At 65.4% G+C, this 57,671-nt stretch carries 49 protein-coding genes (1 of these 49 running past the window's edge); 31 read left to right on the top strand and 18 right to left on the bottom strand.

Translation table 11 applies throughout. From position 1 onward, the window contains the following. Positions 1-331, top strand: the 3' portion of a protein-coding gene (locus G3N92_RS01470; protein ID WP_206125668.1) for a hypothetical protein. It extends 362 nt beyond the left edge of the window; only the last 331 of its 693 coding nucleotides appear in the window; its start codon lies beyond the left edge, outside the window; it ends in the stop codon at positions 329-331. Between the two features lie 44 nt (positions 332-375). Beyond that, positions 376-1,029, top strand: a complete 654-nt coding sequence (locus G3N92_RS01465; RefSeq protein ID WP_206125667.1) for an XRE family transcriptional regulator — start codon at positions 376-378, stop codon at positions 1,027-1,029. Positions 1,030-1,044: 15 nt separating this feature from the next. On the opposite strand, the gene G3N92_RS01460 is transcribed toward G3N92_RS01465, so the two are convergent. Continuing rightward, entirely contained in the window at positions 1,045-2,091 is a 1,047-nt protein-coding gene (locus tag G3N92_RS01460; protein ID WP_206125666.1) for a DUF1338 domain-containing protein, read from the bottom strand. A gap of 148 nt (positions 2,092-2,239) precedes the next feature. Between G3N92_RS01460 and G3N92_RS01455 the strand changes: the two genes are divergently transcribed. The 11 genes from G3N92_RS01455 (at position 2,240) to G3N92_RS01405 (ending at position 22,023) form a co-directional block, all read left to right on the top strand. After that, positions 2,240-3,145, top strand: a complete 906-nt coding sequence (locus tag G3N92_RS01455) for a LysR substrate-binding domain-containing protein (RefSeq protein ID WP_206125665.1) — start codon at positions 2,240-2,242, stop codon at positions 3,143-3,145. Between the two features lie 103 nt (positions 3,146-3,248). Next, on the top strand, positions 3,249-4,490 hold the full coding sequence (locus G3N92_RS01450) for an FAD-dependent oxidoreductase (RefSeq protein WP_206125664.1): 1,242 nt from the start codon (positions 3,249-3,251) through the stop codon (positions 4,488-4,490). A gap of 36 nt (positions 4,491-4,526) precedes the next feature. Then, a complete protein-coding gene (lhpI, locus tag G3N92_RS01445; RefSeq protein ID WP_206125663.1) occupies positions 4,527-5,441 on the top strand; it encodes a bifunctional Delta(1)-pyrroline-2-carboxylate/Delta(1)-piperideine-2-carboxylate reductase in 915 nt (304 codons plus the stop codon). Between the two features lie 439 nt (positions 5,442-5,880). Continuing rightward, positions 5,881-8,253, top strand: coding sequence for a type VI secretion system tip protein VgrG (locus G3N92_RS01440; protein WP_206125662.1), 2,373 nt, complete (start codon positions 5,881-5,883; stop codon positions 8,251-8,253). A gap of 4 nt (positions 8,254-8,257) precedes the next feature. Next, on the top strand, positions 8,258-10,723 hold the full coding sequence (locus G3N92_RS01435) for a M23 family metallopeptidase (RefSeq protein ID WP_206125661.1): 2,466 nt from the start codon (positions 8,258-8,260) through the stop codon (positions 10,721-10,723). Between the two features lie 185 nt (positions 10,724-10,908). Next, positions 10,909-11,364 (top strand): hypothetical protein, encoded by a 456-nt coding sequence (locus tag G3N92_RS01430; protein WP_206125660.1) that lies wholly within the window; start codon positions 10,909-10,911, stop codon positions 11,362-11,364. A gap of 274 nt (positions 11,365-11,638) precedes the next feature. Further along, a complete protein-coding gene (locus tag G3N92_RS01425) occupies positions 11,639-12,340 on the top strand; it encodes a hypothetical protein (RefSeq protein ID WP_206125659.1) in 702 nt (233 codons plus the stop codon). A gap of 435 nt (positions 12,341-12,775) precedes the next feature. Then, positions 12,776-13,036, top strand: a complete 261-nt coding sequence (locus G3N92_RS01420; RefSeq protein WP_206125658.1) for a PAAR domain-containing protein — start codon at positions 12,776-12,778, stop codon at positions 13,034-13,036. Between the two features lie 167 nt (positions 13,037-13,203). After that, a complete protein-coding gene (locus G3N92_RS01415) occupies positions 13,204-14,319 on the top strand; it encodes a hypothetical protein (protein ID WP_241014497.1) in 1,116 nt (371 codons plus the stop codon). After that, positions 14,300-17,944 carry an ImcF-related family protein gene (locus G3N92_RS01410; protein WP_206125657.1) on the top strand — a complete coding sequence of 1,215 codons (3,645 nt, stop codon included), beginning with the start codon at positions 14,300-14,302 and terminating at the stop codon, positions 17,942-17,944. The genes G3N92_RS01415 and G3N92_RS01410 overlap by 20 nt, the downstream gene beginning before the upstream one ends. 242 nt (positions 17,945-18,186) lie before the next feature. Continuing rightward, positions 18,187-22,023, top strand: a complete 3,837-nt coding sequence (locus tag G3N92_RS01405; RefSeq protein ID WP_206125656.1) for a DUF748 domain-containing protein — start codon at positions 18,187-18,189, stop codon at positions 22,021-22,023. 115 nt (positions 22,024-22,138) lie between these two features. On the opposite strand, the gene G3N92_RS01400 is transcribed toward G3N92_RS01405, so the two are convergent. The 3 genes from G3N92_RS01400 to G3N92_RS01390 all read right to left on the bottom strand — a co-directional run bounded on the left by G3N92_RS01400 (position 22,139) and on the right by G3N92_RS01390 (position 25,042). Then, positions 22,139-22,363, bottom strand: a complete 225-nt coding sequence (locus G3N92_RS01400; protein ID WP_206125655.1) for a hypothetical protein — start codon at positions 22,361-22,363, stop codon at positions 22,139-22,141. Between the two features lie 100 nt (positions 22,364-22,463). Beyond that, positions 22,464-23,777, bottom strand: coding sequence for an MFS transporter (locus G3N92_RS01395; protein WP_206125654.1), 1,314 nt, complete (start codon positions 23,775-23,777; stop codon positions 22,464-22,466). 53 nt (positions 23,778-23,830) lie between these two features. Next, complete coding sequence (locus G3N92_RS01390) at positions 23,831-25,042, bottom strand: YbfB/YjiJ family MFS transporter (RefSeq protein WP_206125653.1); 1,212 nt, start codon at positions 25,040-25,042, stop codon at positions 23,831-23,833. Between the two features lie 196 nt (positions 25,043-25,238). Between G3N92_RS01390 and G3N92_RS01385 the strand changes: the two genes are divergently transcribed. The 3 genes from G3N92_RS01385 (at position 25,239) to G3N92_RS01375 (ending at position 27,710) form a co-directional block, all read left to right on the top strand. Continuing rightward, on the top strand, positions 25,239-26,168 hold the full coding sequence (locus G3N92_RS01385; RefSeq protein ID WP_206125675.1) for a LysR family transcriptional regulator: 930 nt from the start codon (positions 25,239-25,241) through the stop codon (positions 26,166-26,168). Positions 26,169-26,281: 113 nt separating this feature from the next. After that, the gene (locus G3N92_RS01380; protein ID WP_206125652.1) at positions 26,282-26,836 is read left to right on the top strand and encodes a carboxymuconolactone decarboxylase family protein; all 555 of its coding nucleotides are present in this window, start codon (positions 26,282-26,284) and stop codon (positions 26,834-26,836) included. 40 nt (positions 26,837-26,876) lie between these two features. Continuing rightward, positions 26,877-27,710 carry a helix-turn-helix transcriptional regulator gene (locus G3N92_RS01375; protein ID WP_206125651.1) on the top strand — a complete coding sequence of 278 codons (834 nt, stop codon included), beginning with the start codon at positions 26,877-26,879 and terminating at the stop codon, positions 27,708-27,710. A 125-nt stretch (positions 27,711-27,835) separates the two neighbouring features. Here G3N92_RS01375 and G3N92_RS01370 read toward each other — a convergent pair whose 3' ends face one another. After that, entirely contained in the window at positions 27,836-30,004 is a 2,169-nt protein-coding gene (locus G3N92_RS01370; RefSeq protein ID WP_206125650.1) for a malate synthase G, read from the bottom strand. 89 nt (positions 30,005-30,093) lie between these two features. Continuing rightward, positions 30,094-30,495 (bottom strand): heme-binding protein, encoded by a 402-nt coding sequence (locus G3N92_RS01365; RefSeq protein ID WP_206125649.1) that lies wholly within the window; start codon positions 30,493-30,495, stop codon positions 30,094-30,096. Between the two features lie 485 nt (positions 30,496-30,980). Here G3N92_RS01365 and G3N92_RS01360 point away from each other — a divergent pair, with 485 nt between their 5' ends. After that, positions 30,981-31,319, top strand: coding sequence for a hypothetical protein (locus tag G3N92_RS01360; protein ID WP_206125648.1), 339 nt, complete (start codon positions 30,981-30,983; stop codon positions 31,317-31,319). 18 nt (positions 31,320-31,337) lie between these two features. Here the strand turns inward: G3N92_RS01360 and G3N92_RS35300 are convergent, their stop codons facing one another. Beyond that, the gene (locus tag G3N92_RS35300; protein WP_277396129.1) at positions 31,338-31,472 is read right to left on the bottom strand and encodes a hypothetical protein; all 135 of its coding nucleotides are present in this window, start codon (positions 31,470-31,472) and stop codon (positions 31,338-31,340) included. Positions 31,473-31,621: 149 nt separating this feature from the next. Between G3N92_RS35300 and G3N92_RS01355 the strand changes: the two genes are divergently transcribed. Beyond that, entirely contained in the window at positions 31,622-31,933 is a 312-nt protein-coding gene (locus tag G3N92_RS01355) for an H-NS histone family protein (protein WP_206125647.1), read from the top strand. Between the two features lie 658 nt (positions 31,934-32,591). Continuing rightward, positions 32,592-33,140, top strand: coding sequence for a carboxymuconolactone decarboxylase family protein (locus G3N92_RS01350; RefSeq protein ID WP_206125646.1), 549 nt, complete (start codon positions 32,592-32,594; stop codon positions 33,138-33,140). A 100-nt stretch (positions 33,141-33,240) separates the two neighbouring features. Here the strand turns inward: G3N92_RS01350 and G3N92_RS01345 are convergent, their stop codons facing one another. Next, positions 33,241-33,528: a hypothetical protein gene (locus G3N92_RS01345; protein WP_206125645.1), complete on the bottom strand. Its 288-nt coding sequence runs from the start codon at positions 33,526-33,528 to the stop codon at positions 33,241-33,243. Positions 33,529-33,739: 211 nt separating this feature from the next. Between G3N92_RS01345 and G3N92_RS01340 the strand changes: the two genes are divergently transcribed. From G3N92_RS01340 to G3N92_RS01320, 5 genes are all read left to right on the top strand, one after another. Further along, complete coding sequence (locus tag G3N92_RS01340; protein WP_206125644.1) at positions 33,740-34,804, top strand: phytoene/squalene synthase family protein; 1,065 nt, start codon at positions 33,740-33,742, stop codon at positions 34,802-34,804. 175 nt (positions 34,805-34,979) lie between these two features. Next, positions 34,980-35,426: a VOC family protein gene (locus G3N92_RS01335; protein ID WP_206125643.1), complete on the top strand. Its 447-nt coding sequence runs from the start codon at positions 34,980-34,982 to the stop codon at positions 35,424-35,426. Beyond that, on the top strand, positions 35,410-36,537 hold the full coding sequence (locus tag G3N92_RS01330) for an alkene reductase (protein WP_206125642.1): 1,128 nt from the start codon (positions 35,410-35,412) through the stop codon (positions 36,535-36,537). Before G3N92_RS01335 ends, G3N92_RS01330 begins: the two co-directional genes overlap by 17 nt. A 43-nt stretch (positions 36,538-36,580) precedes the next feature. After that, positions 36,581-37,291: an SDR family oxidoreductase gene (locus G3N92_RS01325; RefSeq protein WP_206125641.1), complete on the top strand. Its 711-nt coding sequence runs from the start codon at positions 36,581-36,583 to the stop codon at positions 37,289-37,291. Positions 37,292-37,541: 250 nt separating this feature from the next. After that, on the top strand, positions 37,542-38,465 hold the full coding sequence (locus G3N92_RS01320) for a LysR family transcriptional regulator (RefSeq protein WP_206125640.1): 924 nt from the start codon (positions 37,542-37,544) through the stop codon (positions 38,463-38,465). A 49-nt stretch (positions 38,466-38,514) separates the two neighbouring features. Here the strand turns inward: G3N92_RS01320 and G3N92_RS01315 are convergent, their stop codons facing one another. From G3N92_RS01315 to G3N92_RS01305, 3 genes are read right to left on the bottom strand one after another with little or no spacing between them, the layout of a single operon-like run. Beyond that, entirely contained in the window at positions 38,515-38,685 is a 171-nt protein-coding gene (locus G3N92_RS01315; protein ID WP_206125639.1) for a hypothetical protein, read from the bottom strand. Beyond that, on the bottom strand, positions 38,657-39,664 hold the full coding sequence (gene cydB / locus G3N92_RS01310) for a cytochrome d ubiquinol oxidase subunit II (protein WP_206125638.1): 1,008 nt from the start codon (positions 39,662-39,664) through the stop codon (positions 38,657-38,659). Before cydB ends, G3N92_RS01315 begins: the two co-directional genes overlap by 29 nt. A gap of 38 nt (positions 39,665-39,702) precedes the next feature. Beyond that, the gene (locus tag G3N92_RS01305; protein WP_206125637.1) at positions 39,703-41,112 is read right to left on the bottom strand and encodes a cytochrome ubiquinol oxidase subunit I; all 1,410 of its coding nucleotides are present in this window, start codon (positions 41,110-41,112) and stop codon (positions 39,703-39,705) included. Between the two features lie 627 nt (positions 41,113-41,739). Between G3N92_RS01305 and G3N92_RS01300 the strand changes: the two genes are divergently transcribed. From G3N92_RS01300 to ltaE, 4 genes are all read left to right on the top strand, one after another. Next, positions 41,740-42,105, top strand: coding sequence for a hypothetical protein (locus G3N92_RS01300; protein ID WP_206125636.1), 366 nt, complete (start codon positions 41,740-41,742; stop codon positions 42,103-42,105). Between the two features lie 10 nt (positions 42,106-42,115). Further along, on the top strand, positions 42,116-42,670 hold the full coding sequence (locus tag G3N92_RS01295; RefSeq protein ID WP_206125635.1) for a hypothetical protein: 555 nt from the start codon (positions 42,116-42,118) through the stop codon (positions 42,668-42,670). Between the two features lie 832 nt (positions 42,671-43,502). Continuing rightward, on the top strand, positions 43,503-43,967 hold the full coding sequence (locus tag G3N92_RS01290; RefSeq protein ID WP_241014496.1) for a MarR family transcriptional regulator: 465 nt from the start codon (positions 43,503-43,505) through the stop codon (positions 43,965-43,967). A gap of 163 nt (positions 43,968-44,130) precedes the next feature. After that, entirely contained in the window at positions 44,131-45,147 is a 1,017-nt protein-coding gene (gene ltaE / locus G3N92_RS01285) for a low-specificity L-threonine aldolase (RefSeq protein ID WP_206125633.1), read from the top strand. Positions 45,148-45,429: 282 nt separating this feature from the next. Here the strand turns inward: ltaE and G3N92_RS01280 are convergent, their stop codons facing one another. The 3 genes from G3N92_RS01280 to G3N92_RS01270 all read right to left on the bottom strand — a co-directional run bounded on the left by G3N92_RS01280 (position 45,430) and on the right by G3N92_RS01270 (position 47,578). Beyond that, entirely contained in the window at positions 45,430-45,837 is a 408-nt protein-coding gene (locus G3N92_RS01280) for a DUF6232 family protein (RefSeq protein WP_206125632.1), read from the bottom strand. 125 nt (positions 45,838-45,962) lie between these two features. Continuing rightward, positions 45,963-46,223 (bottom strand): DUF2866 domain-containing protein, encoded by a 261-nt coding sequence (locus G3N92_RS01275; protein WP_206125631.1) that lies wholly within the window; start codon positions 46,221-46,223, stop codon positions 45,963-45,965. 203 nt (positions 46,224-46,426) lie between these two features. After that, on the bottom strand, positions 46,427-47,578 hold the full coding sequence (locus tag G3N92_RS01270; RefSeq protein ID WP_206125630.1) for a porin: 1,152 nt from the start codon (positions 47,576-47,578) through the stop codon (positions 46,427-46,429). 364 nt (positions 47,579-47,942) lie between these two features. On the opposite strand from G3N92_RS01270, the gene G3N92_RS01265 reads away from it, so the two are divergent. Continuing rightward, positions 47,943-48,719: a MetQ/NlpA family lipoprotein gene (locus tag G3N92_RS01265; protein WP_241014500.1), complete on the top strand. Its 777-nt coding sequence runs from the start codon at positions 47,943-47,945 to the stop codon at positions 48,717-48,719. Positions 48,720-48,822: 103 nt separating this feature from the next. Here G3N92_RS01265 and G3N92_RS01260 read toward each other — a convergent pair whose 3' ends face one another. From G3N92_RS01260 to G3N92_RS01250, 3 genes are all read right to left on the bottom strand, one after another. Then, positions 48,823-49,938 (bottom strand): succinylglutamate desuccinylase/aspartoacylase family protein, encoded by a 1,116-nt coding sequence (locus tag G3N92_RS01260; RefSeq protein WP_206125628.1) that lies wholly within the window; start codon positions 49,936-49,938, stop codon positions 48,823-48,825. Positions 49,939-50,171: 233 nt separating this feature from the next. Beyond that, positions 50,172-50,954, bottom strand: a complete 783-nt coding sequence (locus G3N92_RS01255; protein ID WP_206125627.1) for an ABC transporter substrate-binding protein — start codon at positions 50,952-50,954, stop codon at positions 50,172-50,174. A gap of 311 nt (positions 50,955-51,265) precedes the next feature. Then, positions 51,266-52,165 (bottom strand): LysR substrate-binding domain-containing protein, encoded by a 900-nt coding sequence (locus G3N92_RS01250; protein WP_206125674.1) that lies wholly within the window; start codon positions 52,163-52,165, stop codon positions 51,266-51,268. Between the two features lie 470 nt (positions 52,166-52,635). Here G3N92_RS01250 and katG point away from each other — a divergent pair, with 470 nt between their 5' ends. Both katG and G3N92_RS01240 read left to right on the top strand, forming a co-directional pair. Further along, positions 52,636-54,819, top strand: coding sequence for a catalase/peroxidase HPI (gene katG, locus G3N92_RS01245; protein WP_206125626.1), 2,184 nt, complete (start codon positions 52,636-52,638; stop codon positions 54,817-54,819). Between the two features lie 125 nt (positions 54,820-54,944). Continuing rightward, positions 54,945-56,132, top strand: coding sequence for a GDSL-type esterase/lipase family protein (locus tag G3N92_RS01240; RefSeq protein WP_206125625.1), 1,188 nt, complete (start codon positions 54,945-54,947; stop codon positions 56,130-56,132). Positions 56,133-56,292: 160 nt separating this feature from the next. On the opposite strand, the gene G3N92_RS01235 is transcribed toward G3N92_RS01240, so the two are convergent. Further along, the coding region (locus tag G3N92_RS01235) for a carbohydrate porin (protein WP_206125624.1) at positions 56,293-57,671 on the bottom strand (1,379 nt) is incomplete at its 5' end.

The following is a 57,671-nucleotide window of genomic DNA, read 5'->3' as shown; positions in this document are numbered from 1 at the left end:
GTGGACGCTGAACGAGGTGTCGGACGCGCTCGGCGTGGACAGCCGCATCGTGCGCATGCGGCTGTTTCGCGAGGTCTACAGCTTCGCCTCCACGCTGCGGCGCTGCCGCATGCTGCGCCTGCTGCTGCAAACGCTCGCGCACGACATCTCGGTGGTGCTGGCGCCGGATGCGCGCATCGCGGCGAGCCGTCGCCAGCTCGACGCGATGTTCGATGCGAAGTACAAGGCCAGCCTGTCGGAGATCGCGACGAGCCGCGCGTTCACGGGCCGCTGTTTCGGATGGGAAACGGAGCCGGCCCGGCCAAGCAGGACGGCGCCGGCGCAATGGTAGTATTGGAAACACCTCCCGAATCCCACCTTTCTTCGTTTTCCCGCATGGACACCCCTGCCCTGAAGCCCGTAGAGAGCGCGTCGTCCGCACTGGGCAAGCGCGTCAAGGCCGCGCGCCAGCATCTCGACTACACGCTCGAAGCCGCCAGCCGCGTATGCGGCGTGTCGCGCTCCACGTTGTCGAAGATCGAGAACGGCGCGATGTCGCCCACCTTCGACGTGCTGCAGAAGATCGTCCACGGCCTGCAGATCGATCTCGGCGAACTGTTCGGCTCGACGCCGAAGCCGCGCGCGAGCGGCCGCCGCGCGGTCACGCGCAAGGGCGAGGGCCAGCCGCATTCGGCCGGGTGCTACGAGATGGAGTTGCTGGCCACCGAGCTGGCGCAGAAGGCGATGTACCCGTTCCGCATCCGCATCACGGCGCACTCGCTCGACGCGTTCGCCGAATGGGGCCGCCACGAAGGGGAGGAATTCCTGTTCGTGCTGAGCGGGCAGGTTTGTCTGTATTCCGAACTGTATTCGCCCACCGTGCTCGAAGCGGGCGACAGCATCTATTTCGACAGCCGCACCGGCCATGCTGCCGTGTCCACCAGCAAGCAGGATGCCGAAGTGCTCTGGCTGATCAACGAAGGCGGCGAGACGGCGCCGTACAGCGCCGAGGTCAAATCGCCGGCCTCGCGCGGCAAGCCGCGCGCCTGAGCGGCGCGCTTCCTATTACATCCCGCCAGCCGCTTCCTGCGCGGCGTTCGCCGTCATCTTGAAGATGCCGGTGGCGTTGCTCGCATCGAAGCGCAGATCCGTTTCCCAGCGGCGCGTATCGCGCTCGAAGCTGCGCTTGCGCGTGATGAACTCGTAGAACGAACCGGGCACCTTGCGCGTGACCAGCGTGCCGTCCGCCGCGCGGAACGGGCGCTCCACGATGTCAGCGCGATAGGCTGTCTGGAACACGCGGCCCGAGCGCGAGCGCTCGACATCGGGCTTCATCGGCCGGCCCTTGGCCTTTTCGTCGTCGGAGAGCCGGAACACGTCGGCCACGCGGTCCGTTGCGTGATTGAACGCGTTGCCTTCGGTCGAGATCCAGGCCATTTCGGCCGATTCGAGCAGGATCGTTTCGTAGTCCGATTCGGACGGCACGTCGTGCTGGCGCGCGAACGCGCCGACGATCACCGGCAGCAGCGCTTCGGCATCCTCGATCGGCAGCGCGCCATCGCGCTCCAGTTCCGACAGTTGCGAGATCGCGAGCGGCGTGAGCGGATCCTTCGACGTGCTCACGACGCGCGTGACCGCTTGCTGGAATTCGGCCGAGAAGCGCTCCGGGTGCAACTCGCTGACGAAGAACTGCGCGATCTCGTCGGGGGCATCCTCGTGCGCGTAGGCGCGGCCCGTCATCTTGAGCTTGTCGAGCGGATAGCGGCCGTTCAGCTTGAAGCCGAGCGGGCGCAGGATGCGCGTGAACGCGGCTTCGCCCGGCGGCAGCGCGCCGTTCTGCGCCCAGCGCACGGTGCGCAGCGCGCCGTGATCGAAGAACACCGAGCCGCCGTTGGCGATGGTTTCGCGCGTGTAGATGCGGCCGCTTTCCGAGCGTTGCAGCAGATCCTCGAACAGCGCCATGTTCATCGCCTGCGCGAGTTCCGCGCGCGTGACGGTGCCGTCTTCCCAATCGGCCAGCAGCGCCGGGGCGTTGAGGGTGGAGAACAGGGCGTCGGTCTTGTCCTGGCCGAGCAGCCGGGTCAGAAGCCGCTCTACATTCGCATTGCGCATCGCGTATCTCACAGTGCCGTTGTGGGGATCGAGGGGACGGGGCGGCGTGCGGAGGCAGGCCGAATCGTGCGTGATCAGCATTATTGAGGCGCTTGCATGCCCCGTAAAGCGAGATTAAATTGCCAGTTGATGACTTTTATGAACAACCATGCGCAAATTCAAGATCCCCAACCTGAGCGCGTTGATGGCCTTCGAAGCGGCCGCGCGGCACGAGAGCTTCACCTATGCGGCGAAGGAGCTGTTCCTGACGGAAAGCGCCGTGTCGCGCCAGGTGGCCACGCTCGAATCGCAGATCGGCGTGCGCCTGTTCGTGCGTTCGAAGCAGCGCGTGGTGCTGACGCGGGCCGGGCGGCTGTACGCCACGCAGGTGCGGCGTTCGCTGGAGACGCTCGACCGCGACACGCTGTCGATCATCGCGCACGGTAGCGGCGGCGGGTATCTCGAGCTGGCGGTGCTGCCGACCTTCGCGTCGCAGTGGCTGATTCCGCGCATGAAGGATTTCAACGATCGCGCGCCCGACGTGCGCGTCAACATGGGCGTGCGCACCGAGATGTTCCCGTTCGAGGAGACGCACTTCGAGGCGGCGATCCATTACGGCAAGCCGAGCTGGCCGGGCACCACGTCCGATTACCTGTTCGGCGAGGAGGTGGTGCCGGTGTGTTCGCCCGCGCTGCTGAGCAAGCCGATCAAGAAGCCGCACGAACTGCTCAACTACCCGCTGCTGCATTCCACCACGCGCCCCGATGCGTGGCCGCGCTGGTTCGACCATTTCGATATCAAGGATCCCTTGACGATGCAGGGCGTGCGCTACGAACTGCACACCATGCTGATCGCGGGCGCGGCGGCCGGGCTTGGCGTGGCGCTGGTGCCGAAGTTCTTCGTCGAGGGCAAGCTCGAGCAGCTCGGCGTGGTGATTCCGTTCGATGCGACGTTCCCCGTGCAGTTCTCCTACTACCTCGTCTACCCGACTGAACTGAGCCATGGCCGGCCGCTGGAGACGTTCCGCGCCTGGCTGCTGGAGCAGGCCGGCGCGTACAACGCCGTGAGCGGCTGAGCGGGACCGCCGCATTCGGGATGTCCCGATCGGAGATTTTGTTTCCTATCGGAAATTGTTCGGCTAGTATCGGGCGAATCGTCATGACTCGTCGCGGCAGGCCATGGAAGACATTTTGGTGGTGGGCGCAGGGATTATCGGCGCGAACGCCGCGCTGAACCTCACGGCAAAGGGATTTCGCGTGCACCTCGCGGACGCCGCCGAGCCGGGGCTCGGCTGTTCGTTCGGCAACGCCGGCATCGTCGCTGTCGATCACGTTGCGCCGCTGGCGAGCCCCGACACGCTGGCGGGCCTGCCGCGCATGGTGTTGCAAGCCGATAGCCCATTGAAGCTGCACAAGCGCGGCATGCTCAAGATGGCGCCGTGGATGGCCGCGTTCGCCCGGCAATCGCTGCCGTCGAATTTCCGGCGCAATACCGCATCGCTGGCCAGCGTCGTGACGATGGCCGCCGCGGCATGGCAGCGCCTGCTTGCGAAGCCGATCCTGAACGATCTGTATCGCGACACCGGCTCGCTCTACGTGTTCGAGAAGCCGGCCGATGCTGCGCGGGAGCGCCGGTATTTGAACCTGCTCGATCGCCACGGCGTGGCCTATCGCCACCTCGACGCCGCGCAGGTGCGCCGCGACTACCTGCCTACGCTGACCGAACGGATCAGCCACGCGCGGTATTTCCCCGGCATGGCGTCGATCGCGAACCCGCGGCTTGCGGTGCTGCGGATCGTCGATGCCGCCATCGCGGCCGGCGCGCGGTTCATGCAGGCACCCGTCGGCGAGATTCGCCCGCTGCCCGATGGGCGCGTGAGCGTGCGCCTTGGCGGCGACACGCGGCAGTTCGGCAAGGTGCTGATCGCCGCGGGGGCGCATAGCGCTGTGCTGACGCAGGCGCTCGGCTTGCGCATTCCGATCACGCGCGAGCGTGGCTATCACGTCCAGCTTGCGCGGCCTTCGGCGGCGGCGATCCCGGTGCCGGTCAGCTTCGTCGAGCGCGGGTTCACGTGCAATCCGATGCAGGACGGCATCCGGCTGGCCGGCACCGTCGAATTCGGGCCGCCCGAGGCGCCCGATTGGCGCCGCGCCGAGATCCTCGCGAGGCAGTTCGGCGCGTTGTTTCCGTCCGAGCCCGCGCCGGAGATCGCGACGCGCTGGTTCGGCGACCGCCCGACGCTGCCCGATTACCTGCCGATGATCGACGAGCTGCCGGTGGCGCGGAACGTGTTCGTCGCCACCGGGCATCAGCATCTGGGCCTGACGCTCGGGCCGCTGACCGGCGAACTGATCGCGCAGCGGATGGCCGGCGAAACGCCCGCCGTCGATCTGACGCCGTTCCGCGCCGGCCGCTTCTGACCGCTTTTCTTCTCTCACACGATCGAGGCAATCCCGATGAGTTCCATTCCCGTGTTCGATGCCGCGGCAACGGCGGCGCTGCTCGATTTCAAGCGGCTTGTCGATGCGTTGGCCGAGGCCAGCGTGCAGCACGAGGCCGGCGAGATCCATGCGCCGGTGCGCGTCGGCGTGCCGCTCGGCGCGGATGGCGTGCTGCTGTCGATGCTGGCGAGCGCGCGCGACGTGGCGATCCACAAGCTCGTGAGCGTCGCGCCCGGCAACGCGAAGCGCGGCCTGCCGACGATCTTCGGCAACGTGACCGTATGCGACGGCGAGACGGGCCGCCCCGAATTCATCCTCGACGGCCCGACCGTCACCGCGCGGCGCACGGCGGCGCTGTCGATGCTCGGCGTGCGCGTGCTGCACCCGTCGCAGCCGCGCGCGGCGCTGATCGTCGGCACCGGGCAGCAGGCGCTGGCGCATGGGCTGGCGATGCAAAGCCTGTATCCGGCGGCGCGCCTTTGGGTGCAGGGCCGTGGCGCGGATGCGGAAGCGGCGTTTTGCGCGCGGCTGGCGGCGCAGGGCGTGGCGGTCGAAGGTGTGGCGGCGAGCGGCGGCGCGATTCCGGACCACATCGATACGGTCGTCACGACGACGACGAGCCGGGTGCCCGTGTACACCGAGGCGGCGTGCGCAAGCCGGCTCGTGATCGGCGTGGGCGCGTTCACGCCCGATGCCGCGGAAATCGCGGCCGCGACGATTCGCGCGAGCCGCGTGTTCGTCGACGACCTGCAGGCGGCGCAGGCCGAGGCCGGCGATCTGATTCAGGCCCGCGTGGATTGGCCGCAGGTGCGAACGATCGGCGCGGCCGTGCGCGACGGGGTGGAGAAGGGCGGGGCGGTGGTGCTGAAGACAGTGGGGAGCGGGGCGTGGGATCTGGCGGCCGGGCGGGTGGCGCGGGGGGCGAGGTAGGGCGGCGTTTTTTGTGGTGGGTAGCGCCATTGACGCTTTTGTATCTCCGGATTCTTTAAAAACGAAAATGAGTGGAGATGTGGCTATCGCAACCGCGATGACTCTTTAGAAGAGTCATGAAAATGCGTTGGTGGATGCGCCGGATTAGCTCGGCCTGGAGCTTGGGGGATGGATCGTCTCCGTTGCCAATTGATTCCGTCGCCAGCTTCCGATTGATAGTCTGATTGTCGATCTATTGATCTTGGTTCATATCACTTAAATTCATCTCGATAAATACGATTTCAACTCATTTTAGTTAATCAACGTAAACGTTGATTAACCTCCGCTTCCGTGTTTGGCGCGATTGACGATCTTCTCGCACGGCTCGTAGATTTCGGTGCCGATAGATATGAGTGCAGCAATTGCACCTCATGCCTTTCAACCGAAATGGAACGTGCCTATGAACGCGGTGGCGAAAAATTTCACCGACGCGCTGCGTCATCCGAGTGCGTGTCTCAGTCAGCGCCTGCGTGTCTGGGTCGGGAAACTCGAACACGATTTCGACGTCGTCAAATTCCGGGTACGCAGCGGATTCTGCAAGGACTACACCGCTGACGTAACGCTGACTTCGTCGCAGCTCGATCTCGACGGCAAACACCATGTCGGACGGCGCGCCGGGTTGCAGATCGACGAGCGCGTGGCCGTGCCCTCGATCAGCCATATCGAGCCCGTCGATCGTGAGGCAGCCACCTTCAACGGTGTCGTCACGCGCATCGAGCGTATCGGCGTGAGCCTCGACGAAGCGACCTACCGGCTACGCATCGAACCGCGCTTCGCTGCTATCTGCAAGCGGATCATCAAGTCGGACACCTTCAAGGACGTGACATTGCAGGAGATGATCACGCAAGCGCTGGTCGACCGCGAGAATTTCGACGCATTCGACGTGCAGTTCCAGATCGAAGGGTTGTCGGAAAAGATGGAAGAAGTGGTGATGTACGAAGAGTCCTTGTGGAACTTCATCACCCGACACTGCCGTCGCAAGGGCGTCTTCTGGTTCTACAAACAGGGGCGCGGCAAGCATGGTCAGCTCGACACGATTGTCTTTGCCAACAATCCACGCGCCTATATCCGTTCGCTCGACGTGCCGCTCATCCCGGATTCGGGCCTGTCTGCCGGGTGTCACGAAGCAGTGCTGTCGCTCAATGACACACGTACCCTTGTGCCCGCCACGATTGAACTGTACGAGCGCAATTACCGCACACCGGACGATCCGTTGCGGGCGACGGCAAACGTCTCCAGTGAAGCGGACGACCGCTCGGTGTTCGGACAGATCAGCCGCAGCACGGAGTTCCACCTGACGCAGCAGCAGGGCAAGGCACTCGCGCAGACGCGGCGCGACGAGCAGATCGCGCGCCAAGCCACGCTCTCCGGCACGACGAATGCCTTGGGCATTGCGCCCGGCGTTGTGATGAAAGCGACCAATGTGAAGGTGCCGCGCGCCGGATACGGGTTCGTGATCACGTCGATGATCATGAAAGGCAGCCGCACGAAGCCGGCCCACGCTCGCTTCAAGGCAATGCCTGCGCATCTGGCATACAGCCCGAAATTCGACTACGAGCGGGACTGGCGTTTTCTGACAGGCCCTGTTGCAGGCGTCGTCACGACGTTCGATTCGACGCCCTACGGATGCATGGACGAGCACGGGCGTTATCCCGTCCTGCCGAAGTTTCTGCAGGGTGCGGGCAACACCAACCGACAACTGCTGAAACTGCGCTTGGTGCGCGTGTCGTCATCGGATCAAGGCGGCTTGCATTCGCCGCTGCTACCGGGAACCGAGGTGCTGCTGGAGGGGGCGCATGCCGATGTGGACCGCATGCATATCGCAGGCGCCCTGCACGACTATGCGCACCGCGATCCTGTTCGGGGTGTTGACGCGCTGAACAGCTATGCCATCTGGCGCTCACCATTGCTCGGTGCCGAAGTCGTTTTCAACGATCTGAAGGAAAAGGAAAGCGCCCGGCTTGCGACGGTGTACAGCCAGTCGGCGGTGAACCTCGGCTATCTGCTCGACAGCAGGAAGCGTCCGCGCGGCACCGGCTATGAGGCGACGACCCAGGCGTGGGCGACTATGCGCGCGGCGAAAGGGCTGTTCTTTTCAGCAGATGCGGCAGCGGGTGCCGATACGCCGCATCTCGACATGCCTGCCGCCGTCGCGCAACTCAGGGAGGCTCTCCAGCGAGTGACGAGTCTGGCGGCAGCAACCAGGCAGGCCGGGGCGGATGCGGCCGATCGCGCCACGCAGACGGCGCTGCTCGACGGCCTGAACCAGTTGCGTGACGCCGGGTTGCTCGCGAGCGCTCCCGGCGGCATGGCGTTCGTTACGCCGAAATCGATGCAGCACTCGGCCGGACAGAACGCGATCGTCACGGCAGGCCGGGACATGGACGTGAGCGTTGTCCAGCGCCTGCGCATGGCGGCAGGCGGGATGATCTCGCTGTGTGCCCACAAGCTTGGCATCAACCTCACCGCCGCGAAGGGCAAGTTCACGGCTTCCGCGCTCACTGATGGCATGGATCTGTTCGCGAAGCAGCAGGTACGCGTTGCCAGCGAAAGCGCCGATATTCAACTTGCCGCCCAAACGAAGATCGTGCTGAACAGCGGCGGTGCCTCGCTCGAGATCGAGGGCGGCAACATGACGTTCCATTGTCCCGGTGCGTTCAAGATCAAGGCGGCTTCGTTCGCGTTCGTCGGCCCTGGCAGTGTGCCGACATCGTTGCCCTCCCTGCCGAAAAGCAGCCTGAAGATTTCCGACGCGTATTCGTCGTCCCACTGACGCCATGATCATCAGCCCTCCCTTCCTTCCGGCGTCGGGCCTGACGGCCAGCGACGTGTCGAAACCGGATCCCATGATGGATCTCGTCGACCGGTTCGAGATCCGTCATCACGGCGTGTGGCCGGTCACTTTCGACCGGCGTTCTCATTGCGCCATCCATCTGAATCCGGGCGAGCAGACAGAGCCTGTCCGCGCGATTGCGGATGGCGAAGTTGTGGCGTACCGCGTTTGCCGGAACGCCATCTCGGACGGCACGAGCGATGCGGCGACCGGGCCGCCTTTGCTGAACTCGAACGCGGGCTTCGTTTTGTTGCGGCACCAAACCGATACGGGCGACGGACGCACGATCACGTATTACTCGCTCTATATGCACTTGCTGGACATGGTCCGGCAGGAGCATATCGTTCCGCAGCCCGAGAATCCGCCAGAGACAGGCTCGGCGAATGCCTTGCCCAAATGGCTGCTGGATACGGCAGAAGGTAAGGATGGTGTCGTCCAGATGGGCAATGCGAGGAAGGTCTATCGCAAGGACATGCTGGGCTACGTTGGTCAGCATCAGGGCATGGCGCATCTGCACTTTGAAATCTTCATGGCGGACGACGATTTCACCGCATGGTTCGAGAAAGTGCAGATCGGGGTGACGGAGTTGGTACAGCCGACGACCAGCGATTACTGGGGGCATAGCTACTTCGTCATTTCAGGCCCGCAGGAGTTCTGTTCGCAACCTGCAAACCTGAAGGAAAAGTGGTTTCCTCGCGTGCCGGGTGGCTCAATTGAAGCAGGCGAAACGCTCTACGTCGAAGCATGGTTCGACAAGGGGCGGCGCTTCACGCGCGCGTGGATCGATAGCGACGGCAGCGGGGAAGTGACACTGCTCACGCCTGATCCTATTGCTGATCCCTATGACAGCGGTACCGGCAAGCGTTACGAGTACGACCTGTATCAGCGTGCGATGGCGCTCTATCCGGCATGTCCGAGCGACGGCTACGAGATGTTGCGCTTCGGTCGCATTCTCTCGGAGCAGCCCACGTTGACGGAGGCAGATTGCGCTACCTGGATTGCGGTGCCGATCGACGAACACGGCACGCTGGGTTATGTCGATATCGCGCCTGAAGCCATCAAGAAACTGTCCGACGCGGATTTCCCGTTCTTCACGGGGTGGAAAAAGATCGACGCCGACAATACTCCGTTCACAGATCTGGGGCGATGTGACTACCTCACGCTTTGCGGATTGACCGGCATTCAGGATTTTCCATTCATGGCGCTGCCGCTCGAGGATGATCCGAACAATGACAACGAGGTCGATCTGCAGCTTGCCAGCTATGTGCAGAACATGGATGGCGTGGCCGAAAAGCTCCGCGGGATGGTGTTCAAGGCGCGAAGCGAGTGGGATTCGTCTAACCACGAGGCGCGGTATGGGGATTTGAACGATCTGGATGGCTTCTTTGGCAAACAGATAGATACCAATCCTGATGGGTACGCGGCGTTTACCGATTTCCTGAGCAAGTTCCAGTTTCTAGATAAGACGCCGCTTGCGGGGCAGGAGCTTTGGTTCTTTCATCCGTTGGCGTTTATTCGGCATTTTAGGCGGTGTGGGTGGTTGAGTGCGAGTGAGTTCACACAACTGTTACCGACTGAGGTGCTGCGCGAAGCCGGAATACACGGAATTTATTACGAAGCTGTTATTTATTCTAGGGTGAGAGCGAGTTTCGCTAAAAAACATCGAATTCCTCTGAATCGTGCTTTGCGAAAATATATTATTTCTACCCCCGAACGCATGGCGGTTTTCTTTGGAAATTCTATTCAGGAGACCCAGTGGCTGGAGAAATTGCATGAGAACAATCGCGACGAGTGGTACTACCCATGGGATGGTCGAGGGTTTTTGCAGCTCACGCACTCATCAAATTATATCGGCTACTGGGATTTCCGGGGGCGTAAGGCCAAAATATCACAAACAGTACGCGACGCCTTAGCACATGCTCAGACTCAAGCCAATAAACATCGAGTGCAGTCGCAGATGTATATAGCAGACTCAGTTAGCGGAGTGACACCCGTGATGATAGGGTGGCGCGAGCAAGTCAGTGCCAATGGTGAGCCTGAAACGGTTGAAAACACTTTCGCTCCAGCCGATAGCGCAGGGTACTACTGGGCACACTCTGGCATGGCTCGTTACGCTGATGAGCCGACGTTCTTGGAACGGTGTGCGGTGATTGCCAAGCGGCCGCCGGATTCTCATCCGAATCCACCAGTTGGAAGGATCTATTACCACAGTATGAATTTTCGAGACGCGTCAGCCGTTGTGAATCTTCCTAGTGCAGTGGGGCAGATCAATATTCCTTTTAATGGGTATATTGCCCGCTGTGTGGCATACGCACAGGCACTAGCCGTACTGGCAGAAATCAAATTTCCCGATGCGTCAGGGATTCCCTCACTAGAGTTCCCTGAGGGGCGTGTTCCGCGGAGAGATTAAATATGTGTAACAGATTTTATGCGATTTTGGTTGGAATTCTATTCGTAACTATCTCATTTCTATCGTGTTCTGCAGCTAATCTTCCTGGAGCTATTGGGTCATCTCGGCTCGTGGTCAGTATGGGAGATGGGTGTGTTATCAGCGTCGAGGACTATTTCAAAGGGCATCTGGCTAGTGGAATGCAGATGCATGCGTCTTACTGGACTGAAAAAACGCCCGTTGAAACGCAGATGTCTAAATTCGGCATAAATTTTGTATGTATTGGCCTGATGGGTCAATCAAAAGAAGATGTTGCAAAGGAGTATGGCGCCGTTTTAGATGGAGATGGACGAGGTTGGGTTCCTTACTTCGATAATGAGAGAGAGGCGGGGGCGTTGAGTGAAGTTACCACGGTGGATAACCTCGATGCAGTCAATGCGGATGGATTTTATTTAATCCAGGATGATCTGGATGGCGATCCAGGACAGCGGGAGCGTTATCTGTCATTCTGCATTTTTCAAAAAACCATAGCTTTGTGCGGCGGGCAACCTGTTATGTATCTTGGCGATCCGAAGGGCAATCTCCTTCCGTATGTTCTTGAGATCCTTCGAGGTATCGAGTTTGTTGACCATTTGGATGGTATGTCTGCATCGAAAAATTAATCTATTGTTCCATGACTATTGTCTTGGAAGGTAGATAATGATTCTGTTGGATAATTTGGTTTGAATTGGTAGTGAAGTGATGGTGATGTCAATTGTTTTGTTGAGATTGCATTGTTGTGTCTGCGGTGAATATTTCTGCTGGATTGATGTTCGGTGAAAAATCCAAGTGCAGTCATGATGATGAAAGATTCTTTCTGAGTTTAGGTGAAAAATATTTCATTGATTTGTGTAATTTTTCTGCCGGCTGGTTTCTGATTTTTAGAGAGGTCTTGGTGTGTTGTATAAAATATTTGTTGCTGGTTGGTTTGCTGTTACATGCTTTTGTGCTGATGCATCGGCTGATGGCGGCGTGGTGAAATTGGGCGGCGGTACCAGCAATCTAACGGCAGATGGGCCGGCGTCAGTGCACATAAGAATGATCGGTTGTGATTTCTCGATGATTTTAAAAAAATATGATCATGTTCAATACAATGTTCCAGAATTAATATTTTATCGTGCAAATTCTCTTCTTCCTTATAGGGAGCTCCCATTTCTTAAGCAGGCGGAAACGTATTCTGGGTATGGTTGGTGGTTTGAGGAAGGTAGAGCCGAAAATGTGCCATGGATTGGCTTCATGTGTGTGAGTGCCTCGGATTTCAAATGGTCATCCGATAATGCTGGGGGTAATGATGTTACTCAACCAATGCAAGATATCATGGACGATAATTCGTGGAGGTGTCCGGCAGATTTTGATGAGGGAAAATGGGTTCGGCATCAAAAAAGCGAGGGGGTGAATTTTGAAAATATCAATGTACCTGGTGCAAGCGGATTTGTGTTGGATTTCATTTCAAAAAATAAAAATAAAACTTCAAGATTTTGTTTTGTTCATGAGGGTGATGTTTTGATTGGTATATCCGGCGGTGATTTTGATGGGAAGATTGGAAAAAATTCGAATGGTACGTCCCTTCGTGATGTCCTGCGAACTCTTGAATTTTAGTCTCTCGGTGTGCTGATGCTAATGCAGGTGGTGTCGGTGTTCGGGTAAGGTTATGTTGTGTTGTATTGTTAATTATTTTATTGATTTTAAAAATCGGAGTAAATTTAAATTTCGTGTAGGGGCGGATTGTGAGAAGTAAAAGATGCCCGAATTTGTAGGGTGGGTTTTATCATGAAAACTTTGAAGTATGGTTATATGTCATGGTTCTGGTTGGCAGGTTGTGTGGCTGCGAAGGAGTGCTCGATGAATGCGATTATGTGCTTGCTCTCGATAGAAAGAGGTAGATGGTTTTTAAGAAAAGTGACGCGATGCTGCTCGAAGTCAAGTTTTGATCTTGTGTTTAATGGATGAGCTGATTTGGTTGTGCTTCGAAAAAATAGGAAGAAAATTTCTTCCAAGACGTCACCTGTGGATAGACAATCTGAACACTAAACGATGCAATCACCCATCCGCAAAGGCGACAAACTAGAACACGGCGGCGAAGTCACCGGTGGCTCGCCATGGTTCGAGGTAATGGGCCGCCCCGTCGCCCGAAAAGGCGACGAGGCAATCTGCGAGCAGCACGGGCCAACCACGATTGACGAAGGCTACGCCAGACTCCCGGATCGCGATGGCAAGGAGGTTGCCTTCCATCACCACCGTTGCGTGTGCGGTTGCCGTCTGCTCTCGTCGCTCATGAATTTCAGTGTCGAGTAATGCCGGTCGACCTCTCCCCGGCTGGGCTCCCTGGCGGCTATCCACCCAAAATGCGTTTCCGGCCATGGGCTGCGGCGTGGTTCGTGTGCAATCTGCTTGGTCCGCTATGTGTAGCGCTTGCATGGCCGAACGTTGAACCTGCGCGTGGCCTCGCGTTCTGGAGCTGGATGATCGGGGTACCGAACGGTGTGTTCCTGCTCCTGCTCGGTTTTGCCCGATCAGGGTACGAAGTGATGTGGTATCGCACGTACTGGCGAAATCATCATCGCGACCGTTGGCTTGCGCGAAAAATTCGATTCGCGCAGCGTCCGCTGCACGTGCTCGACGCGGGCTATTGCTTGCCGCTGGCGGGCAAATCCCTTTCCGAAGCGCTGGCAGGCAAACAGCCGCTCCTGAAGATGCAGAGCGCCCGTCATGGCTCGGGCAAGGTCATGTGTAACCGCTTTGAGGACGATGATCCGCTGCTGCTGACAGGGTTGCCCGTAGCCAGTGAAGAGAAAAACGAGGACGGCGCCGCAGACGTGCCGATAGAGGTTGCACCGGCTGTCCAGATGATCCGCGTTGCCCTGGAACCGTTGATCGGCACTATTCAGGCGTTGACGCGATACGAAAAGCCTTACTGGCCGCAGGTACGCGTGCTGGCGGCGCCGGACGCCGCGGGACTGTACGTGGCGCGTGTCCGGGAAGCCTTGCAACTGGCGGCGCTTCCGCCGCTCGAGATCCAGTCCGCTCCCGCGACCGATGGCCTGCTGGTGGCGGATGGCTGGCTCGACGCGCGCGAGAGCCGTCCGCTCCTGATCGTTGCCGCAGCGTGGCATGACGCGGCCATTACCGAAGGCGGTGCCGAAGGTTGTGCCGCCCTGCTGCTCGATCCCGGTTACGTCAAGCTTCCTTCGAGCGTCCGTCACAAGGCTGCGCTGCATCGTCCCGTTCAGGCAATCGATGGTCAGGCTCAACACGGCTTTGCGAATGCCGCGATCTGGGGCAAAGCCAAGGCAGCATCGGTGACGCACGCCTGGATCGCGCGGCCGCTCGAGCAGTGTGACCGTGCCCTCGCCGCCGCTGGTTTTCAGGCCGCCTTGGGGGACACCGCACAGCATCGGCTCGATCGTATCGTCGGCAATGTGGGTGCCGCCAACGGCTTGCTGGCGATTGCTGCTGCCATTGAGGCCGGGGCGTCAGACAGCCCGCAACTGCTGATCGATGGTCTGCAGTCGGCCATCCTTCACGTGATATCCGCAGAACAATTCAACGTTTCCACGCATGACGACTCCCCAAAATAATTCGAGAAACAAGGCGCCCGACACCGTCGGCAGCAAGCCGGCTTCGGGGCGCGTGGCGATCTGGGGCATGCCGCTCGCAGCGCTTGTCCTGGCCATTGGCGCGCTGCTGTTGGTCTGGTTCGGGAATGACAGTCTTGGCATCGCAGATGGCGCACCTCGCATGCGGTTTTTGATCGGTATCCCGATTGCGCTGGTTGTCGTCGTGATCGCCCATCTGTTCGCGGTATCGACGGGCGCGTACGGCGGGGCGGCGAGGTGGTTCCGAGCCGAAACAGGAGACCGCACCAAGGCGATGAAGCCGCTCAGGTGCGATGCGCGGCTGCAACGCGTGTACGAGGCGCTACGCGTTTCGTACGGCTGGCGTTGGCGACGCCGCCTGCGCTGGCTGCTGTTGATCGGCATGGACGAGCGCATCGATCAGGTCGCGCCGGGACTCAAGCAGGCGGGCGTCATGCATGTTGGCGAAACGATCCTCGTGCACACCTGCCCGGATGGCGTCGATTCGGAGGAATGGCTCGGCCAGATCCGAAAGCTGCGCCGCCGGCCTATCGATGGCGTGGTGCATGTCGCTCGCGCACACGATATCGAGACCGACTTGCCGCGCAAGCTCGCAGGACTCGCCGCTTCGCTGGGGTGGGCGGCGCCGGTTGCTTTTCTGCACCCGGTCGAAGCGAATGGCAACCCCGCCGAACGCTTCGATGTGGTGGGGGCATTCATGCCGGATGTCGCGCGCCGGCACGCGACATCCGCAGCCGCACGATTGCCCGAACTGCTCGACGAGGTCGAGCACCGAACGGCGGATACGGGCGTGCGCCTGTCTACCTGGAATAACCGGGTGACTTGGCTGATGGAAATCTCGAAGTACGTCGGCGACCATGCCGCCAGGATCACGACGAACATGCGCATGCTTGCCGCATCGAACTGGTTGCGCGCGCCGTTGGCGGGCGTGTTGTTCGCTCCGGTTTTTCCGGGCACTGGCGCGGTGCCAATGCCCGTGGCTATTCATGGTGACGATACAGCGCTCGAGGCGGTGCCGATGGCCGAAGTGATGCGTGAGCAACCGCACGCCCTGCTGCCGGTGTGGCACCAGATTGCGTCCGCCATGCCGAACTATCGGGGGCGCCGCACGAGGTTGTACTGGCCCGATGCGCTTGCATGGTGTGTCCTGATCGGAGCCATCGCATGGATCGCACTGTTGGTGGTTTCCGGGCTGGGCAACCGGGCACTCGTCAACGAAGCGGAAGCAACCGCCGCCCAGGCGCTTGCGACGGCACCCGGAACGCCGCTCGCGTTGCGTGCGCAACTTGCGCTGCAGAATGAAATCGAGACGCTCGAATATCGTCGGCAGCATGGGGCACCGTGGTATCTGCGCGCGGGTCTGTCGCGTAACGGCGACCTCCTCGATACGCTTTGGCGGCCCTACCAGATCGTGGCCAGCCGTGATCTGCGTCAGCCACTCGCGCAAGCGCTGGAAAGGCAACTCGGATCCCTCTCGCAGGTGCGCGCGGACGAGCAGCAGAGCCATGCCGCCCGGCAGCGGGCGTACAACCGTCTCAAGGCGTACCTGATGCTCGTAATGCCTGCGCGCGCGGAAGCGCCGTTCCTCAAGGCACAGATGCTGGACGTCTGGCCTGCGCCCGCCGCTATGCAGGCGGGGGAATGGATCGACGTCTCGCGGCAACTCGCAGGATTTTGGGCCGATCATCTTGGCGCGCATCCTGAATGGCGAACCGATGCTTCGCAGACGCTGGTTACGCAGATGCGTTCGACGCTCGTGAGCCAGATCGGCCTCGCCGCCAGCGACGACATGCTCTATCGGCGCGTGCTCGAAGCGGCGCGCAACAAGTACGCCGACGTATCGCTCGCGACGCTGCTTGCGGGCGCGGACGCGCATGGCATGTTCACGACTACGCAGGTGGTACCGGGCATTTTTACGCGCGCAGCGTGGGAGCGTGTCGTCGAGAAGGCCATCGACGATGCGGTGAAAGGGCAGCATATCGAGGGCGACTGGGTGTTGGGCGATCAGGCGGCTGCCCAGGGCAACGCTGCTGTCGAGCAAGGCCTGATAGGCACGGCCCGAGCCACTATCGATGCCAGGCAAAGTGCCGACACACTGAGGAAGCGACTGCGCGACCGGTATTTCAAGGATTACACGGCCGCCTGGGCGACCATGCTCAACAGCTTCCAGTGGATTCGCGCCACCAGTTTTTCGGGCGTGATAGATCAGCTCACGCGCTTGACCGATGCGCAGGCTTCGCCGCTGCTCGCTGTCATGAGATCAGTGAAGTACCAGGGCGAGGCGGGGCGGCCCTCGCAGGCGCTGACCGATACGCTCATGCGCAAGGCGCGGGGATTGTTGACCGAAGGCAGCGACGCGGCTCAGCCGGCCGTAATCAATCCGCTCGACCGTTCGTTCGGCCCGCTGCTCGCGTTGATGGGCGACGCGATCCCGGCGCCCGCCAGCGGCAACGGGCAAAACGCTGCCGGACTAAACGCCGCCGCGTTCAGCGGCGTCAGCCTCTCGCGCGTCCTGACGGCCGACACCACCGTGCGTCTGAAGCTTCAGCAGATCCAGGCAAGCCTGGATGCGCAGGCGATGGCGCGATCGCTTGCACAGGCCGTATTCCAGGGCAAGCTCTCCAACCTTTCTCAGGCGCGCGACGACGCTGCGCTGACTGCCGCGAGCGTGGGCGCGCAGTGGGCCGGGTTCGGCCAGACGATGTTCGTGAAACCGCTCGATGCGGCCTGGGAAGCCGTTCTCCAGCCGGCTGCCGCAAGCCTGAACGATACGTGGCGTGCTGCCGTGACTGCCCCGTTCGAGACATCGTTTGCTTCGCGCTATCCGTTCGCGCCGACGTCGGCGGATGCATCTTTCGCGGAGTTGGGGCGTTACGTTCGGCCCGATGGCGGGTTGATCAACCGCTTTATCCAGATCGAACTGTCCGGCGTGCTCAAGCGGCAGGGCGATCAGTGGGTGCCGGACGAACTCGCGCCGACATCGTTGCAATTCGATCCGAAGTTCCTTGCCATGCTGCGGCTTGTCGGCCCACTCGGTGCACGTCTTTACTCGCGGGGCGAGGCAGGCTATCACTTCGAGTTGATGCCGCAGCCGTCACCGGACGTGACCCACACCGAACTGAGTGTGGACGGGCGTCGGATCGTCTACTTCAACCAGCAGGATGCCTGGACCCGAATGGCTTGGCCGGGCAGCGGGCTGAACGGCCACGCGTCGCTAACCTGGCAGGCGCAGAACGCCGGGGTGCGGATCGCGTTCGATGAGACAGGCGACTGGGCGTTCCTGCGGCTGCTCGAAAAAGCCCAGGTCCGGCCGCTCGACGATACGCGCTACGAACTGATATGGCGTGGCCGGCCGGATCGTGGCGCCGTGCACGTGTCGATGTTGCCGGAAGCCGTGAAGGCGATTCCTGCGTCGGCCGGCGAGCCCCTTGACAGCACGAAGCCAGCGTTGCGCTACGTGCTCCGCACGCAGGCGGGAGCCGGGCCGCTCGATCTGCTGAAGCTGCGTGGCTTTCGCATGCCCGAGCGCATTTTCGTAACAGGCCGTGCCGGAGATGTCTCCGGGCCACCCTCCATGCCGCCCTTGCCGCCGGAGTTGCAGCCATGACGTGCTTCGCGGCGGAAATTTCATATCCGGAACACGCCGATCGGTGTCTCGGCCATCTCTTTCGGAATCGGGAAGAGGCGCGTCACACGGGGCGCCTGCGCCCCGTCTCCCCTTGATCTCTCTCCGCCCCTTCTCTCCCTCCCGACATCGCCGTTCCCCGCCAACCGCCTATACTTCCGAAAGCTCAGCTTCCCGTCCCGATTTTGCAGACGGCATCCGCCGTCGTCACAACGGCACTCCGCATGTCCAGCATCCAGAAAAACCAGCCCAAAGCACCCCGTTCCTCCGTCGCGCAGCGGCTTGGCGGCGTGGCGCGCTCGCGCCGCACGAAGCGCGTGGCGATCGGTATCGTCGCGTTCCTGATCGTATTCGGCCTGCTCGGCTTCTTCGCCGCGCCGCCGCTGATCCGCCATGTCGCCGAACAGCAACTGAGCCGCCAGCTCGACCGCCCGGCCAGCATCGCGCGAATCGCGCTGAACCCCTACACGCTGCGGCTCGAGGCCGACGGCGTGCATATCGGCGAGCGCGGCGGCCAGGGCCCGTTCGTCGATATCGGCAAGCTCACCGTGCGGCCGGCGTGGTCGTCGCTGCTGCGCGGCGCGCCGATCGTCGACGAAGTGCGCATCGATGCGCCGCGCTTTCATATCGTTCGCTACGACGCGCAACGCTTCAATTTCAGCGATATCGTCGACAAGTTCTCGAAGCCGTCCGCGCCGTCGTCGTCGGGGCCGACGCGTTTCTCGGTGTCGAACATCCAGGTGACGAACGGGCGCATCGATTTCGACGATCGTCTGCTCGGCGCCGCACACACGATCGATCAATGGTCGCTCGGCGTGCCGTTCGTCGCCACGCTGCCGTCCAAGACGGACATTTTCGTGCAGCCCACGCTGAAGCTGCGCCTCGACGGCAGCCCGATCGCGATCGACGGCCGAACCAAGCCGTTCGCGCAGTCGCGCGAGTCGGAAATCAACCTGAAATTCGACGGCCTCGACGTGCCGAAGCTGCTGTCCTATTCGCCGGTCAAGCTGCCGGTGGCGGTCACGTCGGGCCGGTTGTCGAGCGACTTGGCCGTGCGCTTCTCGATCGACGACAAGGCGCCCGCGCTGCGCGTGTCGGGCACCGTCGATCTGGCCGATGCGAACGTGACCGATCCGGCCGGCCGGCCGTTGTTCGCCGCGCGGCAACTGCATCTGGCCGCCGCGTCGCTCGAACCGCTGCGCAATGTGCTGCATTTCAGCGAGATTCGCGTTGCACAGCCGGTCGTCACGCTGTCGCGCGATGCGGCGGGCGTGTTGAACGTGCAGAAGCTGGCGGCGTCCGAGCCGGGCGGCGCGGCCCACAAGCCGGCGGCCTCGCCGGCGAGCGCAGCCAGCGCCGCCGCCGTCGCAACCCAGCAAGCCGCCAAACCCCAGCCGCTCGACCTGACGATCGCGCGCCTCGCGATCGACGACGGCACGATCCACGTCAGCGACGCCGCGGTGTCGCCCGCGGCAGCGCTCACGCTGGCGAACCTCAAGACCACGCTGGCCGGCTTCACGCTGCAAGGCCGCCAACCGGCGAAGTTCTGGGTGTCCACCACGCTGGCGCAAGGCGGCGCGTTCAGCGCGGCCGGCGCGTTCAGCCTTGCGCAGCAGCAGGCGGGCGGCCATCTGACGCTCGATGCGCTGGCGCTGCCGGCGCTCGCGCCGTACCTGTCGGGCGCGACGTCGGCCAAGCTGATCGACGGCAAGCTCGGCGCTTCGGTCGATGCATTCGCCGATTGGTCGAAGGCGCCGTTCGCGGCGAACGTCGGGCCGAGCAGGCTGACGCTGAGCGCGCTGAAGGTCGGCGCGCCGTACGCGAAGGCGCCGGTGCTGGCGTTGCAGAAGGCGACGGTGAACGTGCAGCGCATCGACGTCGGCGCGCGCGACGCGCAGATCGCCAGCGTCGACGTGAACGGCTTCGCCGTGGATGCGGCGCGGCTCAAGAACGGCGAGATCGATCTGGCTTCGCTGGCCGCGCCCACGAAGCCCGCGCGGCCGGTGCCGGCTGCGGCGAACGAAGGCGGCAAGTCCGCCGCCGCTGCCGCCGCGCCCTGGCATTACCGCATCGGCGAGCTGAACCTGACCGATTCGAAGGCCGGCTTCACCGATCTGTCCACGCCGCACCCGGTCAAGCTGGCGCTTGCGCCGCTGCAGGTGAAGGTCGGCCCGATCACCGACGACTTGTCGAAGCCGCTGCCGCTCTCGCTGCGCACGACGCTGAACCGCAAGGGCACGTTCGCTGTGACGGGCGACGTCACGGCCACGCCGCTCAACGCCCACCTGCGCATCGACGGCAACCGGCTCGACGCCGCGGCCTTCGAGCCGTATTTCGGCGGCGCGCTGAACGCCACGATCGCGAGCGCGCTGCTCAATGCGAATGGCAATCTGGCCGTGTCGCAGAACAAGGCGGCCACCAAGGCCGCCTATCGCGGCGACGTCGCGCTGGTCGACGTGCGGATGCTCGACAAGGCCACGTCCGATCCGTTCGCGGGCTGGCGTTCGCTGGCGCTGTCGAACCTGAAGGCGAATTACGACAGCGCGCAGGGCGTGGATGTCGACGCCGCGCGCGTGACGTTCGCGAATTTCTACGGGCGCGTGCTGCTCGATGCGCAAGGCCGCCTGAACCTGAGCGACGTGGTGGCCAAGCAGACCGGCCCGGCGCAATCGCTGACGCGCGACGCCAGCGGCGCGCAGCCGGTGGCGCTGTCGCCCGGCGCGGCGAAGGCGGCGTCGGCCACGGCGTCGGCGGTCGAGGCAGCGAGCGCGCATCCGGCGTCGGACACGGCCGCGGCCAGCAATTCGGCGAGCGCGCCGCTGCCGGCCTCGGCGCCGGCGATCGTCAAGGCCGCCGAGCCGCCGAGCCAGCCGGTGCGGATGCGCTTTGGCGAACTGGTGTTGCAAGGCGGCCGCGTCACGTATACAGACAACTTCATCAAGCCGAACTACACGGCCGATCTGGTCGACATCCAGGGCACGGTGGGCGCGTTCGGCACCGAATCGCGCGACAGCGCGCCGGTGGACGTGGCCGCGAGCCTCGAAGGCAACGGCCCGATCTCGATCAAGGGCTCGGTGAATCCGCTGATCGCGAAACCGGCGCTGGACCTGACGGCCTCGGCGCACGGCATCGAGCTGACCAACCTCACGCCGTACTCGACCAAGTACGCGGGCTACCCGATCACGAAGGGCAAGCTCAACGTCGATCTGCATTACCAGCTCGCGGACGATCAACTAAGCGCCAACAACCACATCTTCATCGATCAATTGACGTTCGGCGATCACATCGACAACGACACGGCCACGCGGCTGCCGGTGCGGCTCGCGATCTCGCTGCTGAAGAATTCGCGCGGCGAGATCGACGTGAACATCCCGGTGTCGGGATCGTTGTCGAGCCCCGAGTTCAGCGTGGGCGGGCTGATCTGGCACGCGGTGCTGAACCTGTTGAAGAAGGCCGTCACGGCGCCGTTCTCGCTGCTGGCCAGCGCGTTCGGGGGCAACGGCGAGGAACTCGGCTACGTCGAATTCGCGCCGGGCCTCGCCACGCTGACGGACGCCTCGAAGCAGAAGCTCGACACGATCTCGAAACTGCTGGCCCAGAAGCCGTCGATCCGGCTCGACCTGACCGGCCGCGTCGATCCCGCGCGCGACCTGCCGGGCCTGCGCGAGGCCTATGTCGAACGGCTGGTGCGCGTGCAGAAGCTGAAGGGGGTGGTGGGGCAGGGCGAGAGCGTCGATCCGATGACGGTCAAGGTCGCGCCGGACGAATACCTCAAATACCTGACCGAAGCCTACAAAGCGGCCGATTTCAAGAAGCCGCGCAACCTGATCGGCATGCAGAAGACGCTGCCCGAAGCCGACATGAGGCAGGCGCTCGAGGCACACGCGCCGGCCGACGACGCGGGCTTGCGCGCGCTCGCCCAGCAGCGTGCCCAGGCCGTGCGGCAGTATCTGGACGGCAAGGTCGATCCGGGCCGCATGTTCATCGTCGCGCCGAAGCTCGACGCGAAGGGCATCGAGGACAAGGGCGCGACCACACGCGTGGATTTCGGCCTGAAGTAAGCGCCGACCGAAACGGGGCCGGAGCCAACCGGCTCCCCATGAAAAACGCCCGCGCATGCGCGGGCGTTGTCTTTTGCGGCGGCCAAAACCGCGCCGCTTGACCGCGACGCGCCGGTCAGTGCGCGCCGGCCGAGGCCGGTTCGCGCTTGGCGAGTTCCTTGCGCGCGGCGAGCGGAATGCGCGGGTCGTCCCAGGTGCTCAGCCATTCGATCTCCTTCGCCGTGAAGATCTGGCCGTGATTGCGCAGCGTGTATTGCAGCGAATCGATGATGTGGTTGCGGATGATTTCCGGCGTGCGCGTGTCGTCGAGCACGGAGCGGAACGCCTCTAGCGTGGCCATCGTCGGGCTCCGGGGGTTAGGGATAACCCGGTTATCGCACGTCAATAGTCGTTCGCCAAGCCGGAAAAAAATGTCCGGCGCAGGGGGCCGAACTTGCGCTTCAGCGCAGCAGGTTGCCGGCGGCCTTGCCGCGCGCCAGGATCCAGCCGTTCAACCCGGCGCACAGCACCAGCAGCGCGCTCGTCACGAAAAACACCGCGTGCAGGCCCACGTGCGCGCCGATCTGGCCGCCCAGCAGCGGCCCGACGAGCTGACCCGAAAATTGCGCCGATTGCAGGTAGCCGAGCACGCTGCCCGACGAATGCTCGTCAACGGCGTGCCGCACCAGCTTGGCGATCGACGGCAGCAACCCCGCCAGCGACATGCCCATCGCGCCGCGCAGCAGCGCCAGTTGCCACCAGTGCGTGACGAACGCCTGCGGCAGCATCACGAGGCCGGTCACCAGCAGGCAGCCGATGATGACCGGCCAGCCGCCGACGCGGTCGGCCAGCCCGCCGAGCCGCGGCGCGGTCAGCATGCTGCCGAACGCCGAGGCGGCCATCACGATGCCGGCGGTGCGCGCCAGATCGTCGTGCGGCACGCCGAGCTGGCCGATATACACGGTGATGATCGGCTCGATCGACATGTTCGCGAGCAGCACCATCATCGCGGTGAGCAGCAGCACGCCGAGCGCGGCGCGGCGGCCTGTATCGGCGCCGGCCGACGCGCCTGCGCCGGCGTTTGTGCCGCGCGCCGCCTTGGCGCGCACGTCGCGGCTGCGGTCGAAATCCTCGCGCACCAGCAGGATCGTCGCGGCGGCGGCCGCGGCGATGATCGCGCCGCCCACGAAGAACGTGCCGCGGATGCCGACCAGCGCCGGCAGGAAGCCGCCCACCAGCGGCCCCACCAGGTTGCCGGCCAGCGCGCCGGTGGACAGCACGCCGAGCGCCCAGCCGGCGCGCTCGCGCGGCGCCTGGGTGCCGACCATCACGATCGACGCCGATGCGTAGCCGCCGATCAGCCCGGCCGCGAGCCGCAGCGCGACGAGCTGCGCAATGCTGTGCGCCACGCCGATCAGCGACATCACCACCGCCATGCCGATCGCGGCGCGGATCAGCATCGGCTTGCGGCCGTAGCGGTCGGCGAGCCGGCCCCACAGCGGCGCGGTGATCGCCGTGCCGAAGAACGTGGCGCCGAACGCCACGCCCGACCATTGCACGACGGCGGCCGGCGACGTCACGCCGAGCTGCTCGACGTACAGCGGCAGGAACGGCAGCAGCATGCTGAGGCTGACCAGCGTGGTGAACGAGCCGAACACGCAGACGGCGAGATTGCGCTTCCAATAGCGCGCGTTGCGCTCGGCGTAGCCGCCCGCGCCGGCGGGCGCGGCGGTCGGTTCGGGGCGAGGGGCGGGTGCGGCGGCGGGATGGGACATGGGCAGACGGATCTCCGGGGCCGGTTAAAGGGGGAAGCGCGGCAAGCGGGCGCTCAGTCGCGGCGCGACGTGGCGGCGGCGACGATGTCGATCGCCAGCGCCAGGATCATCGCGGCGGCGCCGATCGCGAACAACATGCGGTAGTCGCCGCCGTTGTGCGAGAACACGAACGACAGCCCGTAGGCGGCCAGCGCCTGGAACAGCGCGAAGCCGACCGTGGCGGTGCGCCATGCCGGGTCGCGCTGCGCAGGATGATGCGCCAGCAGCTCGTGCAGGCGGCCGAGCATCAGCGGCACGGTGCCGGTCACGAACGCGCCCACCACGACACTCGACAGCATCAGCCACACGGGGCCCAGGCCGAGCGCCGGGATCGCCACGCCGCCGATTTCGAGCACGAACGCGAGCCGCAGCGCGTTGCCGAAGCCGATCCGGTCGGCGAGCGCGCCGGCCAGCACCGGCCCGAGCGTCGCGCCGATGCCGAACAGCACCCAGTATTGCGCGCCCACCTGCAGGCTCTGGCCGAGCCCGCGCGTCACGTAATCCACCAGGAAGATCATGTGCGGCACCCAGCCGGCCGCGTTCAGCGCGTATTCGGCGTAGAGCGCGCGCAGCGTGCGCGTCGCCTTGACGGGGCGATGCTGCACCGGCTTCGCGCGCGGCGCGGCCTCGCGCGGCCAGCCGCTCCAGCCGATCGCGGTCAGCGCCAGCGACAGCACGCCGAGGCCGAGCCACGCCTCCTGCAGGCTGCGTTGCAGCAGCAGCGGCACCACGGTGCCCGAGGCGATCACGCCAACCCCCACGCCCATGAAGATCACGCCGCTCGCCAGCCCGCGCCGCGACGCCGGCACATGCTGGAGCACCGTGGGCGCGGCCAGCACCATCAGCGCGCCGCCGGCCACGCCGGCCAGGAACCGCCACGCGAAGAACCAGCCGAACGACACCGGAAACGCGCAGGCCGCGAACGCGAGCGTCGCGAGCAGCATCATCGTGCGCAGCGTGGCGGTCACGCCGAATTTCGCGGCGGCCTGGCGGCCTGTCAGGGCGCCGGCCAGGTAACCGGCCAGATTCGCCGCGCCGAGATAGGCGGCGAGCGCGGGCGCGAACCAGTGCGCGTCGACGATCGCCGGCAGCAGCGGCGTATAGGCGAAGCGCGCCAGCCCGATGCCGATCAGGCTGGCGCAGAAGCCGGACAACGTGGCCCGGGCGACGCTCGCGCCGCGCGCCGCGCGCGTGGCGTGAGCGGAGGAGTCGGCGGCGCGGTGCATGACGCGGGTTCCTTCACTCGATTCGATAGCTGGAGGTTACGCGCGATCACTGATCCACAGAACTGAATTGTCGAGATAGGGGCTATCTGTCATTCAGATAGCTGTTATGCTGAATTCTCGTTTCCCGGTGCGCCGGGCGGATCGCTACAATCGTGGCGTCGATCATCCTTCGCGGCGGCACGGCCGCCACCAGATCATGGACCTGGCCGATCTCAAGACCCTCGAAGCCGTTGCCCGTCACGGCAGCATGAACAAGGCCGCGGCCGAACTGCACACCGTGCAGTCGAACGTCACGGCGCGCATCCGCGCGCTGGAAGACGAACTCGGCGTGACGCTGTTCCAGCGCCATGCGCGCGGCGTCACCGTCACGCCTGCCGCGCAGCGGATGCTGCCGTTCGTCGGCAAGATCGCGCAGTTGGTGTCCGAGGCGCGCGCGGCGGCCACCGACACCGGCGAGCCGTCCGGCACGCTCACGCTCGGCACGCTCGAAACCACCATGGCGCTGCGCCTCTCGCCGCTGCTGACCGAATTCGCGCGCACCTGGCCCGACGTGCGGCTGGTGGTCAGTTCGGGCACCACCGCGGGCCTCATGCAGGACGTGATCGATTACCGGCTCGACGGCGCGTTCGTGGCCGGGCCGGTCAAGCATCCGGCCCTGTATGTCGAGCCGGTGTTCGCCGAGGAACTGGTGCTCGTCACCAGCCCGGCGATCCGTTCGCTGAAGGAGCTGGCCGGGCAGCGCGATCTGAAAACCGTGGTGTTCCAGGCCGGCTGCTCGTATCGCCAGCGGCTCGACGCGTTCCTGGCCGGGATCGGCGTGGTGGTGGCCAAGCCGCTCGAATTCGGCTCGCTCGACGCGATCGTCAACTGCGTCTCGGCCGGCGTGGGCATCACGCTGCTGCCGAAGGGCGTGGTGGCCGACGCGGCCACCTCGGGCGACGTGGCGATCCACCGGTTGCCGCGCGAGCTGGCGCATGTCGAAACGATGTTCGTGCGCCGAGAGGACACCTACGTGTCGAGCGCGATGACGGCGTTCCTCGAGATGGCCAAACGCATCTACCGGCAATCGAAGCTGCCGCCGGGCCGTGCGCGGCGCGCGGCGGAGCCGCAAACCACGGCGGCTTGACCGCCCGGCGCGGCCGGCCGATTACCTCCCATGTAATTGGCCGGCTGCGCCCGCGACCCTAAGCTGGGTTCATCGCGCGGCAACCCCGCCACGCGACGAACCCAGGAGCCACCATGTCTCACTTCCCCGTTCATACGCTCGCCTCGGCCCCGCCCGCTTCGGTCGCCGCCCTCGAACAGTTGCACGCCGCGTTCGGCACGATTCCCGCGATCGCCGGCGTCATCGCCGGCTCGCCCGTGTTGCTCAACGGCTTCGTCGGCCTGTTCGCCAACGTGCACGCCGGCAGCTTTTCGGAAGCCGAAATCCAGACGCTGCTGCTGACCAACGCGGTCGCCAACCGCTGCGAATGGGCCGTGGCGTTCCATAGCGTGCTGGCGCTGCAACAGGGCGTGCCGCAGGCCGAGGTCGACGCGATCCGCGCCGGCGGCGCGCCCGGCGATGCGCGCCGCCACGCGCTCTCGACGCTCGCGCGGCGATTGATCGAAACCCGCGGCCGCCTCGGCGACGCCGAGCTTCAGCGCTTTCTCGACGCCGGTTTCGCGCCCGGACAGGTGCTCGAAACGATCGCCGTGGTGGCCGCCTCCACCGTCACGAACTACACCGGCAGCGTGGCGCAGCCGCCGCTCGATGCGCCGTTCGACGCCCATCGCTGGCACGCCCCGGCGTAAGCCGGTATCGTGCGGGCATCGCTTCGCAGGACTGACCGATATGGATCTCGCCGCTTCCACGCCGACGAAACGCCCGCCGACCGCGCTCGGCGACCTGCTGCGCCATTGGCGCGACGTGCGCGGCGTGAGCCAGCTCGACCTGTCGTACGAGGCCGGCGTGTCGCAGCGGCAGATCAGCTTCATCGAAAGCGGCCGCAGCGTGCCGGGGCGGCAGACGCTGCTCGATCTCGCGCAGACGCTCGACGTGCCGCTGCGCGAACGCAACGGCCTGCTGCTGGCCGCCGGCTACGCGCCGCTGTTTCCCGACACGGTGTGGAATGCGCAGGAGATGCAGGCCGTGGCGCGCGCCGTCGACCGGATGCTGCGGCAGCACGCGCCGTTCCCCGCGGTCGCGATGGACCGCTACTGGAACGTGCTGAGCACCAACGCCGCCGCGCCGCGCTTCTTCGGGCGCTTCGTCGATCTGGCGGCGCGTCCCGCCCCGCGCAACCTGCTCCATCTGCTGTTCGATCCGCACGGCCTGCGGCCCTTCGTGCACGACTGGCCGCAGGTGGCCTGCGCGATGCTGCAACGCGTGCAGCGCGAGGCGGTGGCGAACGTGGTGGACGACGGCACGCGGCAGTTGCTCGATGCGTTGCTTGCGTATCCCGGCGTGCCGGCGGATTGGCGGCTGCGCAGCGCGCCCGCACAATCCGCGGCGATACCGGTGATTCCGATCGGCTTCGAGATCGACGGCCGCGTCGTCCAATACTTCTCGATGGTGGCGACCGTCGGCACGCCGCAGAGCATCGCCGCACAGGAGCTGCGCATCGAGAGCATGTTTCCGGCCGACGACGACACCGAGGCCTGGCACCTCGCGCAGATGGCGGAGTGAACGGCGCGCGTCGCGCGCCGTGAGCCGCCAATGACAACACCCCGAAGGCCGGACTCGCGTCCAGCGCTTCGGGGTGCTCGGTCACTTCAGCGGCCTGGCTTCAGCCGCGTATCGGCGCAATCCGCTCAGGCCTTCTTCTGCAGACGGAACGCGTGCAGCAGCGGCTCGGTGTAACCGCTCGGCTGCTCGCGGCCTTCGAACACGAGGGCCGTGGCCGCCTTGAACGCGAGCGATTTGTCGAAGTTCGGCGCCATCGGCTGGTAGCTCGGGTCGCCGGCGTTCTGCTTGTCGACCACGGCCGCCATGCGTTCCAGCGTCTCGCGCACCATCTGCTCCGACACCACGCCGTGACGCAGCCAGTTCGCGATGTGCTGGCTCGAAATACGCAGCGTCGCGCGGTCTTCCATCAGGCCGACGTTGTGGATGTCCGGCACCTTCGAGCAGCCGATGCCCTGATCGACCCAGCGCACCACGTAACCGAGAATGCCCTGCGCGTTGTTCTCGACTTCGCTGCGGATCTCGTCTTCGCTCCACTCGGCCTTCGCGACGACCGGAATCGTCAGCAGGCCGCTCAGCAGTTCGTCGCGCAGGCTTGCGAGATCGGTCTTTTCGAGTTCCTTCTGCACGGCTTGAACGTCGACTTCGTGGTAATGCAGCGCGTGCAGCGTGGCCGCGGTCGGCGACGGCACCCAGGCGGTGTTCGCGCCGGCCTTCGGATGCGCGATCTTCTGTTCGAGCATCGCGTGCATCAGGTCCGGCATCGCCCACATGCCCTTGCCGATCTGCGCGCGGCCGCGCAGGCCGGCCGAGAGGCCCGCCAGCACGTTGCTGCGCTCGTAGGCCGAAATCCACTTGCTCGACTTGATGTCGCCCTTGCGCATCATCGGGCCGGCTTCCATCGAGGTGTGCATTTCATCGCCGGTGCGATCGAGGAAGCCCGTGTTGATGAACGCCACGCGTTGCGACGCCTGCGCGATGCACGCTTCGAGGTTCACGCTGGTGCGGCGCTCCTCGTCCATGATGCCCATCTTGATCGTGTTGCGGGGCAGGCCGAGCAGGTCCTCGATGCGCCCGAACAGCTCGCTGGCGAACGCCACTTCGGCCGGGCCGTGCATCTTCGGCTTGACGATGTAGATCGAGCCGGTGCGCGAGTTGAGCTTGTGGGTACGGTCGTGCAGCGCGCACAGCGTGGTGACGACGCCGTCGAGAATGCCTTCCGGAATCTCGTGGCCTTCCTGATCGACCACGGCCGGGTTCGTCATCAGATGGCCGACGTTGCGGATGAACAGCAGCGAGCGGCCATGCAGCGTGACGGTGTCGCCGTTCGTTCCGGTGTACTGACGGTCGGCGTTCAGGCGGCGCGTGAACGTCTTGCCGCCCTTCGTCACTTCCTCGGTGAGGTTGCCCGCCATCAGGCCGAGCCAGTTGCGATAGAGCTGGACCTTGTCGTCGGCATCCACCGCCGCGACCGAATCCTCGCAGTCGATGATGGTGCTGACGGCCGCTTCCATCAGCACGTCCTTGACGTGCGCGGCGTCGGTCTTGCCGATCGAATCGTTGGCGTCGATCTGGATTTCGAAATGCAGGCCGTGGTGCTTGAGCAGGATCGCCGACGGCGCGGCGGCGTCGCCCTGGAAGCCGATCAGTTGCGCCGGATCCTTCAGGCCGGTGGTGCTGCCGTTCAGTTCGACGAACAGTTTGCCGTTCTCGATGCGGTAGCTCGTGGAATCGGCGTGCGTGCCGTGTGCGAGCGGCGCGGCCTGATCGAGGAAGCGGCGGGCGAAGGCGATGACCTGCGCGCCGCGCTTCGGGTTGTACTGGGCCGAGCGTTCGGCGCCGTTCGATTCGTCGATCGCGTCGGTGCCGTACAGCGCGTCGTACAGGCTGCCCCAGCGCGCGTTGGCCGCGTTCAGCGCGTAGCGCTGGTTCGACAGCGGCACCACGAGCTGCGGGCCGGCCTGTTCGGCGATCTCGAGGTCCACGTTCGCCGTGGTGGCCTTCGAGCTGGCCGGCGGCGGCACGATGTAGCCGATGCTTTCGAGGAAGCTGCGATAGGCCTTCAGGTCCGACACCGGGCCCGGATGCTCGCGGTGCCACGTATCGAGTTCCACCTGCAGGCGGTCGCGCTCGGCGAGCAGCGCGCGATTCTTCGGCGCGAGCTCGTGCACGAGGGACGCAAAGCCGCGCCAGAAGTTTTCCGCCGCGATGCCGGTGCCCGGCAGCGCTTCGGTTTCGATGAATTGCGCGAGATGCTCGGCAACGCGAAGGCTGTCGCGCTGGGTCATGTCCGTCATGGTCTGCTCCTGATTGAAAAATCGGGTGGGGCGCCGCGGTCGGTCGGTGGGAAGCGGCGGCGCTGCGTCTCGAGGCGGGCCGGGGCCGCTCAGGCGAGGGCGGCGGCGCCGGCCTTCGCGATCTGCGAATCCTCGGCGGGCTTCACGCCGGACACGCCGACGGCGCCCACCACGTGGCCGTCCACGATCAGCGGCACGCCGCCTTCGAGCGTGGTCAGGATCGGCGCGGTGACGAAGGCCGTGCGGCCGCCGTTGACCATGTCTTCGTAGCCCTTCGATTCGCGGCGGCCCAGCGCCGAGGTGCGCGCCTTGCCGATCGAGATTTCCGCGCCGATCGGCGCGCAGCCGTCGAGGCGCACCATGCCGAGCAGATGGCCGCCGTCGTCGACGACGGCGATCGATACGGCCCACTTGTTGGCTTCCGCTTCGGCGCGCGCGGCGGCGAGAACACGGGTTGCGTCTTCAAGGGCGATGAACGGCTTGGTTTGCATATTGAAGATTCCTGTCTGGATATGTACGGTGTCGGCGCATTCGGCATACTGCGGACTGCGAATGGATTGGGCGCGGCGTTCCGGGCTGCGCGGCGATCCGTTCGCCAGGGTCACGACAGCAGGTCGCAATCGGCCCACGCTCTGCAATGGGGCGGGGGAAACGCCTGCGTTTCTGCGTGATGGATGATTCTATCGCGCTGCGATTCATGTCTGTGATGGATGTTATCCAATGGCCGGTACAAGGACTTTTTACTTTTTGTTATGGAATTCGAATCCATGACGCGGCAAGTCCGGTAGCAGCCATTCGGCGTCAGCCCGATTTCCCGTTGTTTTCCCGCTGCTTTTTCCCCAACCCGGCGCTTTCATGCGCTGATCGTTGCCGCCTTGCCTTCGCCGCGACAAAGACAGGCCATACTGTGTCCACCGGCTGGCCGCGCTGAGCCGCATCCGCATCCGGCAACCGATTCGACCGGGAGGTCAACATCATGGAAAACGATCAGGCAGCGCATGGCGGCACCACCGGTACTGGCGCACCCGAATCGCTGCTGGCGCTGGCCGACTATCTGGAACGCGCCCTCGACAAGGCCACCAGCGTGGTGATGATGCGTCACGCGCCGAACGTCTGTACCGTGTACCTGGGCGATCCCGCCGAACCACGCGAAGAATTGAAAAAGATCGGCACGCTCGAGGTGGCGCTGGCCGACGACATGCTTGGTTTGACTTCATCGGGCGGCAACGACATTCGAATTGGCGATCAGCCTTATCGCTTCGTGCGCAGCTTTACCCAGATCGACGGCATTGCGGCCGTGGTCTTTTCTGCATAGGAATGATTGAACGGCGATTCAAAACCGTCTATCGCGTGCCATCGATTCCTTTAAAACGCTTTCAATTTCGGGCACGTCGCGCCGGGTGCCGCCGCCGTTGATTCGCATCGCAAAGAAAACCGCCGTGGCCGATTCGATTGGCGCATGCTTCATGCCAGGAATCACGGGCAAATGCGGCGCATCGCACACCGGATAAATACGCCGGATGTTAGCGTATGGCGTTTATCAAGCGTTATACTGCCGGCGAGCAATGACGGGATTGCTCGACCGTATCAATTGCATCTAAAAAAGGGAGTCATAAAATGGCAGAAAATTACAAGGCACTGAAGGCGCAACTCGACGCTCTCCAAGAGCGCACCGAAGCCGCGCGCGTTTCCGAACTGGAAGCCGTGATCGCGCAAATCCGCGGCCTCGTTGCCGAATTTGGCATTACTGAAGATCAGATTTACGGCCGCAAGCGCGCCGCGAAGTCCGGCAAGGCCGCCAAGCCTGCCAGCGCCGTCGAAGCGAAATACCAGAATCCGAAGACCGGTGAAACTTGGTCGGGCCGTGGCCGTGCGCCGCTGTGGATTCGCGATGCAAAGAATCGCGATCGTTTCCTGATCGCGAAGTAAGCCGAGTAAAGGCATGGCCCGCGCATCATTGCATGATGCGCGAGGTTTTCCGGTGAGCCGGGAAACTGGAGCGCCTTTGTCGCGTTCCCCGCACCGGCCGTTCGCGCCGGTGTTCTTTCATTGATTCGGCGCGATGCCGCTTTAAACCGGCTTCATTGCTCGACGGCCATGTCTTTCCAGTGAAGCCGGCCGCGCAGCGGGTTTGCGCGAAAGTCGCTTGATTCCCCGAAACCAAAACATCGAACCATCCTTCAGGCGATATGCGCCGCCGTTTCATCGATGCGGGGCGCGAAGTGCGGCCGATTCAGCGAACGCACCCGACCGAGCAAGTCGGCGCAGGCGTGCTTCGCATCCCAAGCCATGAACGACGAGCGCGATGTGTACCCGGGGCTGGAGCCTGTTCCTTCTCGACGGATGTCGCGTGCCGCGTGTCGATGGCCCGTTCGCCATGCCGTGCATTCGAAATGGACGCGTGCGCAGGAACGAGCGCGCCGAACATCAGAACGCGGTACTGCCGAGCAAACATCGACATGAGACGAATGAGCATGATGAAGTGATTTATTGGCATTAAATAACTCTATTCGGGCGCCTAAACTAGCTTCACCGTCACAGCCGTGACGAGCCAGTCGAACCCAAACCCGAAGCAGGAGAACGCACCATGTCCCGTCTGTCCACGATCGCCCCCGCCGATGCCACCGGCGCCACCGCCGACGTGTTCACGAAGATCCGCAAGGCCGTCGGCAAGGTGCCGAACGCCTACGCGACGATCGGCACCCATCACCCGGAAGCACTGGCGGCCATCCTCGGCCTCGACGCGATCCTCGCCGGCGGCACGCTGACGAAGGCCGAGATCGAAGCGGTCAAGCTGGCCGTCAGCGAAAACGCCGGCTGCGATTACTGCCTCGCCGCGCATACGCTGGCCGGTAAGTTCGCGGGCCTGTCGCCCGAGGCGATGCGTCAGGTGCGCGCCGGCCAGCCGACCGGCGACGCACGCCGCGATGCGCTGGTTCGCTTCGTCCGCATGCTCGTGACGACGCGCGGCACCGTGCCGGCCGATGCGCTCGACGCGTTCCTCGCGGCCGGCTTCACCGAGCGGCAGGTGATCGAAGTGAACCTGGCGATCGCCGCGATCACGTTCACGAACCTCGTGAACCGCAGCAACGATACGACGCTCGATTTCCCGGCCGTCGCCCCGATCGAAGCTTGAAGCCGCGCGTCAAATGAAACGGGCCGGGGCACGTGGACTGTTGTCCACCGTGCCCCGGCCCGTTAGCGACCGCTTACTTCCGAGTTTGCTGGCTGCCGGCTTATTGCCCGCGCTGCGCGAGGCCGGCCTGGATCAGTTCGGTCAGCAGGCCCGTCATGCCTTCGGCATGTTCGGCGGCGCGCTTCTGCAGGTCGGCCACCAGCTCGACGTTGAGCTTGCAGGCAAACGGCACGAGGCCCTGCGCCTGTTCGAGGCGGCGGCGTTCGCGCCGGTCCAGCGCTGCCGAATCGACCGCACCCTTGCCGAAGGGCGACGAGCCCGTCTGCTTCAGCGGGTTGGTCAGCTTCAATGCCTTGTTCTTTTCGAGATCCGTCTTCTTCATTGCCATCGTCGGCACCACACTCGTTCGTTCAAATGGGTGCGATTGTACGCATCGGCGGGGCGCTGCGGCGCGCTTGATCGCGCCGGGCAATTCAAAAAGTAAATCTTTTTGCGCATAAACCGTGCGGGGCGGCGCGATTCCGGCGCGCGCGGCGCGGCGGTGCGGGGATGACGGCTACAATGCGGCAGCCCGGAACCACGACCCACACGAATCCCGCATGACCCAAGCTTCCCGCGCGTATCTGCTCGGCCCCTTGCTGAAAGGGGTGTCGCGCTCGTTCTACCTGACGCTCGCCGTGCTGCCCGCCGGCATGCGCGATCCGATCGGCCTGGCCTACCTGCTTGCGCGGGCGGCGGACACGATCGCCGACACCTCGCTGCTGCCGCCCGCGCGGCGTCTCGAATGGCTGCTGTCGCTGCGCGCGCAGACCAACGGCCAGCCCGACGACGTTGCGTTGCGCACCATCGCGGCCGAGGTGGGGAGCCAGCAGACCGAATCCGACGAGAAGGTGCTGCTCGAATCGCTGGGGCCTGCGCTCGCGATTCTCGGCCAGCTCGACGAGACGGATCGCGCCGCCGTGCGCGGCATCGTCACGACGCTCACCGAAGGCATGGAGTTCGACCTCGTCACATTCCCCGACGAAACCTCGGGCCAGCTCGCCGCGCTGCCCGACGACGCGGCGCTCGATCGCTATACGTACATGGTGGCCGGCTGCGTCGGCGAATTCTGGACGACCATGACGCTCGTCCACCAGCCCGGCAAGCTGCGGCGCGGCGGCGACGAGATGAAGGCGCTCGGAATCCGCTTCGGCAAGGCGCTGCAACTGACCAATGTGCTGCGCGACGCCGCCAAGGACGTGCGGATCGGCCGCTGCTACCTGCCGCTCGACCGGCTCGACCGTGCGGGCATCGCGCCGGCCGACCTGCTGCGCGACGACGCTTCGCGGCTCGCGCGGCCGGTGATGCTCGACCTGGTGCGCGTGTCGCTCGGCCATTTCCGTGCGGCCATCGATTACACGTTCGCGATTCCGCCCACCGCGATGCGGCTGCGCCTCGCCTGCATCTGGCCGATCGTGATCGGCCTGCAGACGATGCGGCTGCTGGTGGAGAACGACGCGTGGCTTGCGCCGGGCCGCGCTTCGAAGGTGCGCCGCAACGATGTCTACAAGCTGATCGCGTGGTCGATTCCGCGCTCGCTGTCGAACCGCAGCCTGCGCCGCTGGTTCGACGAGCTGCTCGCCGACATCGAACGCGCGCTCGACGCGCAACCGGCCGCGCGCTGACGCCGGCCGCCGCCGGGCCGAACGCGGCCCGGCGCATCCTCCGATTCCTCCCGCTTGCGAGCGTTCGCCTCGAATTTTTCCGATTTTTTTGAAAATCCTTCAATAACCGGCCCAATTATCAATATCGGGCGCTGGTTTCAGAATGGGCCTCAGTTCTTCTTGCCCAGGTGGACCCATGCGACTCGATCACGCGACGATCGTCACCGACGACCTCGACGGCGTGTGCCGTTTCTTCGCCGAGGTGGCCGGCCTGACGCGCGGCCCGCGCCCGCCGTTCGCGGTGGACGGCGGCTGGTTCTACGCCGAAGGCCGCCCGGCGATCCACGTAGTGCGGGCGACGCAGCCGGCGATGGCCGGCCGCGGCGTGCCGCGCATCGATCACGTGGCGCTGCGCGTCGACGACAGCGACGCGTGGGCGGCGTTGACCGCGCGCGTGCGGCGCCACGGGCTGCCGCATCAGGTGGCCCGCGCGCCGCTGTCGGGCGAGCTGCAGATGTTCGTGCCGCTCGCGCCCGGTGTGACGGTGGAGTTCGTCACGGCGTTGCAGGAAGAACCGGCCCGGTGCGCCATCGCACCCCTTCATTCCGCCACGAGCGACATCGACCATGACGATCCTCAGTAATCCAGATCTTTTCAGCCCCGCCACGCTGGCGGGCCGCGATACCGCGCATCGCATCGTGATGGCGCCGATGACGCGCGCCCGCAGCACGCAGCCCGGCGACGTCCCGAACGCGACGAACGCGCGCTATTACGCGCAGCGCGCCTCGGCGGCGCTGATCGTGACCGAGGCCTCGCAGATCTCGCCGCAGGGCAAGGGCTATTCGTTCACGCCGGGCATCCACAGCGATGCGCAGATCGCGGGCTGGCGCGGCGTGACCGATGCGATCCATGCCGAGGGCGGCCGCGTGTTCCTGCAGCTCTGGCACGTCGGGCGCATGTCGCATCCCGATTTCCACGGCGGCGCGCTGCCGGTGGCGCCGTCGGCGGTGCCGTTCGACGCGCAGATCTGGAAGGTCGATCCGGCCACCGGCGCGGGCGCGATGGTCGATTGCCCGACGCCGCGCGCGCTGCGCATCGACGAGATCCGCCAAATCGTTCAGGACTACCGGCAAGCGGCACGCAACGCGATCGCGGCCGGCTTCGACGGCGTCGAAGTGCATGGCGCGAACGGCTATCTGGTCGATCAGTTCCTGCGCACGCTGTCGAACCGGCGCACCGACGAATACGGCGGCTCGCGCGAGAACCGCCTGCGCTTCCTGAAGGAGGTGGTGGACGCGATCGCCGACGAAATCGGCGCCGAGCGCACCGCGATCCGTCTCGCGCCGTTCCTGACCGCGCGCGGCATGGCCTGCCCGGACATCCTGCCGACCATCCTGGAAGCGGCCACGTTCCTGCAGGCGCGCGGCATCGCCTATCTGCATGTGGTCGAGGCCGATTGGGACGACGCGCCGCAATTCACCGAAACGTTCCGCCGCGAGATCCGCGAACGTTTCGCACGACCGATCATCGTGGCCGGCAACTACGACGTCGAGCGCGCGAACTGGGTGCTCGGCCACGGCTACGCCGATTTCGTCGCGTTCGGCCGCCCGTTCATCGCGAACCCCGACCTGCCGTATCGGCTCGCCAACGGCCTGCCGCTGGCCGAGCCGGACGGCGCGACGCTGTTCGGCGGCGATGCGCGCGGCTACACCGATTACCCCGCGCTCGCGCGCGAGGCCGAGGCGGCGCGCTGAGCGCCTGCCTTCCCGTGAACCAATCTTCAAGGAGGGACTTTCGATGACATTCGACGGCAAGCAGGTACTCGTGGTGGGCGGCAGCTCCGGCATCGGCGAGGCGGCGGCGCACGCGTTCGCGGCGCGCGGCGCGGCCGTGACGATCGTCTCGCGCAACGCGCGGAAGCTGGCCGAGAGCGCGGCGCGCATCGGCCACGAGGTGCGCACCGCCGCGCTCGACATCACCGACGACGACGCGGTGCGCGCCTGGCTCGACGCGGCCGGCGCGTTCGATCACGTGGTGGTGTCGGCTGCGCAGACGGCCACCGGCCCGGTGCGCGGGCTCGACCTGAAGGACGCGCAGGCGGCGATGGACAGCAAGTTCTGGGGCGCCTACCGCGTCGCGCGCGCGGTGCAGGTGCGCGAGGGCGGCTCGCTGACGTTCGTGTCGGGCTTCCTGAGCGTGCGGCCGAGCGGCGCGTCCGTGCTGCAGGGGGCGATCAACGCCGCGCTCGAGGCGCTCGCGCGCGGGCTGGCGCTCGAACTCGCGCCGGTACGCGTGAACACCGTGTCGCCGGGGCTGATCGCCACGCCGCTGTGGTCGAAGCTCGACGCGGCCGCGCGCGAGAAGCTCTACGAGGGCGCGGCCGGGCGGCTGCCGGCGCGGCGCGTCGGCCAGCCCGAGGACGTCGCGAACGCGATCGTCTATCTGGCGTCGACGCCGTATGCGACCGGCTCGACCGTGCTGGTCGATGGTGGCGGTGCGATTGCCTGAGTGAAGGCGAAGACGCGTGGCGTGGGTTCGACGCGATCCGTCGAACCCGGCGCGCATCGTGCGTTGCTGCCCCTTCGGCGTCGCCAAACCGCCAAACCGCTGATCCTTCGAGCCGCGGGCATAAGCCGCGTTACCATGCCGATGCCGCGCGCGCCGCACCGTCGCGTCGCCAGCGGCACCGGCACCGGCACCGGCATCACAGGCACCCGGCGCACCGGCCGCGCCACCCTCGACCCTCATCGCATCCCGCATGGACAACCTCGGCGACATCCGTCTCTTCGTGGAGGCCGCGCAGCTCGGCAGCCTGTCGGCGGCCGGCCGCAAGCTCGGCCTGTCGCCGGCCGCGGCCAGCGCGCGGCTCGTGAAACTGGAAGGCGCGCTCAGCACGCAGATGTTCGAGCGCTCCACGCGCAAGCTGCGCCTGACCGACGAGGGGCGGCTCTATCTCACGCATTGCCAGCATGCGCTGCAGACGCTCGACGACGCGCGCGCCGCGCTGCAACTGGGCCGCGCCTCGATCGGCGGCGCGCTGCGCGTGTCGGCCACTTCCGATTTCGGCCGCGTGGTGCTGCGCCGCTGGCTCGACGCGTTCAACGATCGTCATCCGCAGGTGGCGCTCACGCTGGTGCTGGCCGATTCGCTGTCGAACCTGCTGCACGACGACATCGATCTGGCGATCCGCTTCGGCGTGCCGGCCGACAGCGCGATGATCGCGCGCCGGCTGGCCGACAACCGGCGCGTGCTGTGCGCGTCGCCGGCCTATATCGCCGCGCGCGGCATGCCCGCGCATCCGGACGAACTGGCTGCGCACGATTTCATCCTGTTGCGCTCGGCGGCCGGCGTGGCCAACCAGTGGACGTTCTCGCGCGACGGCGAGACGGTGCAGTTCACCGCGCCCGCCGAGCGCGCGCGTCAGACCAACGATGGCGCGCTGGCCCGCGAATGGGCCGTGGAGGGGCGCGGCGCGGTGATGAAGTCGATCTGGGATGTGGGCGCGGATTTGCGCGAGGGGCGGCTCGCGCTGCTGCTGCCTGAGTGGCGCTGCCCGGATCTGCCGGTGCACGCGCTGTTCCAGCGCAGCCAGTATATGGCGCCGCGCGTGCGGGCGCTGCTCGATTTCCTGACGGAGCGCTTCGGCGAGGCCGCCGCCGAGATCGCGCCATTCCTGCGTTGAGCGCGCGTCCTGCGCGCCCGGCGCACGCCGGCGAGACCCCGGCGGCCGCTTACTTCGTGACGGCGAACAGCGTCAGGTTCATGAAGATCTTGAACGCGTAGCCGAGCGTCACGGCGCCGGCCACGCCGCCCGCCCAGAGCAGGATGAACCACACCCAGCCCGGCAGGCGGCGCGGGCGTGCCGCGCCGGTTTCAGTGGTGGTAGTAGTGGCTGTCTTCATGGCGGATCTTGCCCCGGAATACCCAGTAACCGAGCGTCGTGTACGCGATGATGATCGGAATGATCACCGCCGCGCCGACCAGCGTGAACATCTGGCTCGAATGCGGCGCGGCCGCTTCCCAGATCGTGACGCTGCGCGGGATCGCATACGGGAACAGGCTGACCAGCAGGCCGATGTAGCCGAGCGCGACGATCGCGAGCGCGAGCACGAAGGGCAGCGTATCACGGCGCGCCCGGATCGCCCGGTACATCCACACGCCGCACGCCACCACCAGGAACGGCACCGGCATCAGGTACACGAACAGCCCCGAACCGAACCAGCGCTGCGCCACGGCCGGCTCCTGCAGCGGCGTCCAGATGCTGACCACGCCGATCATGCCGAGCAGCACGATCGTCAGCGGCCACACCACGCGGTGCAGGCGGCGTTGCAGATCGCCTTCCGTCTTCGCGACCAGCCAGCAGCAGCCGAGCAGCGCGTAGGTGGCGATCAGGCCCAGGCCGGTCAGCACCGAGAACGGCGTGAGCCAGCCGAACGCGTCGCCGGCGAACTGGCCGTTCTGCACCGGAATCCCTTGCAGATAGGCACCCAGCGCGATGCCCTGGAAGAACGTCGCGCCGGCCGAGCCGCCGATGAACGCCAGATCCCACAGATGCTTGGTGCGGCGCGCCTTGGCGCGCAGCTCGAACGACACGCCGCGGAAGATCAGGCACACCAGCATGAAGATCAGCGGCAGGTAGAGCCCCGAGAGCACCGTCGAATAAACCATCGGGAACGCCGCGAACAGCCCCGCGCCGCCGAGCACGAGCCAGGTTTCGTTGCCGTCCCAGACGGGCGCGACGGTGTTCATCATCAGGTCGCGTTCCTTCTCGTCGGGAAAGAACGGGAAGACGATGCCGATGCCGAGGTCGAAGCCGTCGAGCACCACATACATGAAAAGGCCGAGCGCGATGATCGCTGCCCAGATGACGGTGACGTCCATGATGGTTCCTTGTGCGGGTTCTGTCGGGGCGGTGCGGATCAGGCCGCGTCGATCAGTTGATCGGGCGCGGACAGCGGGCGGCGGCCGGAGTGATCGCCGTGGCCGTCGTGGCCGCCGGGCGTCGCATCGGGCAGCGCCGGGCCGGCGTTGATCAGCTTCAGCAGGTAGTAGATGCCGGTGCCGAACACCAGGAAGTAGACGCACACGAAGGTCAGCAGCGACAGCCCGACCTGCTGCGTCGTGAGCGGCGAGGCCGCGTTCGCGGTGCGCATCACGCCGTACACCACCCACGGCTGGCGGCCGGCTTCGGTCGTGATCCAGCCCGCCAGCAGCGTGATGAAGCCGGTCGGCCCCATCACCAGCGCGAGCTTGTGGAACCAGCGCGCGTCATAGAGCCGGCCGCGGCGGCGCAGCACCCAGCCCGCCAGCGCGAGGCCGATCATCGCGAAGCCGAGGCCCACCATGATGCGGAAGGTCCAGAAGATCAGCGTCGAGTTCGGACGATCCTCGGGCGCGAAGCTCTTGAGGCCGCGAATCTCGCCGTCCCAGGTGTGCGTGAGGATCAGGCTGCCGAGGTGCGGCACCTTCAGCGCGTAGTGCGTGGTCTCGGCCTGCATGTCGGGGATGCCGAACAGGTTCAGCGCGGTGCCGCCGTGTTCCGTGTCCCACAACCCTTCGATCGCGGCGATCTTGGCCGGCTGGTACTTGAGCGTGTTGATGCCGTGCTGGTCGCCCACCACCGCCTGGATCGGCGCGAGGATCAGCAGCAGGCCGAGCGCCATCGAGAACATCGTCGTGACGGTCTTGTCGCGGCGGCCCTTGAGCAGGTGCCAGGCGCCCGTGGCGGCCACCACCAGCGCGGCCACGATGAACGCGGCGATCGCCATGTGCGCGAGGCGGTACGGGAACGACGGGTTGAAGATGATCTTGAACCAGTCCACCGGCACGATGCGGCCGTTGGCGATCTCGAAGCCCTGCGGCGTCTGCATCCAGCTATTGGAGGCGAGGATCCAGAACGTGGAGATCAGCGTGCCGACCGCCACCATCAGCGTCGCGCCGAAGTGGGCGCGCGGGCTGACGCGGTTCCAGCCGAACAGCATGATGCCGAGGAAGCCCGCTTCGAGAAAGAACGCGGTCATGACCTCGTACATCAGCAGCGGGCCGGTGACCGCGCCGGCGAAGCTCGAGAAGCCGCCCCAGTTGGTGCCGAACTCGTAGCTCATCACGACGCCGGACACGACGCCCATGCCGAACGCGACAGCGAAGATCTTCGACCAGTAGAGACAGAGGGTTTTGTAGTGCGCCTGGCCGGTTCGGAGCCAGCGGTATTCGAGCACGGCGATGAAGCTTGCGAGGCCGATGCTCAGCGCGGGAAAGACGATGTGGAACGAGACAGTGAAGGCGAACTGCAGGCGGGCCAGATCCAGTGCGGAAAGAGCGGTATCCATGAGCGTGTGACCGATGCGTGCGACGGCCGCGGGCGGGTGCCGGGCGGCCCTCCCGTCGCCGCGCGATACGCTGCGGCATCGGGGATGAACGCAGTATCGTGATCGCGACTGGCCTGCGAAATGTGCCAACTCGTCGCACTTCGACCGAACCAATTCCTTGTTTCCGATCAATATCGGGATAAGACATTGATAAGCATCAAATTTTTGAAACGGCGCGCGGTGCGGCAGGGGTGCGGTAGCGCGCCGCACCTGCGGCAATCGACCGCTGAGACGCGCAGGACGCCCGATTCGCCGTCGTGGTGGCGCATGGAAACGATTTTCCGCGCATGAAACCGGAATGGCGCGGTTTGGCGCCGGCCATGGCGTTTCGATTGGCCGACGCGCATGTTGCAATTGCCCTTCACGCCTGCCACACGCATTGCCTTCGTTGGCTGTCCGAATATTTCTTCGCATTACCGGGTAATCGAGGCCAGACCGCGCGGCGCGGTTTCGCCATCGCGCGGTCACGAATGTAACGACCGGCAAAAACCCTGCGCAGACTCGTAACTGAAGCGCTGACGCACGCGAGTAGCGTCTCGGACATCGACAACCGCGGGGCGGGACGGCCCGCGTTTTCCGGAGCGTGAAGTGAGCAAACTGAAAATCGTGCTCGGCGTCGCGGCGCTTGCCGCCGTGACCGCCACGAGTGCCGCGCATGCGGCGCGGGTGGGGGTGTATATCGGCCCGGGCTGGGGGCCTGGGCCTTATTGGTATCCGCCGCCCGTCTATTACGCGCCGCCCGTGGTGGCGGTGCCGGTGGATCCGGGCCCGCCGCCCGAATACGTCGAGCAGGGCCAGCCGCCCGGCCCGGCGCAGCCCGAGCAGGACGCCGGCGCGCCGCCGCTGCAACCCGGCTATTGGTACTACTGCAACGCGTCGAAGCATTACTACCCGTATGCGAAGACCTGCGCGTCCGGCTGGCGTGAAGTGCCGGCCCGCCCGCCGCAACCCTGACGAGGCCCCCATGACATTCGAGATTCGGACTTGCGGGCGCTGGGCGCTCGCGGCGGCGGGCGCGGGCCTGCTGAGCGCCTGTGCGGTGGTGCCGCCCGGGCCGAGCGTGATGGCCCTGCCCGGCACGGGCAAGACCTTCGATCAGTTCCAGGTGGACGACGGCAACTGCCGCCAGTACGCGACCAGCCAGGTGGGCGGGGTGTCGGCCAATCAGGCCGCCACCGCCAGCGCGGTGGGGAGCGCTGCGATCGGCACCGCGCTCGGCGCGGCGGCCGGGGCGGCGTTCAATGGCGGGGCCGGCGCCGCAGTCGGCGCGGGCGCCGGGCTGCTGGCCGGCAGCGTGGTGGGCGCAGGCGCGGCGCAAGGCTCGGCCTACGACGTGCAGCGCCGCTACGACTACGCCTATATGCAATGCATGTACGCGGCCGGCGAGCGCGTGCCGGTGCCGGGCCGGGTGCGCGGCGGAAGCTATGGCGCACCGCCTCCCGATAGCTATGGCGGCGCGTACGGCGCCAATCGCGGCTACACGCCGCCGCCTCCGCCGGACATGCCGCCGCCGGACTGACCCGGACTGACCGCCCGGCGCGGCTTATCCCAAACGGCGCAATGCACCCGAAACGGGCATTGCGCCGTTTTTGTCTGGCCCGATAGTTACGAAATTAAGCAGCGGTTGCGGACTCGTTTCGACCCTTCCGGTTGCTCGCAATCGTTTCACGTAATTCTTTTCTCATTACGGAATTTTAGGGTGGGTGAAAATGGGAATAAATTTCAAGCGACGAAAATGATACAAAGTTTCAGGCTGGAATTTCTTGGTGAAACGTTTGTATGGATCATGTCTTTTTCGATTTTTCGGCGCAACTTCGAAAGTAATTGTATGTGCAACCAATCGCTACCCGGTTGAACCGGGACGACGCGGTAAGGCATTTGCCGGGGAACGGTTGGATAGGCGAAAAAATTACTCACTAAAACTAGGTATTTGATCAGACCCTTTCAATTTGTCTGAACACAGACATTGATCATGCTCAAATTATGAACGGATAGTGCGCTATAACGAGTCATGCGAGCGCCGATATTGAGGGTATCCGCGCGCAGGCACATCTCGTGCGCCAAGTTGAGTTCGCCACGCAACGCGGTAGCTCACGGCGTCCGGTCCCGTTCCGGAAGTCAATGTTTCAGTTGGTAGGCGCTCGCCAATAGATATGAAGAATTCGGGCGATCTGACTTATTTCGCAAGACTTTTGGGGAAACGGGGAAATCGACATTGAGGCCCCTTCGCAATTGCGCTACAGATTATTCGCGATAAGGTATGGGAAAATCCTGAACGATCGATTACTATTTTTTAATTGAAATTTTTCCGAGAGATCCTTCGCTAAATGGAAGATTTATCAATACATCCATTGAAGCTGGCCGGCCTGACCACGCGGCTGTTTACGCGTGTCGTCGATAGGCCCCTGCGCGACCTCGGTTTCGCGCTGAGCCAGGTTCCCGTTCTCGGCCTGCTGAAAGCAGCAGGCGCGCTGTCGCAAGCCGAGCTTGCGCGCCGCATGCAGGTCGAGCAGCCCAGCATGGCGCAACTGCTGAACCGGATGGAGCGCGACGGCCTCGTCTGCCGCGTGCCCGATCCGGAGGACAAACGCAGCCGCCTGATTTCCCTGACCGACGACGCCGCCCGCAAGCTGCCGGACGGCCGCGCCGTGCTCGAAGAGGCCGGCCGCGTCGGGCTCGACGGCTTGAGCGACGACGAGTGCCGTCAGCTCGCTCATCTGCTTGGCCGCGTCAACGCAAACCTCGAGCGCGCCACGCATGGCGACGGTCTGCCGCGTGAGCTGAACCTGTGCTGCGAGGTCGAAACCACGGCCTGATGCGAGGCTGACGGCGGTACCGAGGGGCGGCTCCGCCCCTTTTTTTCGCTTCGCTGTGCGTTGGCCGGGACGAACCCCGCCAGCCGCGCGGCGAATTGCGTACACTCGGATCCTTCCTATCCCTTGCGTCGGGCTCGCCGGCGCCATTCCGAGGACGCCCCCCATGATCGATTTACGCAGCGATACCGTGACGCGCCCGAGCCAGCCGATGCTGGCTGCCATGACCGCCGCCGAAGTGGGCGACGACGTCTGGGGCGACGATCCGACGGTCGCGCGGCTGCAGGCCGTCACGGCCGAGCGCGCCGGCAAGGAGGCCGGCCTGTTCTTCCCGAGCGGGACGCAGAGCAACCTGGCGGCGCTGATGGCCCATTGCGGTCGCGGCGACGAATACATCGTCGGTCAGCAGGCGCACACCTACAAGTACGAAGGCGGCGGCGCGGCCGTGCTCGGCAGCATCCAGCCGCAGCCGCTCGACAACGCGCCCGACGGTTCGCTGCCGCTCGAGCGCATCGCCGCCGCGATCAAGCCCATCGACCACCACTTCGCGCGCACGCGCCTGCTCGCGCTCGAAAACACGATCGGCGGCAAGGTGCTGCCGGCCGGCTACGTGGACGACGCGACGGCGCTCGCGCGCAGCCGCGGGCTGGCGACGCATCTCGACGGCGCGCGCGTGTGCAACGCGGCGGTGGCGAGCGGCAAGCCGCTCGACGCGCTGTGCGCGCCGTTCGACAGCGTGTCGATTTGCTTCTCGAAGGGGCTGGGTGCGCCGGTCGGCTCGGTGCTGGTGGGCAGCCGCGCGCTGATCGACGCGGCGAGCCGCTGGCGCAAGGTGCTCGGCGGCGGGATGCGTCAGTCGGGCGTGCTCGCGGCCGCGTGCCTCTACGCGCTCGATCATCACGTCGAGCGCCTGGCCGACGATCATGCGAACGCCGAGCGGCTGGCCGCGGGCCTGGCGCGGATCGGCGAGGTCAAGGTGCTGTCGCAGGCCACCAACATGGTGTTCGCGCAGTTCCCCGAAGCCGATTGCGTCGCGCTCGAAGCCTGGCTGAAGGAACGCGGGATTCTGACGCAGATGCTGTATGCGTCGCGTTTCGTCACGCATCGCGACGTGTCGGGCGAGGACATCGATACGTTCGTGGCGGCGGTGGGCGCGTTTTTCGCGCAAGCGCGCCGCGCTTGAGCAGGTGTCGATCCGTTGAGTTCGCTGCACGTGCGGCCGCCGGATGGGCGGCCGTTTTCTTTTCAGCGGCAGCACTGTTCGCCATGTCAGCCGGTTCCGAATCGGAGAATCGGACATCGGCGCAAATTTCAAATCGCAACTAACGGTCTAACCGACAAGCCGCTTCGAACGAACGCGCGGCGAGCCGCCGCGTAAACGGCATGTGGCCCGGCGTGCCGGGCCACATCGTCAAGCCATCCAGCCGCTTTCAGGCCAGTACTTGAATCTCGATCAGGTGAGTGCCTACTTCGCCGCAACCGCGGCAGCAGCTTGCGAAGCCTGCGCCGCCTTCGCCTGCAGCACGGCCTGCGCGACGCGCTCGACGAACTCGCGCTCGACGCTGACCACCGCCTCGCGCTTGCCCTCGGCCGTATCCACGATCAATTGGTAGGTGACGTCCTGCGAGATCCACGCCAGGTAGCCGACCACGGCCAGCATCACGCCGATCACGAGCCCGGCGCTCGATCCATATACCGCGCCGGCAATCACGCCGGCCACGCCGATCAGCGAAATGCCGACCGGCACGATGCGATCCTTGTTGACGGTGACGACGCTGGCGTCGCGGATATCGCGCAGCGGAAAGACTTGCCCTGCGCTCGACAGCCCGTTGCGCGTGACGGTGACGCCGCGATCGTTGAATGGGTTTTCCATAGTGTGAAATACCGAGCGGAAAACGGGGAGCGTAGCAGAATTCCCGCCGCACTTGCCCGAATCGGGGGCACGACGGGATGACGACGATCAGGAAACCTGAACGTCGCGGGCCGGCAAAACTGCGCTCAAATCAGCGAAGCGCCATCTTCGAACAGGCGTCCCGGGATGTGCGAGGCGACCGCTTCGGCGATCTGCACATCGGTGCTTTCGGCGGGAACGATCTGGCGGCGGGCGGGCGCGTCGAGATGCATGGTCCATTCGACGAGCCGGTACGGCCGGCCCCATGGACGCTGCATGGCCACCGACACGCGGCAGCTCTGAACCGGAAACGCGTGTTCGCGCGTCAGTATCGTGGGCAGATTGCTGAAAACAATATCTTCGATCATCGTTTCCTCCGGTCCTGTCTTTCCCGTTGGCGATGGCCGCCGGGCACGCGGGCAAAAAAAAGCCGCCGGTGCTCAGGCGGCCAACAGGGGGGGTGAGAGGATGCTCTCAATCCAGAATTAAATGAAACTTAAAAGCGGCCAAAAAAAAACGTCCCGCCGGAGCGGGACGTTCTGCCGTAGTGCTTCGCGGGAAAAGCGAATGCTTAGAACTTGTGGCGGATACCGACGCGAGCAGCGACTTGGTTCTTCGAACCCGTGCCCGACGTACCGAAGTAGCTCGTCGACGAACCGATCTGCGCTTGCACGCCACGGCCCGAAGCTTGCTGGTACACGGCCAGGGCGTAGACGTCCGTACGCTTCGACAGTGCGTAGTCAACCGTACCGTTGACTTGGTTCCAGTGGTACGACGCGTTGCCTTGCTGCGCGCTCGTGTACGTGTAGCCCACTGCGCCCGACAGAGCCGGCGTCAGAGCGTACTTCGCGCCAGCTTCGTAGGCGTTGTACTTCGTGCCGTTCGCGTTGATCGCGCTGAATTGCGTGTTCGTCCACAGCAGCCATGCCGTTGCCGGGCCCCAGATGTAACGGCCACCAACGCCGAACGTACGCAGATCCTTGACCGTGCCCGCCGTGCCCGTCGAGATGTTGGCGATGGCCGTCGAGAATGCCGGGGTCGACAGTGCCGGGAAGCGGATGTCCGTGTAAGCCGCGCCGACCGAGAACGGGCCGTTCGCGTAGTTCGCGCCGAAGCTGTATGCGCGCGACGAACCCGTCGTCGAGCCGACCGTCGGCGAGCCTGCGAAGGCGCCAGCTTGGTTCGAGAAGCCGTACAACGCGCCGAACGTCAGGCCGTAGTAGTTGGCGCTTTGGAACTTGACCGAGTTGTTGATGCGGCTCGAGGTCAGTTGGTCGATGTCGTTGACGTGGTAAGCGTAGTTACCGACGACCGTGTTGCCACCCGTCGAGTAGTTCGAACCGAGGATGTCGGTCGAGAACGAGTACTGACGGCCGAACGTGACCGTGCCCATGTCGTTCTTCGACAGGCCGACGTAGGCTTGACGGCCGAACATCGCGCCGCCTTGGCCCAGCGTGCCGTTGCTGCTGTTGAAGCCGTTTTCGAGCACGAAGATTGCCTTCAGGCCGCTGCCCAGGTCTTCCGTGCCCTTGATGCCCCAACGGCTGCCTTGAGCAACGCCGTCGTCGTACTTGAAGTTCTTGGCCGAGCCGCCGGTAACCGAGCTGTGGTTAACGTAGCTGATACCTGCATCGATCACGCCGTACAGCGTGACGCTGCTTTGTGCGTGAGCGGCGGTAGCCGTTGCGGCCAGGACGGCGGTGGTCAACAGTTTCTTGTTCAAGACAATCTCCGAGCGAAATTAGGTGTGTGCGGTTCCGGGCTCTTGAAGGCGTTTGGAAGGAACGGAGCGGACTTTACATGCGGGGGGGCGCAATGAATGTGACAGCGATTGTCATAATTCGCTTTTGTAGCGCCCGCACCACAGCAGACAAATAGCCGGTTGCACCTGCAACCGATATGACGAATCGGTTTTAGCTTTTCGCGGCCCGGCATCGATGCAGATGACGAACGCTTGGTTGGAAGCCGGCCCCGCGAATGCGACGATGCGCTGCTAATTCAGCGCAATTCAATGCAAATCGACACTAAAAGGGGATGACATGCCGCGTTTGACCAATCGATTCGCGCAGTTCGCGAGGTTCGCCGCGATGGGCGGCACGCTGATGTTTGCCGCTGCATCGGCCGCCTGGGCCGACGGCGCGCCGTTGAAAATCGGCACCATGAGCGGGCCGGACGCGCAAATCTGGAATGAAGTGGCGAAGGTGGCCGGCCACGACGGCCTGCAGATCAAGGTGATCGAATTCAACGATTACGTGCAGCCGAACGCGGCGCTCGATTCGGGCGATCTCGACGCCAACGGCTTCCAGCACCAGCCGTTTCTCGACAGCCAGATCAAGCAGCGCGGCTACAAGATCGTCAGCGTCGGGCTGACCTACACGGCGCCGATGGGCTTCTATTCGAAGAAGCTCAAATCGCTGAAGGACCTGCCGGACGGCGCGAAGGTGGGGATCCAGAACGATCCGTCGAACGGCAACCGGGCGCTGCTGCTGCTGCAGAAGTACGGCGTCATCAAGCTCAAGCCGGGCGCGGGCGTCAACGGCGTGAACGCCACGCCGCTCGACGTCGTCGCCAACCCCAAGCACATCAAGCTGGTCGAGCTCGATTCGGCGCAACTGCCGCGCGCGCTGCCCGATCTCGACGCGGCGTCGATCAATACCGATTACACCGTGAAGGCCGGGCTGACGCCCACCAAGGATGCGATCGCGATCGAGGATCTGAAGGGGCCGTACGCGAACCTGATCGCCGTGCGCACGCAGGATCGCGACAAGCCGTGGGTGAAGAAGCTGGTGGCCGCCTACGAGTCGGACGACGTGCGCAAGTTCATCGACGCGAAGTTCGCCGGCGCGATCGTGCCCGCGTTCTGAACGGCAACCGCCGCAAGGCGGCCGAGATGCCAAAACGGCCGGCAGGCGCTTCGCGCGCCTGGCCGGCCGTTTTCATTGGGCCTTGGGCGGAACCGCCGCGGCTTCAGGCCGACAGCAGCGAGCCGGTGCGGAACGGCGTGGCGCCGGCCACGCGGGCCACTTCCATGCCGGCCGTGGCGAAGCGCACCACCTGGCGCGCGTACAGCACGCCGCGCACGCTGGCCTTCAGCGTAACGACGCGGTCGGTCAGCGGATCGACTATGTCGGCGATCTCCTGGCCCGGCTCCACGACGATGCCCACCGGCGTGCGGAACACCAGCACGCCCGACACCGGCGCCACCAGCGGCTCGACGCCGGCCAGCGGCGTGGCCGGATGCGCCAGCGGCGGCAGCGGCGCGGCCGTGCCCTCGATCGTGCCGCGCTGCGTCAGGTAATCGACGATGGCCTGCGCGTCGCGCTCGGCCAGTTCCCACGACACGTCGCGCTCGCTGCGCAGCTCGACCGTCACCGAAATCGCGCCGTTCGGGATCGGGAAGCGGCCGCCGAAGCGCTCGCGCAGTTCCGACCAGCAGAAGCTGTGCACCTCGTCGAACGGGTTGCCGACCGAGTTCAGCGCGAGCAGCGAGGCCTGCGAGCCAAGGTAGCGTGCGAGCGGTTCGACGTCGGCCCACAGATCCGGGTTCGTATACAGATGCATGACGGCGTCGTTGTCGCAGTGCAGATCGAGCACCACGTCGGCGTCGTAGGACAGCCGTTGCAGCGCCAGGCGCTGCGATTCCAGCTCGGTGCGCGGCTTCTGCTCGGCCAGCGCCTCGCCCATCGCGGCGCGCACGGCGGCCAGGTTCTGCGCCGCGTCGGCCGTCAGCCGGCCCTCGATGCGCGGCATCACGAGCGCCGCGAGATCGTGGAAATTGCGGTTGAAGTTCTGCATCGTGTTCAGCTCGAAGCGGCCGAGATGGTCGCCGAACACGTGCTGGGACAGGCCGATCGGGTTCGGCACCGGCACCACGACGATCTCGTCGCGCAGCTTGCCGGCCGCCTCCAGCGCGGCGAAATGGCGGCGCAGCAGCGTCGCGACCAGCATGCCGGGCAGTTCGTCGGCGTGCAGCGACGACTGGATGTAGACCTTCTTCCCGCTGCGCGGACCGTAATGGAAGCTGGTGATGTGGCGCTCGGTGCCGAGCGTGGGAGAAATCAGCGGATGGGTCAGCGTTTGCATGATCGGGGGGCGGGCGGCCGGGGCCGCCGCGGGTTCCGTTCGGGACGAGGAAACGACGATTGTACGTGGGGCGCGAAAAAAGCCCGGGGAAGCGCCGGAAGCGGCGGAGGATCGGGACGCGCGCGGCGGGCGATCGGGCGCGCAGGCGCGCCGCGCGAAAACCGGCCGCCGCAAAGCACGACGGGCCCCGCAGGGCCCGTCGAATGCCGCGGAATGCCGCGAGGCGGCGGGGATTACTTGCCGTAGACGTCGAAGTCGAAGTACTTCTTCGCGATCTTGTCGTACGTGCCGTCCTTGCGCATCGCGGCGATCGCGCCGTCGATCTTCGTCTTCAGATCGGTGTCTTCCTTGCGCAGGCCGATGCCGGCGCCTTCGCCGAGCGTCTTCGGATCGTCGATGTCCTTGCCGGCGAACTCGAAGCCCTTGCCGCGCGGCGTCTTCAGGAAGCCGATTTCAGCTTGCACGGCATCCTGCAGCGCTGCGTCGAGGCGGCCCGAGATCAGGTCGGCATAGACCTGGTCCTGGTTCTGGTAAGGCACGACCGTCACGCCCTTCGAGGCCCAGTAGGTCTTCGCGTACGTTTCCTGGATCGTGCCCTGCTCGACGCCCACCGATTTGCCCTTCAGCGAATCGGCCGTCGGCAGCAGCTTGGTGCCCTGCTTGGCGACCAGGCGCGTCGGCGTGTTGAACAGCTTGGCCGAGAAGGCGATCTGTTCGGCGCGTTGCGGCGTCATCGACATCGACGACAGCACGCCGTCGAACTTGCGGGCCTTCAGGGCCGGGATCATGCCGTCGAAATCGTTTTCGACCCACACGCACTTGGCGGCGATGCGGCGGCAGATTTCGTTGCCCAGATCGATGTCGAAGCCCACCAGCTTGCCGTCGGCGCCCTTCGATTCGAACGGCGGGTAGCTGGCGTCGACGCCGAAGCGGACCGTCGACCAGTCTTTTGCGTAGGCGCTGCCGGCCGAAACGGCGAGCAGGGCGATGGTCAGGGCCGCCAGAACTTTTTTCACTATGACTCCTCGTTGTACGTGGTTTGCGCGCGGTCGTGCCGCGTTTGCGCTCCGCCCGGCATGGCTGCCGCCGAGCTTGACTGGATAAAACGCCCGGCCGATGTGGGCGAGCGTTCGGTAAACATTATCAAGACAAAAAACGCCGTGGGTTCTTAGTAAAAGCCCGAATAGCGAGGGCGCTGCGGCGCAGCCGGATTTTTATTGATATTTCCGCAATAACGTAAGGAAGCTTTCGGCCGATGCTGCGAAAAATGATGGAAATCGGCGGGCGCGAGCGTGTTTAGTGGGGGCGCATCGATGTGCGCGTCGGATCAGCCGAGCGTGTCGGCCGCCGCCTGCTTCAGACACGCGATGAACTGCGTGACGGCCGGCGTGGGCAGCAGGTCGCGGCGCGACAGGATCGACAGCTCGTAGGCCGGCAGCGTTTCCTCGAGCACGGCGGCGCGGATGCCGAGCGGCGCGACCATGTCGGCGAGCGGCTTGGTGAAGCAGCCGATCACGTCCGAGCGCGACACCAGCCCGAGCGTGACCGAGAACGACGACGGCGCGCGCAACAGGCTGCGCGGCAACGGCAGCCCGTGCGTGGTGAACATCGACATCATCACGCTGTGCGGGAAATCCTCGGCGTCGACGGTGACGATCCATTCGGCGTCGAGCAGGTCGGCCAAGCTGCGCGCCTTCGCGAGCGGATGCCCGGCGCGCATCACCACCACGAACTCGGTGGACAGCAGCGGGGTTTGCACGAACTCGCGGTCGAGCGCGGGCAGATGATGGATCGCGGCGATGTCGAGCGTGCCGTTGCCGAGCTGCGTCAGCGCGTTCGGCACCGTCACCTCGGTCAGATGCAGATGGACGTTCGGCATCGTCGCGCGGAACTTCTGCACCGCGCGCGGCAGCGCGGTCAGCGCGATCGACGGCATGGTGCCCACCGCCACGCGCCCCGACAGTTCGCCCTTCACCTGCTCGACCGCCTCCACCGCGCGCCGCATGTCGCCGAGCAACTGTTCGGCGCGCGGCAGCAGCGCCTGGCCGCAGGCGGTCAGTTCCACGCCGCGCACGCTGCGCACCAGCAGCTCGGCGTTGAGCGCCTGCTCGATCTCGCGGATCGTGTGCGTGATCGCCGGCTGCGTGACGCCGAGCTCGCGCGCGGCGGCGCGCAGGCTGCGGTGATGCGCGGCGGCGACGAAGGCTTGCAGTTGCGCAAGGTTCATGGGGTTGCGGATACGGGTCATCGGGTGGTCCGGAAGAAGCGGCAGCGAAAGCGAAAAGCCTTATGCGCAAGAAATTGCGTCTTGCGCCACAATCGCAACGGTATCAAATCCTGGCCCGCTCGCCGCCGGGCATCGTGCGATGCGCGCATCCGGTTGCGGCCGCATCGATGCGATGCGCGCCGGCGCGGGGCATGCCGGGTTTGATGCGCTGCGCAAAATGCGTGTCGCCGCGAGACATCGTTTCGACATGCAGCCTCGCTAGGCTGGCTCGCACACGGTGCGGGCCGCAGAGCGGGCGCAGCACTGGTCGCGGCCCGGAAGGCGTTAGTTTTTTCGATGCGCCGCGATCAAATAATCCAATTTCCGCTCGCGAAAACGAGCCGTTAGTATTCACAGACCCTAAGCAGTACCCGGTTCCTCCTCCCCCCACGAGCCGGGTCGACGAGCGTTTGCGATCAAGGAGAATACAGATGTCGAATGAGTCGAAGTGCCCGTTCAATCACACGGCTGGCGGTGGTACGACGAACCGCGACTGGTGGCCGAACCAGTTGAGCCTGAAGATCCTCCACCAGCACTCGAACCTGTCCGATCCGATGGACGACGGCTTCGACTACGCCGAGGCGTTCAACAGCCTCGATCTCAACGCCGTGAAGGCCGACCTGCGCGCGCTGATGACCGTGTCGCAACCGTGGTGGCCCGCCGATTTCGGCCACTACGGCCCGTTCTTCATCCGCATGGCCTGGCACAGCGCCGGCACGTATCGCACGGCCGATGGCCGCGGCGGCGCCGGCGGCGGCCAGCAGCGTTTCGCACCGCTGAACAGCTGGCCCGACAACGTCAGCCTCGACAAGGCCCGCCGCCTGATCTGGCCGGTCAAGCAAAAGTACGGCCGCAAGATTTCGTGGGCCGACCTGATCGTTCTGACCGGCAACGTCGCGCTCGAATCGATGGGCTTCAAGACGTTCGGTTTCGCCGGCGGCCGTGCCGATACGTGGGAACCGGACGAAGACGTCTACTGGGGCACGGAAACCACCTGGCTCGGCGACAAGCGCTACACCGGCGACCGCAACCTCGAAAATCCGCTGGCCGCCGTGCAGATGGGCCTGATCTACGTGAACCCGGAAGGCCCGAACGGCAACCCCGATCCGCTGGCCTCGGCGCGCGACATCCGCGAAACGTTCGCACGCATGGCGATGAACGACGAGGAAACCGTCGCGCTGATCGCGGGCGGCCACACGTTCGGCAAGACGCACGGCGCGGGCGACGCCTCGCACGTCGGCGTGGAGCCGGAAGCCGCGCCGCTCGAACAGATGGGCCTGGGCTGGAAGAGCTCGTTCGGTTCGGGTTCGGGCGCCGATGCGATCTCCAGCGGCCTCGAAGTGATCTGGACGTCGACGCCGACCAAGTGGAGCAACAACTTCTTCTGGAACCTGTTCGGCTACGAATGGGAACTGACCAAGAGCCCGGCCGGTGCGCATCAATGGCAGCCGAAGGGCGGGATGGGCGCGAACAGCGTGCCCGATCCGTTCGACAAGGAAAAGCGCCGCGCGCCGTCGATGCTGACCTCGGACATCGCGCTGCGCGCCGATCCGGCATACGAAAAGATCTCGCGCCGCTTCTTCGAGAACCCGGACGAGTTCGCCGACGCGTTCGCCCGCGCCTGGTACAAGCTGACCCACCGCGACATGGGCCCGCGCGCCCGTTACCTCGGGCCGGAAGTGCCGAGCGAGGAACTGCTGTGGCAAGACCCGATCCCGGCCGTCGAGCATCCGCTGGTCGACGAGCAGGACGTGGCCGCGCTGAAGGCGAAGGTGCTGGCGTCGGGCCTGTCGGTGTCGGAGCTGGTGTCCACGGCGTGGGCCTCGGCCTCGACGTTCCGCGGCTCGGACAAGCGCGGCGGCGCCAACGGCGCTCGCGTGCGCCTCGCGCCGCAGAAGGATTGGGACGTCAACCAGCCGGCGCAACTGGCCAAGGTGCTCGACGTGCTGACCAAGCTCCAGGGCGATTTCAACGCCTCGGCCGCGGACGGCAAGCAGGTGTCGCTGGCCGACCTGATCGTGATCGCCGGTAACGCGGGCGTCGAGCAGGCCGCCCTCACGGCCGGCTTCAAGATCACGGTGCCGTTCATCGCCGGCCGCGGCGACGCGAGCGCCGAGCAGACCGACGTCGAATCGTTCGATGTGCTGGAGCCGATCGCCGATGGCTTCCGCAACTACGAGAAGGCCAAGTACACGGTGCCGGCCGAGAAGCTGCTGGTCGACAAGGCGCAATTGCTGACGCTGACGGCGCCGGAAATGACGGTGCTGGTGGGCGGCCTGCGCGTGCTCGGCACGAACGTGGGCGATTCGAAGCACGGCGTGTTCACCGATCGTCCGCAGGCGCTGACCAACGACTTCTTCGTCAACCTGCTCGACATGGGCACGGAGTGGAAGCCGACCTCGGACGCGAACGACACGTACGAAGGCCGCGACCGCGCCACGGGCGACGTGAAGTGGACGGCCACGCGCGTCGACCTGGTGTTCGGTTCGCATGCGCAACTGCGCGCGCTGTCAGAGGTGTACGGCAGCGGCGATTCGCAGCAGAAGTTCGTGCGCGACTTCGTGGCCGCGTGGACCAAGGTGATGAACGCCGACCGCTACGACGTCAAGCAGTAAGCGCCCGCCGGCGTATCATGTGCCGGGCCAAGATGAGCAGGCCCGCACGGCAGGACAAGACGGCCGATCCTCGCGATCGGCCGTTTTTCTTTGGCGGCGGCCGGCCGCATTCCGAGACGATGACCATGACGCAACTCCGCCCCCTGACGATCGCCACGCCGATCGCCGAGGCGCTCGTGCACGGCGCGAGCGAACTCGAACCCACGCCGCGCGGCGTGCGCGTGCATCGCCTGCCTGCGCGCGCCCGCGCACAGAACACCGATCCGCAATTCGCGATGGTCGAGGCGCAGCCCTCGGGCGTGCGCCTCGCGTTTCGCACGCGCGCCACCGCGCTCGAACTCGAGGTTGTGCCCACGCGTTACCGCTATGCCGGCGTGCCGGCGCGGCCGCCCGGCGTGTTCGATCTGATGGTGGACGGGCAGCGCGTGGCGCAGGCCAGCGCCGAAGGCGGCGATACCGTGACGATCGCGCTCGGCACCGGCGCCGCGGCGCACGAACCGGGCTCACCGGCCACATTGCGCTTCGACGGCCTGAGCGCCGACGACAAGCGCGTGGAGATCTGGCTGCCGCACAACGAGACAGTGCTGCTGGCCGCGCTGCGCAGCGATGCGCCGCTCGTGCCGCTCGATGCGGTGGCGCGTGCCGCGCGGCGTATCTGGCTGCATCACGGCAGCTCGATCAGCCAGGGCTCGAACGCGGCCAGCCCCACCGGCATCTGGCCCGCGCTGGCCGCGGCGGCGGGCGGCGTCGAACTGCTGAATCTGGGCTTCGGCGGCAGCGCGCTGCTCGATCCGTTCGTGGCGCGCGCGATGCGCGACATGCGCGCCGACCTGATCAGCGTGAAGCTCGGCATCAATCTCGTGAACGCCGACCTGATGCGGCTGCGTGCGTTCGGGCCGGCCGTGCACGGCTTTCTCGATACGATCCGCGACGGCCATCCCGACACGCCGCTGCTCGTGATCTCGCCGATCCATTGCGCGCTTCACGAGGCAACGCCCGGCCCCGGCGCGTTCGACGCCGACGCGCTCGCGCAGGGCAAGGTGGCGTTCCGCGCGACCGGCGACCCGGCCGAGTGCGTGGCCGGCAAGCTCACGCTGAGCGTGGTGCGCCGCGAGTTGCAGCGCATCGTGGCGCAGCGCGCGGCCGGCGATCCGCAGTTGCATTATCTCGATGGCCTCGCGCTGTACGGCGCGGCCGACGAGGCGGAACTGCCGTTGCCGGATCGCCTGCATCCCGACGGCGCGGCGCATCGCCGGATCGCCGAACGCTTCGCGGCGCACGCGTTCGCGGCTGGCGGCGCGTTCGGCATTTGACACGCCCGGCGCGTCCGACACGCCCGACACGCCCGACACGCCCGACACGCCCGACACGCCCGACACGCCCGACACGCCCGACACGCCCGATACGCCCGATACGCCCGATACGCCCGATACGCCCGACACGCCCGACACGCCCGACACGCCACCGGCCGCCTCAGAACATCACGACGGTACGCAGGCCGGCCACCACCTCGTTGCGGATCGCGCGCACCGCGCCGTCCGACTGCACGGCGTAGCCGCCGCTCGGCCGCACGACGTATTGCAGATCGCCCTGCAGCGTCCACCACGGCGCGACCTGATACTGGTAGGTCGCCTCGATCACCGTCTCGCGAACGCGCGTCGCGCCGCCGATGCCGTAGGCCGCGCCCGCGGCGGCGTCCACGTTCAGCATCGCGTTCGTATAGCCCACGGCGAGCCCGGCCGTGTCGTTGTCGCGGCCCGCGAACGGGGCCTTCAGCGTGATGCCCGCCTGCGCCGAAAAGCTCACCGCATTGCGGTCGCCGGGCGCGCCCATCACGCGCGCGAACACGCCGAGCGAGCGCGCCGCGTTGCTCGACGAGCGCCACACCATCTGATCGCCGATCGCATAAGCGCCATAGGTGCCGCGATGCGTCTGCGCGATGCCGTTCGAGGCGGGCGAGGTCAGCGGCACGCCGTTGCTGTCGTCGCGCAGGTCGTTGAAATGGCCCGACACGTACCACACGCCGAGCCGATAGATGCCGGGCAGGCCCGCGCCTTTCGCTGCATCGCCGGCGGCCGCCGCATCGCCGCTCGGCTTGTTGACGGCGTATTGCAGCTCGCCGATCCACAGCGCGCCGTCGTGCAGGTTGAAGCGCGTGCCGTGTGCGTTGGCCAGTTGCGCGTCGTCCTGCGGGTTGCCGCCGGGGTAGCCGTCGAACACGCCGGCCAGCACCGTCAGCGCGGGCGTGGCCTGCACCTTGAGCCGCGCGCCGAGCGCCGACAGCGGGTAGGCGGGGCCGCCGCCCGGCATGTCGACCGACGGCAGCACCGGCCAGCCGAACGTCGAATTGGCGAAGCTGGCGGCGTATTGGCTGACCATGAATTCCTGATCGAGGCTTTGCTGGCCGACGCGCAGATCCACCTTGCCGCCCGCCAGTTGCTGCCCGTACCACAGCTCCCACAGCCGCGTGCCCGGGCGTGCCTCGACGCCGCTGATCGCCTGCTGCGCGGCGAGTGCGCGCGTCGTCAGGTTGGTGCCGTGAATCTGCAGCGCGCTGACGTTGAACGTGCCGCCCGCGAGGCCGAACAGCTTGCTGGTGTCCACGCTGACGGCCGCTTGCGTGACGCCGTCGTAGGCGCCGAGGCGGCGCGTGCCGCCCGTCAGGTTGCCGAAGTATTCGCTGGTTTCCTGCAGCGTCAGCGTCACGCCGTATGTGTCGAGCGCGGGGCGCAGGCCGCCGATGTCGCCGAGCAGCGTGGCGCGTTGCCAGAGGCCGGTGGCGGCTGCGTCGTCGCCGGCGGCGGCGGGCGGCGTGGCCGCTTCTTGCGCCTGCGCGTGGGCGGCGAGCGTGG

It is taken from the genome of Burkholderia sp. Ac-20379 (assembly GCF_017104645.1).
Classification (GTDB): domain Bacteria; phylum Pseudomonadota; class Gammaproteobacteria; order Burkholderiales; family Burkholderiaceae; genus Burkholderia.
This window is presented reverse-complemented; position numbering and strand designations above follow the sequence as displayed.

Coding starts and splice junctions, on each gene's coding strand:
- G3N92_RS01465 (WP_206125667.1), top strand. CDS start 376: ATGGACACCCCTGCCCTGAAGCCCGTAGAGAGCGCGTCGTCCGCACTG.
- G3N92_RS01460 (WP_206125666.1), bottom strand. CDS start 2,091: ATGCGCAATGCGAATGTAGAGCGGCTTCTGACCCGGCTGCTCGGCCAG.
- G3N92_RS01455 (WP_206125665.1), top strand. CDS start 2,240: ATGCGCAAATTCAAGATCCCCAACCTGAGCGCGTTGATGGCCTTCGAA.
- G3N92_RS01450 (WP_206125664.1), top strand. CDS start 3,249: ATGGAAGACATTTTGGTGGTGGGCGCAGGGATTATCGGCGCGAACGCC.
- lhpI (WP_206125663.1), top strand. CDS start 4,527: ATGAGTTCCATTCCCGTGTTCGATGCCGCGGCAACGGCGGCGCTGCTC.
- G3N92_RS01440 (WP_206125662.1), top strand. CDS start 5,881: ATGAACGCGGTGGCGAAAAATTTCACCGACGCGCTGCGTCATCCGAGT.
- G3N92_RS01435 (WP_206125661.1), top strand. CDS start 8,258: ATGATCATCAGCCCTCCCTTCCTTCCGGCGTCGGGCCTGACGGCCAGC.
- G3N92_RS01430 (WP_206125660.1), top strand. CDS start 10,909: ATGCATGCGTCTTACTGGACTGAAAAAACGCCCGTTGAAACGCAGATG.
- G3N92_RS01420 (WP_206125658.1), top strand. CDS start 12,776: ATGCAATCACCCATCCGCAAAGGCGACAAACTAGAACACGGCGGCGAA.
- G3N92_RS01415 (WP_241014497.1), top strand. CDS start 13,204: ATGATCGGGGTACCGAACGGTGTGTTCCTGCTCCTGCTCGGTTTTGCC.
- G3N92_RS01410 (WP_206125657.1), top strand. CDS start 14,300: ATGACGACTCCCCAAAATAATTCGAGAAACAAGGCGCCCGACACCGTC.
- G3N92_RS01405 (WP_206125656.1), top strand. CDS start 18,187: ATGTCCAGCATCCAGAAAAACCAGCCCAAAGCACCCCGTTCCTCCGTC.
- G3N92_RS01400 (WP_206125655.1), bottom strand. CDS start 22,363: ATGGCCACGCTAGAGGCGTTCCGCTCCGTGCTCGACGACACGCGCACG.
- G3N92_RS01395 (WP_206125654.1), bottom strand. CDS start 23,777: ATGTCCCATCCCGCCGCCGCACCCGCCCCTCGCCCCGAACCGACCGCC.
- G3N92_RS01390 (WP_206125653.1), bottom strand. CDS start 25,042: ATGCACCGCGCCGCCGACTCCTCCGCTCACGCCACGCGCGCGGCGCGC.
- G3N92_RS01385 (WP_206125675.1), top strand. CDS start 25,239: ATGGACCTGGCCGATCTCAAGACCCTCGAAGCCGTTGCCCGTCACGGC.
- G3N92_RS01380 (WP_206125652.1), top strand. CDS start 26,282: ATGTCTCACTTCCCCGTTCATACGCTCGCCTCGGCCCCGCCCGCTTCG.
- G3N92_RS01375 (WP_206125651.1), top strand. CDS start 26,877: ATGGATCTCGCCGCTTCCACGCCGACGAAACGCCCGCCGACCGCGCTC.
- G3N92_RS01370 (WP_206125650.1), bottom strand. CDS start 30,004: ATGACGGACATGACCCAGCGCGACAGCCTTCGCGTTGCCGAGCATCTC.
- G3N92_RS01365 (WP_206125649.1), bottom strand. CDS start 30,495: ATGCAAACCAAGCCGTTCATCGCCCTTGAAGACGCAACCCGTGTTCTC.
- G3N92_RS01360 (WP_206125648.1), top strand. CDS start 30,981: ATGGAAAACGATCAGGCAGCGCATGGCGGCACCACCGGTACTGGCGCA.
- G3N92_RS35300 (WP_277396129.1), bottom strand. CDS start 31,472: ATGAAGCATGCGCCAATCGAATCGGCCACGGCGGTTTTCTTTGCGATG.
- G3N92_RS01355 (WP_206125647.1), top strand. CDS start 31,622: ATGGCAGAAAATTACAAGGCACTGAAGGCGCAACTCGACGCTCTCCAA.
- G3N92_RS01350 (WP_206125646.1), top strand. CDS start 32,592: ATGTCCCGTCTGTCCACGATCGCCCCCGCCGATGCCACCGGCGCCACC.
- G3N92_RS01345 (WP_206125645.1), bottom strand. CDS start 33,528: ATGGCAATGAAGAAGACGGATCTCGAAAAGAACAAGGCATTGAAGCTG.
- G3N92_RS01340 (WP_206125644.1), top strand. CDS start 33,740: ATGACCCAAGCTTCCCGCGCGTATCTGCTCGGCCCCTTGCTGAAAGGG.
- G3N92_RS01335 (WP_206125643.1), top strand. CDS start 34,980: ATGCGACTCGATCACGCGACGATCGTCACCGACGACCTCGACGGCGTG.
- G3N92_RS01330 (WP_206125642.1), top strand. CDS start 35,410: ATGACGATCCTCAGTAATCCAGATCTTTTCAGCCCCGCCACGCTGGCG.
- G3N92_RS01325 (WP_206125641.1), top strand. CDS start 36,581: ATGACATTCGACGGCAAGCAGGTACTCGTGGTGGGCGGCAGCTCCGGC.
- G3N92_RS01320 (WP_206125640.1), top strand. CDS start 37,542: ATGGACAACCTCGGCGACATCCGTCTCTTCGTGGAGGCCGCGCAGCTC.
- G3N92_RS01315 (WP_206125639.1), bottom strand. CDS start 38,685: ATGAAGACAGCCACTACTACCACCACTGAAACCGGCGCGGCACGCCCG.
- cydB (WP_206125638.1), bottom strand. CDS start 39,664: ATGGACGTCACCGTCATCTGGGCAGCGATCATCGCGCTCGGCCTTTTC.
- G3N92_RS01305 (WP_206125637.1), bottom strand. CDS start 41,112: ATGGATACCGCTCTTTCCGCACTGGATCTGGCCCGCCTGCAGTTCGCC.
- G3N92_RS01295 (WP_206125635.1), top strand. CDS start 42,116: ATGACATTCGAGATTCGGACTTGCGGGCGCTGGGCGCTCGCGGCGGCG.
- ltaE (WP_206125633.1), top strand. CDS start 44,131: ATGATCGATTTACGCAGCGATACCGTGACGCGCCCGAGCCAGCCGATG.
- G3N92_RS01280 (WP_206125632.1), bottom strand. CDS start 45,837: ATGGAAAACCCATTCAACGATCGCGGCGTCACCGTCACGCGCAACGGG.
- G3N92_RS01275 (WP_206125631.1), bottom strand. CDS start 46,223: ATGATCGAAGATATTGTTTTCAGCAATCTGCCCACGATACTGACGCGC.
- G3N92_RS01265 (WP_241014500.1), top strand. CDS start 47,943: ATGGGCGGCACGCTGATGTTTGCCGCTGCATCGGCCGCCTGGGCCGAC.
- G3N92_RS01260 (WP_206125628.1), bottom strand. CDS start 49,938: ATGCAAACGCTGACCCATCCGCTGATTTCTCCCACGCTCGGCACCGAG.
- G3N92_RS01250 (WP_206125674.1), bottom strand. CDS start 52,165: ATGAACCTTGCGCAACTGCAAGCCTTCGTCGCCGCCGCGCATCACCGC.
- katG (WP_206125626.1), top strand. CDS start 52,636: ATGTCGAATGAGTCGAAGTGCCCGTTCAATCACACGGCTGGCGGTGGT.
- G3N92_RS01240 (WP_206125625.1), top strand. CDS start 54,945: ATGACGCAACTCCGCCCCCTGACGATCGCCACGCCGATCGCCGAGGCG.